The sequence below is a fragment of the Micromonospora sp. DT62 genome, from assembly GCF_049847285.1.
GTDB lineage: Bacteria > Actinomycetota > Actinomycetes > Mycobacteriales > Micromonosporaceae > Micromonospora > Micromonospora reichwaldensis.
Map to the genome: position 1 here is coordinate 1 of NZ_JBNCOB010000003.1, position 57,671 is coordinate 57,671.

The following is a 57,671-nucleotide window of genomic DNA, read 5'->3' on the forward strand; positions in this document are numbered from 1 at the left end:
GTCCTCACCGCGCTCCGGCCTCGCCAGGGCTTTCACCCTGTTCGTCCGTTCCGCGCTGGCAGAGAGAAAGTTACGCCCGCCGGACAAGATCGTCAAATCCGGGGTGGGAGGGCCGCGTCACACCGTCCCGCCGGCGGCCAACGCGGCGGCCGTCGCCTGGTCGAGCGTGCCGTCGGCGACGACCACCCGGTGCCGCCCGGTGCGACTCGTACCCGCGGTGATCACCCTGGGCCGGTCGAAGGCGAACGCGGCGCAGACCCCCGGGTACATCGCGGTGCGGACGAACCAGCGGTCGCCCTCCGCGAGCCCCGCCAGCACCAGCGTGTACGCGGCCCCGTCCGGTCCGGTGCCGGCGAAGGCCAGCCACGGCGCGTCGCTGCCGTTGACCGCGGCCTCCCCCTCGGCGGTGGCGGTGCACACCCGCGCGGGTGACGCGCTGACCGCCCGCCAGAAGAAGCCGCCGTAGCCGGCGCCGCCCGGGCGTCCGTTGGTCGCCGGGCTGCCCAGGGCGACGTCCCGGTCGGCGGGGGCGGTCAGCGTGTACCCGACGTCGAGGGCCCAGGCCCGCTCGCCGACCCGCTGCGCGGCCAGCTCCCGCCGCTCGGTGAGCAGCACCGCCCCGTCCCGGTCCCGCCACTCCAACTGGTGCGCGAGCCGTTGCGGGTCGCGGGTCTCCCAGCGGGTGTGGGCGATGCGGCCGTGGTCGTCGCGCCACGTGTAGCCGGTGTCGCGGACGTAGGTGCGCCCGCCCCAGAGGTTGGTGCCGTCGACGTCCTGCACGGCCAGGGACGCGCCGAGGTGCCAGACGTGGTCGGCCGGGAACGCGTCGGTGACCACGGTCCCGCCGAGGGTCCGCACGGGGTGCAGATACGGGCGGGGGCCGTGCCGGGGATCGATCGCCGGGTCGACGACGTACCGGGCCACCGGCACGTCGTCGACGCTGAGCTGCCGATCGTTCTCGGTCACGCCGGCCCGCCGGCCGTCGCCCGTCACGACTGTCCCACCGGGGCGGGCACGGTCCGCCGCGCGACGGCGTGCAGGGCGGCGACCACGTACCCGACGAGGATGGGCACCGCGACCGGGATGACCAATACGGCGAGCAGCGCGGCGACGGCGCTCACCCCGCCGGCGGCGGCCCAGGTGCCCGGGCGGGCGCGGCAGGCGCCGGCGGCGGCACCGGCGGCCTCCCGCCAGCCGCGGCCACCGCGGCGGCCGACCTCCACCACCACCAGCGCGGCGTACCCGGCCAGGGCGGCGGCCAGCACGACGGTGACCAGGAGCAGTGGTGCCCCGCCGGGTACCCGGCCGCCGGCCAGCGCGGCGACGTTCACGGCGAGCAGCCCGAACGCGGCGACCGTCAGCACGCTCACCCCGACGCCGGGCAGCAGGGCGCGGCCGTACCGAACCAGGTTCTCCCGCGCGGAGGGCCAGGAACCGACGGTGTACCGGTCGTGCACCGCCGCGCTCGCGGCGGCGACGGCCGCCGCCGCGGTGAGCACCGGCAGCGCCGCCAGGGTCAGGACGATGCCGAGCACGGCCAGGTCCGTGGCGTCGGTGAGCACGTCCCGCCAGTCGCGGCGGGCTGGCCCGTCCTCCCGGTCCGGCCCGTCGTCCGGGTGCGGCCTCATCCCTTGAGTCCGCTCGTGTTGATGCCCTCCACCAGCATCCGCTGGAAGGCCACGAAGAACAGGAACACCGGCAGCAGCGACAGCACCGACATGGCGAACATCGGGCCGACGGCGCTCTGGCTCGTCGAGTCGATGAACAGGGTCAGCGCCACCGGCACGGTGTAGTCCTCGAGGTCGGAGAGGAAGACGAGCTGGCGGAAGAAGTCGTTCCAGGTCCAGATGAACGAGAAGATCGCCGTGGTGACCAGCGCCGGCCGGCTCAGCGGCAGAATCACGTGCCGGAAGATGCCGAAGGCGTTCGCACCGTCGATCTTGGCGGCCTCGTCGAGTTCGCGCGGGATGCCCCGCATGAACTGCACCATCAGGAACACGAAGAACGCCTCGGTGGCCAGGAACTGTGGGATCAGCAGCGGCAGGTACGGCCACTCGCCGCCCACCAGGCCCAGGCTGCGGAACAGGATGTACTGCGGCACGATCAGCACGTGCCCGGGCAGCAGGAGCGTCCCGATCATCACGGCGAACCAGACGCCCCGCAGCCGGAACCGCAGCCGCGCGAACGCGTACGCGGCGAGCAGGCAGGAGACGCCGTTGCCGATCACGGTCAGCAGGCTGACCATCGCGCTGTTGAGGAAGAACCGGCCGAAGCTGAAGTCGAAGTTGGTCCAGCCGTCGGCGTAGTTGCCGGGGGTGAACTCGTTCGGCAGCAGGCCGATGTTGTTGACGATCTCCTCCTGGCTCTTCAGGGACGTACCGATCATCCAGAAGAGCGGGTAGAGCACGACCGCGACGATCGCGATCAGGATGAGCAGGCGCACGGCCTGCCCGCCACCCGCGCGGCGCGGACGCCGCGGGCCGTTCGCGGCTGGCGAAGTCGCCGCCGGGGTTGCCGTCACCGTCACCGGTCCTCCCCGTCGGAGTAGTGCACCCAGAACCGCCCGGTGCTGAAGAAGATCGCGGTGATGATCGCGATGGCGAGCAGGAAGACCCAGGCCATCGCGGAGGCGTAGCCCATCTCCAGGTTGGTGAAGCCGGTGATGTAGAGGTTCAGCGTGTACATCAGGGTGGAGTCGACCGGGCCGCCGGTGCCGTTGCTGAGCACGAACGCGGCGGTGAAGCCCTGGAAGCCGTTGATGGTCTCCAGCACCAGGTTGAAGAAGATCACCGGCGAGAGCATCGGCAGGGTGACGGCGACGAACTGCCGCCACTTGCCGGCGCCATCGACGGAGGCCGCCTCGTAGAGCTCGGTGGGCACCTGCTTGAGGCCGGCCAGGAAGATCACCATGGGCGCGCCGAACTGCCAGATGGCGAGCACCATGAGGGTCTCCAGCGCCCAGTCGGGGTCGTTGACCCACGGCTTGCCCTCGATGCCGAAGACGCCCAGCAGCGAGTTGAACGCGCCCTCGCGGTTGAACATGTTCACCCAGACGATGGCCAGCGCGACGCTGCCGCCGAGCAGCGAGGGCAGGTAGAACAGGCCGCGGAACAGGCCGACGCCGCGCCAGGCGCGGTTGAGCAGCAGGGCCACCCCGAGGGCGGCCGCCAGCTTCAGCGGCACGGCGATCAGGGCGAAGGTGAGCGTCACCCGCACCGAGTGCCAGTACGACGGGTCGGCGGTGAACATCCGCTCGTAGTTGGCGAGCCCGACCCACTCCACCTCGGAGAAGGGGGTGAGGATGTCGTAGTTGGTGAAGCTCAGGTAGAGCGACAGGAGCATGGGTATCGCCGTGACGGCCAGCAGGCCGAGCAGCCAGGGCGACAGGAAGACGTAGCCGGCCAGACCGTCCCCGTGCCGGGACCGCCCGACCCCGCGCCTGCCGGCGGGGGTCGGGACGGATCCGGTACGTCGTCGGGTCGGACCGGGCGCCGTGGTCAGGGCCACGAGCCGGTTCCTCTCGGTAGCGTCAGGGTCAGGCGATGGCGGTCTTGCAGGCGGCGATGAACTGCTCCGCCGCCTGGGCGGAGCTGATCCGGCCGTACTGGGCGTTCTCGGCCGCCTTGATCAGCTCGGAGCGGACCTTGCTGTGCCCCTTGAGCGGGACCTGCGGCGCCTCGCCGAACTTCTGCGCCAGGTCGGACTCGACCTGGATCGACTGCTTCATCGCCGGGTCGGTGACGTCGTCGCTGACCACCCGGCGCAGATCCAGGTTCGACGGCAGGCCCCGGTCGGTGCCGAGGATCTTGACGGCCTCGGAGTCGTTGGCCAGGAAGTTGATCACGTCGACCGCGACGTCCTTGCGCTTGCTGCCCTTGAACACCGACCAGTACATGGAGGCGCGGGCCCACTGGGCGCTGGGGTCGCCGGGGTAGGCGATGACGCCCAGTTCGTCCTTGGTGTTCTTCTTCAGCTCCGGCATCTGGTTGACCCAGACCCAGCTGGTGCCGGCCTTGCCGGTGACCACGAGCTGCTTGGTGATGTCGGTGGCGTTGCCCTCGTGGATGACGTCGGGGGTCGGGGTGGCGCCCCGGTCCCGGGCCCCCTTCCACAGGTCGAACCACTTCGTCACGTCCTCGGCGGTGAAGCCGAGCTCCTTGCCCTTGTAGAGGTCCTTGCCCTGCTGGCGCAGCCACACCCAGAACGCCTTGTAGTCGGCGCTCGGGTCCTGGGTGCCGGGCACCTTGGTCTTCTTCGCCACCTGCTCGGCCCAGGCGATGTGCTCCTCCCAGGTCATGCCGGTGGTCGGCTCGGGCAGGCCGTTCTTCGTCAGCAGCGTCTTGTTGTAGACCAGGCCCTGGGTGTTCTCCCCCGCGGCCACGCCGGCGAGCTTGCCGTCGACCACGCCGTACTGCCAGAGGCTCTTGGGGAACTTCGACACGTCGAGGTCGCCGGAGTCCTTGTACGACGTCAGGTCGAGGGTGGTGCTGCGCGAGGCGTACTCGGCCAGGTAGTTGTCGTCGATCTGGAAGAGGTCCGGCGGGTTGCCGCCGGCGGTGAGGGTGGCCAGCTTGTCGAAGTAGCCCTGGTTGGCCTGCCAGGTCTTCTCGAAGGTGACGTTCGGGTGCTTCTTGGTGTAGAGGGCGAGGGCCTCCTCGGTCAGTTTCGCCCGGGCCTCACCGCCCCACCAGAAGACCGAGAGCTTGACCGGGGCGTTCGGGTCGGTGCTGGCCTCGTCGTCGCCGCCGCAGCCGGCGGCGCCGAGGACCAGGGGCAGGGCGACGACCGCGGCGAGCAGGCCGCGGATCAACCGCCGCCGGCGGACGGGGGTACGGTGAACGGGCACGGCCTGCGTGCCAGTGGTGGGGGGCGTTGCGGGGTGCATGTGCGCTCACTCCTTGGCGTTAGGAGGCGACGACGCCACCGGTGGCCGCGGTCGGGCGACCCGGGCCCGCAAGGCGATGCGGGCCCGGGACGACCAACTCGGCGTCGGGGCGGTTCCGACCGTCCGCCGGCGCGGCGGCGGTCGAGTCGCGGATGACCAGTTCGGTCTGGAGCATTACCTGTGCGGTGGTACGACGGTCGTCGCTCGTGACACCCCGACCGCCGCGTGAGCCACGGGCGGCGACGGTGTCGTGTTGCAGGAGCATGTCGACGGCCGTCCGGCCGGCGGCCGCGTTGGGCGTGGCCACCGTCGTCAACTTGGGCCGGGTGAGCCGGCTCAGGGCGATGTCGTCGATGCCGACGACGCTCACGTCCTGCGGGACGCGCATCCCGATGGCGTCGAGCCCTTCGATCAGGCCGATCGCCATCAGGTCGTTGTAGGCGAGGACCGCCGTGGCCTCGCTGCGGCGGACCTGCTCGGCGAGGGCCGCGCCGCCGGTCTCGGTGGGCTGGTTGGGCCCGAGGACGGTGAACTCGGCGCCGCCGGCCCGCGCCGCGATGCCGGCCGCCCGGCGGATCTCCCGGCTGGTCCACGAGCCGCGCGGCCCGCTGAGCAGCGCGATCCGTCGGTGGCCGAGGCCGAGCAGGTGCTCGATGGCCGACCGGGCGCCCTGCCCGACGTCCATGGTGACGCACGGCAGGCCGGCGACCTGCCGGTTTATCACCACCAGCGGCACTTCGCGGCTGAGCTGCTCGATCATGCTGTTGCTCATCCGCGGGCTGCACAGCAGCACCCCGTCCACCTGCTTCGCGAGGGCGTGGACCAGCTCCTCCTCCGCGATCGGGTCCTCGTTGGTGTCGGCCACGAACACGTGGTAGTCGCGTTGGCGGGCCTGGCTCTCCGCCGCCTTGATCAGCGGCGGGAAGAACGGGTTCGCGATGTCCGCGATGATCAGGCCGATGTTGTGCGTACGGCCGGTGATCAGGGCGCGGGCGGCGCGGTTGGGCCGGTAGCCGAGCTCCTCGGCGCAGGCCAGCACCCGGCCCCGGGTCTCCGGGTTGACCAGGTGCGGGGCCGAGAACGTGCGGGAGACCGTGGAGATGTGCACGCCGGAGGCCCGGGCGACGTCTCGGATGGTGGCTGGCACGGCGGGGCCCTTCGTCCAGTGTGGCTGGGGTCACGTCAGGTGCCGCCAATTAATGCAAACGGTTGCGCCGGTGTCAACGGCCGATGGTTACAGATGCGTTTCGGCCACGCTCCCACCATGCGCTGAAATGCGGATCAAATCGGATCTATGCCGCCGGTTTGGCATCGATCGTTGACGCCGCCGCGAGGCACGTGGTTATTTCGCTGCAAACCTTTGCAGCAACACGGGAGGCGGTCGACATGTCGTCCAGCACCGGTCAACGGGTCCGACACGCCCTCGTGGGCACCGGGTCCCGGGCCGAGATGTTCGTCCGGGCGCTGGTGCGCGACCACGCCGACACCGCCGAACTCGTCGCGTTCGCCGACGTCAACCAGGCCCGCATGGACGCCCACAACCGGTGGCTCGGCGAGCTGGGCCACCCGCCGGTGCCGACGTACCGGGCCGAGGACCTGGCCGCCATGCTCGTCAAGGAGCACGTCGACGTGCTGGTGGTGACGAGCGTGGACGACACCCACGCCGCGCACGTCGACACGGCGCTGCGGGCCGGCTGCGACGTCATCACCGAGAAGCCGATGACCGTGGACGCGGCCGGCTGCCGGCAGATCCTCGACGCGGTCGCCGACACCGGGCGGCAGGTGCGGGTGGCGTTCAACTACCGCTACAACCCCCTGCACGAGAAGCTGCGCGAACTGCTCGCCGAGGGCGCGATCGGCGAGGTGGGCTCGGTGCACTTCGAGTGGCTGCTCGACGTGCGGCACGGCGCCGACTACTTCCGCCGCTGGCACCGCGACAAGGCGCACTCCGGCGGGCTGATGGTGCACAAGGCCGGCCACCACTTCGACCTGGTCAACTGGTGGCTGGACGCCACCCCCGTCGAGGTGTACGCCACCGGCCGGCTGTTCTTCTACGGCGAGGCCGGCCGCCGGCACGGCTACGCCCGCGACTACGAGCGGGCGCACGGCTCCCCCGCCGCCGACGACGACCCGTTCGCGCTGCGGCTCGACGCGCACCCGAAGCTGCGCGAGCTCTACCTCGACGCCGAGGCCGAGGACGGCTACCAACGCGACCGCAACGTCTTCGCCCCGGGCGTGGACATCGAGGACGACATGGCGGTGCTCGCCCGCTACTCCACCGGCGCGACGATGACCTACCACCTCACCGCGTACGCCCCCTACGAGGGCTACCGGGTGATGGTCAACGGCAGCCGGGGCCGCCTCGAGCTGGAGGTCGTGGAGAGCGACCACGTCAGCCCCGCGTCCGCCGGTGCGCTGAAGGGCGCGGCGCTGCACGGCGACGAGGCCGCCGCCGAGGGCGGCTCCGCCACGCTGACCCTGCGGCCGTTCTGGGCGCCGCCGCAGGTCGTACCCGTGGCCGGGCACACCCGCTCCGGGCACGGCGGCGCCGACGCCCGGATGGCCCGGGTCCTGATCGCCGGCGAGCCGGACCCGATGGGGCGGGCGGCGACCGCCCGCGACGGCGCCCTCGCCCTGCTCACCGGGCTGGCCGCGAACCGCTCCTTCACCACCGGCGCCCCGGTCCGGGTCGCCGACCTGCTCGACCTCTCCTGAGCCACGAACACCCTCCGAGGAGCCCCACCCGTGCCCACGACCGACCTGCTCTTCCCCGCCGACCCCGCGCAGCGCGCGGTGGCCCGCCGGCTGTACGCGCTGGCCGCGCCCCAGCCGATCATCTCCCCGCACGGGCACGTCGACCCGGCGATCCTGGCCGAGGACCGCCCGTTCCCGGATCCGGCGCGGCTGCTCATCGTGCCCGACCACTACCTCACCCGGATGCTGCTCAGCCAGGGCGTCGCCCCGGCCGACCTGGGCGTGCCCACCGTCGACGGCAGCCCCACGGAGCCCGACGGGCGCACCATCTGGCGGCGCTTCGCCGCGCACTGGCACCTGTTCCGGGGCACCCCCTCCCGGCTCTGGCTGGAGCAGACCTTCACCGACGTGTTCGGGGTGCGCACCCCGCTCTCCCCGGCCACCGCCGACGCCGTCTACGACGAGCTCGCGGCCCGGCTCGCCGAGCCGGAGTTCCGGCCCCGGGCGCTGTTCGAGCGGTTCGGCATCGAGGTGCTCGCCACCACCGAGTCGCCGCTGGACGACCTCGGGCAGCACGCCAAGCTCGCCGCCGACGGCTGGGGCGGGCCGGGCGGCCGGGTGATCACCACGTTCCGGCCGGACAACGTGGCCGACATGGAGTTCGACGGCTGGGCGGACAACGTCGCGCGCCTCGGCGAGATCACCGGCGAGGACACCGGCACGTACGCCGGCTACCTGGCGGCGCTGCGCCGGCGGCGGGCGGCCTTCATCGCGGCCGGCGCCACCTGCACCGACCACGGCCACCCCACCGCGCGCACCCTGGCGCTGGGCGCGGACGAGGCCGCGCGCCTCTACGACAAGGGCCTGCGCGGGGTCGCCGACGCGGCCGACGCGGAGACGTTCCGGGCGCACATGCTGCTGGAGTTCGCCCGGATGTCGCTCGACGACGGCCTCGTCATGCAGCTGCACCCCGGCGCGGTGCGCAACCACAACCGCTGGCTGTACGCGCGGCACGGCCGCGACGTCGGCGGCGACCTGCCGCAGGCCACCGAGTACCTGCACGCGCTGACCCCGCTGCTGGACGCGTACGGCAACGACCCGCGGCTGCGGGTGGTGCTCTACACCCTCGACGAGTACACCTTCAGCCGGGAACTCGCCCCCCTGGCGGGCGGGTACGCCGCCCTGTACCTCGGGGCGCCGTGGTGGTTCCTGGACTCGCCGGAGGTGCTGCGCCGGTTCCGCGAGTCGGTCACCGAGTCCGCGGGCTTCTACAACACCGCCGGGTTCGTCGACGACACCCGCGCGTTCTGCTCCATCCCGGTACGCCACGACGTGGCCCGCCGGGTCGACGCCGCCTACCTGGCCCGGCTGGTCACCGAGCACCGCCTCGGCGAGGACGAGGCCGCCGAGACCATCGTCGACCTGGCGTACCGACTGCCGAAGAAGGTCTTCAAGATCGGAGAGAATGTCCTGTGAGTGTCACCGTCACCGCCGTCGACGTGCACGACGTGCGGTTCCCGACCGCCGCCGCGGGCGACGGCTCGGATGCGATCAACCGGGGCGACTACTCGGCCAGCTACGTCGAGCTGCGCACCGACGCCGGCGTCACCGGGGCCGGGTTCACCTTCACCAACGGTCGCGGCAACGAGCTGACCTGCGCGGCGATCGAGGCCCTCGCCCACCACGTGCGGGGCCGCACCGTCGAGGAGATCTTCGCCGACCCGGTGGCGTTCTGGCGCTCGCTGAGCGCCGACGTGCAGCTGCGCTGGCTGGGCCCGGAGAAGGGGGTCATCCACATGGCCACCGGCGCCCTGGTCAACGCGGTCTGGGACCTGCGGGCCAAGCTGGCCGGCAAGCCGTTGTGGCAGCTGCTCGCCGAGCTGCCCACCGAGGAGCTGGTGGCCAGCATCGACTTCCACCACATCACCGACGCCCTCACCCCGGACGAGGCGGCGGCCATCCTCGACAAGGGGCTGGTCGGGCTGGACGAGCGCCGCGCCACGCTGGAGCGCGACGGGTTCCCGTCGTACACCACCTCGGTGGGGTGGCTGGGCTACCCCGACGACAAGGTCCGGGCGCTGACCCGGCAGGCGTACGCCGAGGGGTGGCGGGCGATGAAGATGAAGGTCGGCGGGCTGCCGGCCGACGACCTGCGGCGGGCGCGGATCATCCGGGCGGAGATCGGCCCGGACGCGCTGCTGATGATGGACGCCAATCAGGTCTGGGACGTCGACGAGGCGATCACCAACATGACCGCCCTGGCGGAGGTGGACCCGTACTGGATCGAGGAGCCGACGCACGCCGACGACATCCTCGGGCACGCCCGGATCGCGCGGGCGGTGACCGGCCTGACCAACGGCCGGTGCCGGGTCGCCACCGGTGAGGTGGCCGCCAACCGGGTCATCTTCAAGCAGCTGCTCCAGGCCGAGGCGATCGGCGTGATGCAGATCGACGCCTGCCGGGTCGGCGGCGTCAACGAGGTCCTCGCCGAGATCCTGATGGCGGCGAAGTTCGGGGTGCCGATCTGCCCGCACTCCGGCGGCGTGGGCCTGTGCGAGTACGTCCAGCACCTGGCCGTCTTCGACTACCTGCGGGTCGGCACCAGCCTCGACGGCCGGATGGTGGAGTACGTCGACCACCTGCACGAGCACTTCGTCGACCCGGTGCGCACCCGCGAGGGGCGCTACCTGCTGCCGGAGGCGCCCGGCTACAGCTCCACCATGAAGCCGGAGTCGATCGCCGAGTTCCGCTTCCCGGACGGACCGGTGTGGCGATGACCGGCGCCGCCCGGCTCGGTCTCGGGACGCTACGCCGGCTGCCGACCGAGAGCCGCCCGCTGATCCGCCCGGGCAGCGTGCCGGCGGGGATCGTGCACCTCGGGCTGGGCGCGTTCCACCGCGCCCACCAGGCGGTCTACACCGAGGAGGCGATGGCGCGGGCCGGCGGCGACTGGGGCATCGTCGGCGTGGCGCCACGCAACCCCGACGTGGTGACGACGCTGGCCGCGCAGGACAACCTGTTCAGCGTCACCACCACCAGCGCCGAGGGGTGCCACACCCGGGTCATCGGCGCGCTGGCCGGGACGCGGCACGCCGCCGGTGACCCCGCCGCCGTGGTGGCGCTGCTGGCCGACCCGGCGATCCGGGTGGTCACCCTCACGGTGACGGAGAAGGCGTACCAGCTCGACCCGGTGACCGGCCGGCTGCGGCCCGACCCGGAGGTCGCCGCCGACCTGCGCACCGACCGGGCGCCGGTCACCGTCCCGGGCCTGCTGCTGCGCGGGCTGCTCGCCCGCGCCGCCGCGCAGGGCCCGCCGTTGGCCCTGGTCAGCTGCGACAACCTGCCCGCGAACGGCCGCCGGCTGCGCGGCCTGGTCGAGCAGTCGGTGGCGTACGCGGGGGTGCCGGAGCCGCTGGCCGGCTGGGTGCGGGAGGGCGTCAGCTTCCCCGGCACCATGGTCGACCGGATCGTGCCGGCCAGCACGGCGCAGACCCTCGCCGACGCCGAGCGGGCCCTGGGGGTGACCGACCTGGCGGCGGTGGTCGCCGAGCCGTACCGGCAGTGGGTGATCGAGGACGACTTCCCGGGCGGCCGGCCGGCCTGGGAGCGGGCCGGCGCGGTGCTCACCGCCGACGCGGGACCCTGGGAGCGGCTGAAGCTGCGCGCCCTCAACGGCGTGCACTCGGCCGCCGCCTACCTGGGCGCGCTGGCCGGCCGGGAGACCATCGCCGACGCGCTGGCCCTGCCGCACCTGACCACGGTGCTGCGGCACCTGGTCGCCGAGGACGTGGCGGCCAGCTTCGACCCGCCCGAGGGCGTCTCGGTCGTCGCGTACGGCGAGGAGGTGCTGACCCGGTTCGCCAACCCGGCGATCCACCACCGCACCCTCCAGGTGGCCCTGGACGGCTCGCAGAAGCTGCCGCAGCGGATCCTGCACACCATCGCCGACCTGCGGGCCGCGGGCCGGTCGGCGCACTGGGCCACGCTGGTGGTGGCCGCCTGGCTGCGCTTCGCGCAGGGCCACGCCGACGACGGCAGCCCCCTGCCGCTGGCCGACCCGCTCGCCGAGGAGATCCGCGCAGCGCTCGCCGCCGGAGCGAAGACCCCGGCGGGGGCCGTCGACGCGGTGTTCGCGCTGCGCGAGGTCTTCCCCGCCGAGGTGGCCGAGGACGACGACGTACGCGCCGAGGTGACCGGGTGGCTGACCGCCCTGCAACGGCACGGGGTGGCCGCGACGCTGGCGGGCACCCGGTGACGGCCGCCGCCGCGGGGACGCCACCGGGACGGGCCGGCGCCGTGCCGAGGGTCGCGATCGTCGGGGCCAACGGGCACGGGCGCTGGCACCGGCGGGTCGTCGCCCCACTGCACGACGCCGGGCGGCTGCGGCTGGTCGCCCTGGTCGACGTACGTCCGATCGAGGACGAGCCGGCGGCGCCGGTGCCCGACGGCACCCTGGTCCACGCCGACCACCGGGAGATGCTCCGGGTGGCCCGGCCGGACGTGGTGGTGGTCTGCACCCCACCGCACACCCACCTGCCGATCGCCCTGGACGTGCTCGCCGCGGGCGCGGACCTGCTGCTGGAGAAGCCGCCGGTGCTGTCCACCGCCGAGCACCGGGAGCTGGCCGACGCCCTCGCCGCGACGGGGCGGGCGTGCCAGGTGGGCTTCCAGGCGCTCGGCTCGGCGGCGCTGAGGGAGCTGACCGACGCGGTCCGGGCCGGGCGGCTCGGTACCGTCACCGGCATCGCGACGGTGGCGTCCTGGCAGCGCTCCGACGCCTACTACGCGCGGGCGCCGTGGGCCGGGCGGCGGACGCTGCACGGCCGGCCGGTGCTGGACGGCGCCCTGGCCAACCCGCTGGCGCACGCGGTGATGCAGTGCCTGGCGGTCGCCGAGGCCGCCGGGGACGGGCCGGTGGTCCCCGCGCGGATAGAGGTGGAGCGCTACCGGGTCCGGCCGATCGAGGTGGACGACACGGCGACCCTGCGGGTGTCGTCCCGTTCGGGACCGCCGATCGTCGCGGCGGTGACCCTGGCCGGGGAGGACTTCGTCGCCGGGGAGGTGATCGTGACGGGCACGGCCGGCCGGGCGGTGCTGGAGTATCCGACCGACCGGTTGCTGCTGCCCGGCGACGCCGGCGCACGCGAGGTGCCAGGCCGGCGCGGGCTGCTGGAGAACCTCCTCGCCCACCGGGCCGACCCGGCGGTCGCGCTGATCTCGCCCCTGGCGCGGACCGCCCCGTTCACCGCGGTGCTGGAGGCCGTGACGACCGCGCCCGAGCCGGCGCCGCTGGGCGGCGACCTCGTCACCGCCACGGGCGACGGCCCGCAGCGGGTGCTGACGGTGCGCGGGGTCAACCGGTTGCTGCGCCAGGCGGCCGAGGAGGGGGCGCTGCTGTCGGAGCTGGCGGTGCCGTGGGCGGTGGCGCCGCACCGCACGGACCTGACCGGGCAGGAGGGACCGCAACGCACTGCAACTGAACCGCCCGCGTGAGGCGGGTCCATATCGGATATTACGGCGCGATCCCGACCGAGGGCGGTCGGGATGGTACCGGCCGATCGGATCAATTGCAACACTTCTGCACATGCTAGTCATTGACTCGCATAAATCGTGAAACCTACCGTTGCCCCATATCGAACAGGCGACGAACAGGTGGTCCGATAGATGTGGAAGCAGACACTGGGCGCGGCGACGATCGCCGTCGCGCTCGCGGCGACATCCGCAAGCGCGGCGGCGGCCCCGGCCCCGGACGGCGCGGTCGCCACGACCGGCGGGCTCTCCTGGGCCGCCCGGCACCTGGGCCGGCAGGCGCTGCCGGCCGGGGACGGCTGGGCGGCTGAGGGGACCGGCACGACCGGCGGCACGGCGGCGACCCCGGAGCAGGTGCACGTGGTCTCCAGCCGGGCCGAGCTGGTCGCGGCCCTCGGCGGCGACAACGCCACCAACCGGGGCAACGCCACCCCGAAGATCATCTACGTCAGCGGCGAGGTCGACGGCTTCGAGGGGCCCGACGGGAGCATCCTCGACTGCGCCGACCTCGCCGACCCGGAGTACTCGCTGGCGGCGTACCTCGCGGCGTACGACCCGGCGGTCTGGGGCCGGGTGACGCCGAGCGGGCCGCTGGAGGCGGCGCGGGTGCGCTCGGTGACGAACCAGACCCGGCAGACCCAGATCAACGTCGGCCCGAACACCACGATCGTCGGCCTGCGCGGCGCCCGGCTGACCGGCCTGACGCTGATGCTCGACGGCGCGCACAACACGATCGTGCGGAACCTGACGTTCGACGACGCCCGGGACTGCTTCCCCGCCTGGTCCCCCACCGACGGCGCCGCCGGCAACTGGAACTCCCAGTACGACCAGATCTCGGTGCGTCGCAGCGAGCACGTCTGGATCGACCACAACACCTTCACCGACGGCGACAACCCGGACAGCGGCCAGCCGGTGCACCTCGGCCGGCCGTACCAGGTGCACGACGGGTCGGTGGACGTCACGCACACCGCGAGCCTGGTGACCGTCTCGTACAACCGGTTCGTCGGGCGGGACAAGGTCATGCTGATCGGCTCTTCCAACACCGTCGGCCCGGACGTCGGGCGGCTGAAGGTGAGCCTGCACCACAACCTCTTCGACGGGGTGCTCCAGCGGCTGCCCCGGGTGCGCTTCGGCCAGGTCGACGTGTGGAACAACCACTACCGGCTGGCCGGCGACGGGTTCGAGTACGCGATCGGCGTCGGCGTGCAGTCCGCCGTGGTCGCCGAGAACAACTTCTTCACCCTCAGCGCCGGCGTCACGGCCGACACCCTGCTCTACGACTGGGGCGGCACCGCCGTCACCACCCGGGGCAACTGGGTCCGCGCCGCCGGAGACCGGGCCCGCCCGGTCGACCTGGTGGGCGCGTACAACGCGGCGCACGAGCCGGACCTGGCCCCGGACGCCGGCTGGACGCCGACCCTTCGACACGGCCCGGTGCTGCCGGCACCGGCGGTGCCGGTGGTCGTGGGTGCGCTGGCCGGCGCGGACCGGCTGCTCCTCTAGGAGTACAACAGCGTGCCGAAGGGCAGCGAGCCCAGCGAGATCGGTGAGGACGCCGACGGCACCATGCCGCTACTCGTCGTCGGACATCACCTGGCGACAGCCCCCACCAGGGCGGCGGCGGCCCCGCGGACCACCCGGTCCCGCGGGGCCGTCGCATGTGGTCACCCTTTTCGCGGGGGCGTACGGCCGCGACGGTAGCGTGGCGCCTCAGCACGGCCCGTGGGGCGGCTCTCCCGCCGGCGCGGCGCCCGCGATCGTACGGAGGAGGATGCATGTCCCACGGCGACGACCCGTTCGCGGCACGCGAGGACGCGGCCTCGCGGCCGAGCTTCGACCTCGCGCTGCGCGGCTACGACAAGCGGCAGGTGGACCGCTACGTCGAGCAGGTCGACGGCGAACGGTCGGCGCTGGCCGCGGAGCGGAACCGGGCCTCGGCCCAGCTGCGGGAGCTGACCGTCGAGGTGCACCGGCTGCGGGCGGAGGCTACCGAGCTGCGGGACCGGCCGGCGCCGCCGGAGCGGGCGTCCTTCCGCGACCTCGGTCCGATGGTCGACCAGATCCTGGCCCTGGCCGAGAAGCAGGCCGGGGCCATCACCGACGCCGCCGGGCAGCGGGCCGTCGAACTCGAGGCCGAGGCGGAGCGGGTGCTCACCGAGGCCCGCGAGCAGGCCACCGCGACGCTGCGGGAGCTGACGGAGGAGGCGGCCGCGCGGCGCGACGAGCACGACCGGGAACACGAGGAACGCCGCGCCAACGCCCAGGCCGAGCTGGCCAGGATCCGGGAGGCGGCGGAACGGCTGCGGGCGACGGGCGAGACGGCCCACGACCGCGCGGTGCAGGAGGCGAAGCGGATCGACGAGCAGACCGCCCAGCAGGTCGAGCAGGCCCGCGTCGAGTCCGAGGCGTTCCTGGCCTCGGCCCGCACCCAGATCCAGCAGGAGGTGCAGGCGGCGCGCGCGAAGACCCAGCAGGAGCTGGGCCAGTGGCAGGCCGGGGTGGAGCGGGAGATCAACGAGCGGCGGGCCACCGCCGAGCAGGAGATCTCCGAGCAGCTCGCGTCCGCCGAGCGGGAGCTCGGCGCCCAGCGTACGGCGGCCGAGCAGGAGATCGCGACGATGATCGCGGAGGCCCAGCAGTACGCGGCCAAGGTCCGCCATCACGTGGACGAGCAGGCCGCGACCCACCAGCAGCAGCTCGCCGCGACGCAGCAGGGCATCCGGGACCGGCGGGAGGCGCTGGCGCGGATGCAGTCCGAGCTGGACGCCGCGCAGCAGCAGCTGGCCCAGGCGCGACAGGAGAGCGCGGGCGTCGAGCGGGAGTTCGCCGAGGTGCAGCAGCGCCTCGCCGAGACCCGGCAGGAGCTGACCGACGAGCTGCGCCGCCTCGACGAGGCGCGCCGGGCCGCGGACTCCGCCGAGCAGCACGCCAAGGAGGTCCGCGCCCGGGTGAAGCGGGAGGCGAAGCGGGTGGCCGACCTGGCCGCGGCGGCGGTCATGGCGGCCGCAACGGGCGGCGCGGAGACCGCCGAGTACCCGCAGGTCGCGGCCCGGCCGAGGCCGGACCGGCCGGCACCGGTGGCGGTGCGCCCCGCCGACGACGCGACCCCGGCGGGCAGCGACGACCCAGGGGCGACCGCCCCCGGCGACGGCGGGCGGGCCCCGGCCGACGCGCCGGTGCCGCAGCCGGCGAACCAGGTGATGGCGGCCGGCTGACCCCGGTGCCGGGTGATGGCGGCCGGCTGACCCCGGTGCCGGGTGGTGGCGGCCGGCTGACCCCGGTGCCGGGTGATGGCAGCCGGCCGACCCGGCGGCGGCCGACCGTCCCGCACCCGGGCAGCCGGCGGTCGGCCGCCACGGCCCGCAGCGTCAGGGACGCATCTCGTACGCGCCGCTGAGCGCCGCCACCCGCGCCCACATCCGCGCCGTGCGCCCCGGGTCCGCCACGGGCCGGCGGACGTGCGCCAGCGCCCAGGCGGCCTGCTCCCCGGTGGTCGCTGCCCGGCCGTGCAGGTCGATGGCGTACGCGGAGAAGTCGCGGACCAGGACGTCGAAGATCTCGTCGAGCACGTCGCCGTCCAGGCCGGTCAGCTCGGCCTGTTCCAGGATCAGGTGGCCGTAGACGATCAGCGCGAAGAGCTGGCCGAGGGCGAGCAGGAAGTCGAGGTCGCGCTGCTGCTCCTCGCTCGGGGCGTGGGCGGCCAGCAGCGCGCAGAGGCCGTCGGCCTGCTCGCGGAAGCGGGCGACGTTGGGCACCTCGGCGTGGGCGTCGTAGGCGGCGCGCCAGTCGTGGAACCGGATCGTGCCGAGGCCCCGGGCCGGGCCCTGCCGGAAGAGGAACTCGTCGTCGGCGGCGTCGTGCCGGGTCGGCACCGGCGGGTGGTCGGCCGGGTGGAACAGGTAGTTGGCCATGAACTTCATGATCAGTGTGAGGTTGACGTGCACCGTTCCCTCGAGCTTGGGCAGCCCGCGGATGTCCTTGGCGGCCTTGTCGAAGTAGGTGTCCGCCTCGAAGCCCTTGGCGGCGATGACGTCCCAGAGCAGGTCGACGACCCGCTCGCCCTCGGTGGTGACCTTCATCTTGGTCATCGGGTTGAACAGCAGGTAGCGGCGGTCGTCCGGGCCCGCCGAGCGGAAGTAGTCGACGGCGCGGTCGCTGAACAGCTTCATCGCGACCAGGCGCGCGTACGCGTCGGTCAGCTCGCGCCGCACGTGGGGGAAGTCGGTGACCCGCCGGCCGTAGAGGACCCGGTTGTGGGCGTGGGTCACGGCCTCGTACATGGCGTGCTCGCAGATGCCGATCGAGGCGGTGCAGAGGTTGAACTTGCCCACGTTGACGGTGTTCAGCGCGGCGTCGAACGCGGCCCGCCCGGTGTGCAGCACGTCCTCGGGGCGCACCGGGTAGTCCTGGAGGCGGAACTCGCTGACGTACATCTGTGCGTTCACCACGTTGCGGACCAGGTGGTAGTCGGGGTGGCGGCTGTCGGCGGCGAAGAAGACGTAGCCGTCCGGTCCCTCGACGTCGGCGCGGCGGCCGAAGACGGAGACCAGTCCGGCGACGTTGCCGTTGCCGATGTAGTACTTGGCGCCGGTGGCGCGGAACCCGCCGTCGCCGTCGGGGGTGAGGACCATGTCGGTGGAGTAGATGTCCGCGCCGTGGGCGCGCTCGGAGAGGCCGAACGCCATCACGTGGCCGTCGGCGAGCAGCCCGGCGGCGCGGGCCCGCGCGGCGGCGTTGTCGCTCTGCCAGACCGGGCCGAGGCCGAGCACCGTGACCTGCCAGGTGTACCAGTAGCCGAGGCCGTAGAAGCCGAGGATCTCGCTGAGCGCGGCGTTGCGCGCGGTGTCCCAGCGCCTCGCCGGGTCCCCTCCCCCGTCGGCGGCCGGCGTGCAGAACGCGGCGAACAGCCCTTCCTTCGCGGCGAAGTCCAGGAAGTCGGCGTACCACTCGTGCCGGTCGTAGGAGTCGAGCAGCGCCTTCTTGCCCCGGCCCTCGAACCAGTCGACGGTGGCCCGCAGCAGCCGGCGGGTGGTGTCGTCGAGGTGGGTGGGGTCGTAGCTGTGCGGGTCGAGCAGGAGCGAGTCCGCCATGACGGGACTCCCTTCGGTGGGGTGGGTCAGTCGTCCAGGGTGCGCAGGGTGGCCAGCACGTCGTCGAGCCAGGCGAGCACCATCCGCTCGTACGCGATGCCGCCGCGCAGCACGACGTGCTGGAGCGCCGCTGCGGCGTCGGGCGCGGCGGGGTCGGGGAAGTCCCGCAGCTCGCCGGCCAGGTAGCGGGCGAGCGTCTCCTCGTGGGTGGCGCGGTAGCGCTCGACCTCGGCGACGAGCGCGGCGCGGCCGGCGGCGTCGTCGAAGGCGGCCCCGCGGATCTTGACGGCCAGTTCGTGCCGGACCGCCTCGGGTTGGACGGGCGCGCGCAGCCAGTCCACCAGCGCGGCCCGGCCGGCCGGCGCCACCGTGAAGGACCGCTTGTCGGGGCGACCCTCCTGGCCGATCTCCTCGGCGGTGACCCAGCCGTCGGCCTCCATCCGCTTGAGCACCCGGTAGATCTGCTGGTGGGTGGCCGTCCAGAAGCGGCCGATGGAGCGCTCGAAACGCCGGGCCAGCTCGTAGCCGGAGCCCGGCCGTTCGAGCAGGGAGACCAGGATCGCGTGTTCGAGCGCCATGCCCGCCATCCTGCTATGCAACTCGTTGCATAGCAAGTGCCGGCTGGAGTGGTCCAACCAGTTGACGGGTTGATGTGCGCTGCGCCACACTCCTCGGCATGGCGTTCGCTCCCGTCCCCCGCTCCTCGGTCTCCGACCACGTCTTCGGCCAGATCCGCGACGCGATCGTCAGCGGCGTCTACCGCCCCGACGAGGCGCTGCCCGGCGAGCGGGAGCTGGCCGCCACCTTCGGGGTCAACCGGCACGCCGTGCGGGAGGCCCTGCGCCGGTTGCAGCAGCTCGGCCTGGTGCGGGTCAGCCAGGGCGGCGCCACCCGGGTGCTGGACTGGCGGGTGCACGCCGGGCTCGACCTCGCCCTGTCGCTCACCCGCTTCCACGACACCCTCCCGGTGGACACCCTGGTCCGCGACATGCTGGAGATGCGGGCCTGCATCGGCGTCGACGCGGCCCGGCTCTGCGCCGAGCGTGGCGACCCGGCGGCCCGGGCCGCGATCCTGCGGGCCGTCGAGGAGTACGCGGGCCTGGCGCCGGACCTGGCCGGGATGGGCGAGGCCACCATCGTGCTCTGGCGGCACATCGTCGCCGGCTCCGGCAACACCGCCTACCTGCTGGCCTTCAACAGCCTGGTGGCCGGCGCGCTCGCCGTCGGCGAGGTGCCGCCGCAGCGGCGCGCCGCGGAACTGCTCGACGTCGCGGGCCACCGCCGGCTCGCCGACGCCGTCGTCACCGGCCGGCCCGCCGACGCCGCCCGCGAGGCACGGGCCCTGCTCACCGCCCCCCTCACCACCCCCGCCGCAGCACCGAGAAGGGAAGCCCGGGCATGATCCCCGCCGTGCTCTACGCCGTACCGGCGTTCCTGCTCCTCATCGTCGTCGAGGCGCTCTCCTACCGGTTCGCCCCCGACGACGGCGAACGCGGGTACGAGCTGCGCGACACCGCCACCAGCCTGACCATGGGCGCCGGCAGTCAGGTCATCGGCGTGCCGTGGAAGCTGGCGACGATCGGCCTCTACGCCGCCGCGTACACCGTCACGCCGATCCAGCTCTCCCCCACCAGCGTCTGGACGTGGGTGCTGCTGTTCTTCGCCGACGACCTCGCCTACTACTGGTTCCACCGCTCCCACCACGAGGTGCGGCTGCTCTGGGCCGGGCACGTGGTGCACCACTCCAGCGTCTTCTTCAACCTCTCCACCGCCCTGCGGCAGAGCTGGACCCCGATGACGTCCGTACCGTTCTGGCTGGGTCTGGCGCTGCTCGGCATCCCGCCGTGGATGATCTTCCTCCAGCAGTCGGTCAGCCTGCTGTACCAGTTCTTCCTGCACACCGAGCGGGTCGGCCGGCTGCCCCGGCCCGTCGAGTGGTTCTTCAACACGCCCTCGCACCACCGGGTCCACCACGGCGCCAACGCCGAGTACCTCGACCGCAACTACGGGGGCATTTTGATCGTCTGGGACCGGCTGTTCGGCACCTTCGAGCCCGAGCGGGCCACCGTCCGCTACGGCCTGACCAAGAACGTCGGCACGTACAACCCGCTGCGGGTGGCGACGCACGAGTACCGGGCGATCTGGGCCGACGCCCGGGCCGCCTCGTCCTGGCGGCACCGCCTCGGCCACGTGTTCGGCCGGCCGGGCTGGCAGCCCACCCCGCAGGCGCAGCCGGCGGTGGCCCGATGAGCCTTCTCTGGCTGTTCGGCGTGGTGGCCGCCGTCGAGCTGATCGGCGTGGCGACCGACTCGACCCTCCTGCAGTGGCTGGCGAAGCCCCTGCTCGCGCCGGTGCTGCTGGTCCACCTGCTGCGGGTACGCCGACGCGTCGACCCCGTGGCCGTCGGGCTGGTCTTCGCGACCGGCGGCGACATCGCGCTGCTGGTCTCCGGTGACACGGCGTTCCTCGTCGGCATGGGGTGCTTCCTCGGCACCCAGGTGGCCTTCCTGACCGCCTTCCTGCGCCACCGGCGCCCGCCGGTCGTCGCGGTCGCCGCCTACCTCGCCTGCTGGGTGGCGGCCAACCTGGTGCTGTGGAACTCCCTCGGCCCGCTGCGGCTGCCGGTGCTCGGCTACAGCCTCGCGCTCAGCCTGATGGCCGCCGCCGCGGCCGGCGTCTCCCGGCGGGTGGCCCTGGGCGGTGGGCTGTTCCTGGTCTCCGACCTGCTGATCGGGATGGACGCCGCCGGCTCCCGGATCCCCGGCCACGGCCTGGCCGTGATGACCACCTACATCGCGGCCCTGCTGCTGATCACCACCGGCTGGATGGCGGCCACCGCCGGGCGCGCCCGGGCCACGGCCGGCACCGGCAGCCCCGCGGTCGCCCCGGGGGCGGTGCCCGACAACGCCCGTTGACCGGGCCGACGGCGCCCCTCGGTCCATCCCGGACCGGGGGCGCCGTCGGTCGTCGCGCTGCTCAGTTGTACGGCATCGTCGGGAACCAGCCCACCCCGAAGATCGCGGGCACGCGCAGGTCCCAGTACACGACGGTGAAGACGCCCAGCGCGACCAGCAGCGCGCCGGTCACGGTCGCGGCACGCCGCGGCGACGCCATCCAGGCGAGGAACCGACCCCGGCTGACCAGGATCAGGACCGCGAAGAGCGCCGCGACGATCAGCACGTTGCCCAGCGACTGGAGGGCGAAGGCGAGCGCGCCGTACCCCGGGTTGCCGGTGTCGACCGCCCAGTGGAACAGCTTGTTGAACAGCGGGTACGGCCGGCCGACCAGGAACCCCCCGACCAGGGCGCCCATGACGACCACCCGCGCCACCGGCCGGCGCGCGAAGACGTCGGGCAGCAGGCCGAGGGCCGCCAGCCCGAGGTAGGTCAGCGCGAGGCCGATCAGGCCGAAGACCACCGACGACTGGATCAGGCGTACGGGCATCCCGCCCACGGTGTCGGTGGACAGCTGCGGCAGCCGTTCGCCGAGGAGCACCCCGAGCGCGCCGTAGGTCGCCGACACCGCCAGCATGCCGACCGTCAACCAGGCGACGGGCCGCAGCAGCGACCGTACGCCGTGGCGGTGCCCGGCCGCGCCGGCCTGGCTCATCGGGCCGACCGAGGCCGCCATCGCGATGTTGCAGGCGGTGAAGGTACCGGCGAAGCCGGACACGAAGGCGAACAGCAGCCCCGCCGCGGTGCCGGTGATGGCGGTGCCCTTCGCGTCGTGGCCCAGCAGGGTGTCGGCGACGGTGTCGCCGATCACCGAGTCCACCAGCTCGAACGACCAGAGCACGGCGAGCAGCACGCCCGCCGCGGCGCTGATCACCGCCGTCCGTCGGCGGCCGGCCGGCGAGGGTACGGGCTCCGCCGTCGCGCGTCGCGTCGGGGCCTGCGGGGTGGGATGCACGTTGATCGCCTCGCTCTCGTCCGTGGTGCGGGTCGGTCACACGAGGTCCGTCGCCGGCGCGCCCACCCGGGGCCGCGCCGACGACGGACCGCCCGTGCGTCAGGTGACGGCGGGCCGCACCTCCGGCGTGTTCGCACGCCGTGAGCGGTCACGCAGCCAGATGCCCCACCAAAGCAGGCCCCGGGCGAGACAGACGATCGTCACGGCGAAGAAGAGCGTGTAGACGATGTTGAAGGTGATCAGCACGCCGTACACGCCGGCGACGCTCGCGCCGAACATGAACTGGGCCCGTCCCGAGGTGGGCGTCGTGCCCGGGTCGGTGATCATGTAGTTGGTGAAGAGCACGAACGCGACGCCGGTGATCGGCAGCAGGGCCGCCCAGAGCGCGACGTCCCAGATGAAGTGCCGCACGAGCGCCTGGATGACGAAGCCGCCCACCCAGCCCACGACCAGCGGGATCTTCTTGGTCAGCACCCCGTTGAGCACCGTGCCGGCCGTCAGGATGACCAGCGGCACGAGGATCCGGATCATGTCCGGGACGTCCTCGGTGAAGTGGTACGGCGGGGCGATGTTGACCCAGGAGAAGGCCACCAGGGTCACCGTGATGCCGAAGTTGGACGGGTTCATGAAGTGCCGCATGCGGCCCTTGATCGGCGCCAGGAAGATCGCCTTCTGGCCGATGGCGACGACCACCGCGAAGGCGATCGGCCAGAAGTTGTCGTTGGCGTAGAGCAGCATGTTCGCGGCGAGCGCGGTGATGTGGGTGGGCAGCAGGAACGTGTACATCCCCCAGGCGCCGTTGCCGGTGAAGGCGGCGGGGCGCTTGTTTGCGCGGGCGGTGACCAGCTCGACCACGATCTCGGTGGCGTAACCGACCGCCAGGGCGAGCAGCGGCCAGGTCCAGGGCTGCTCGAAGCCGAGCACCGTGTAGCCGAGGATGTTGAAGATGCTCATGGAGAGGGCGAAGTTGCGCAGGGCCAGGTAGCGGGGGTCCCGCCGGTCGACCCTCGGGGGGGCTCCGGGCGTGGCCGCCACCGACGCGTTGCGGTCGAAGGTGACGGTCGACGCCGGGCCGACCGGGGCGTCGGCGACCGCGGTGCCCCCCACCCCCCTCACGTCGGTGTCGGTGCGGGCGCTGTCTCGGACGTCGGTCATTTGGCGTTCATCTCCTGGGCTTTGTCCGTGAGCATGATCGTGTGCCAGCCCGCGGCGAGGTCGAGGGTCTGCTTGTGCACGCCACCGTTCAGGTCGCGCCAGGCGATCTCCGCCGAGACCGGCTTGGCGCCGGCGTCACCGAGGCCGAAGAAGACGTCGAAGCTGCGCTTGCCCGAGTGGCCGCTGCCGCCGTCGAGCTGGGCGACGCGGGTACGACCGTCCGCGGTCTTCACCCGGACCTGGGCCCCGTACGCGGGCGTGCCGCGGCCGTCCTCACCGGGGCGGCACAGGCGCAGGCCGAGGAAGTTGCCGCTACCGGGCTTGTCGTTGCGGTAGTAGGACGGGGCGCCCCACTGGCGGGCCACCGCGAAGTCCTGGCCCCCGTCGCCGTTGGTGTCGGCGACGGCCACGCCACGGCTCGGGGTGCTGTCGGTCATGCCGAGTTCGGCGCTGATGTTCGCGTAGCGCCCGTTCTTCTCCCGTACCCAGAACGCGAACGGCTCGGAGCCGGCGATGTCGTCGCCCGGCTCGGCCTTGGGCCACATGGCGGGGTTGCGGAGCATGAGGTCGTTGCTCATGGCCAGTTCCTGCAACCAGGACCAGCGATTGATCTTGCCCTTGACGAACCCGGCGGTCTGGACCACCGACATCTCGCCGCTGTTGTCGAAGTCCGCGATCTTGGCGTCCCAGCCCCAGCCGACCCAGGCCATGTTGAGTTCGGCGGCCTTGTTGTCGAAAACGGCCTTGCCCTCGCTCAACCGCTTGCGGGCGTCGGCCAGGCTCGACGAGTTGTTGCGCCAGACGAAGTTGCTCTCCTCCAGGCCCCAGGAGGTGGTGATGTTGCTGACGAACATGTCGAACTTGCCGCTGCCGCCGAGGTCGCCGAACTCGATGGACATGCCCTTGAACGAGTCGTGGCCGACCACCATGGACTTCGGGGTGAGCGCGCCGCGGCGGCCCTCCGCCATCGCGAAGCGGATCTGCCCCGGCGTGGAGACGTTGTGGAAGAAGCGGTCCCGTCCGAAGTCGTTGGCGAGGTACAGCTCGGGCAGCAGGTCGCCGTCGAGGTCGGCGGAACCGGCGCCGAGGGTCCAGCCGGTCGCGTACTGCGGCGGGATGGCGGACTGCTCGACGTACGTCGCGGTCGGTTTGTCGCCGCTGGTGGCGGCGGTCCAGCGCAGCACGTGCGCCCCGCCGGCGTTCTGCGCCCGGGACAGCGAGTGGTTCATCTCGACGTTCGGCTGGCCGACCGGGTCGAGCACCTGGCTGTCGGGGAAGTAGTTGAAGACGCCGATGTCCGGCCGGCCGTCGCCGTCGAAGTCCGCGACCGCGACCGCGTTGGTGTTCCAGAACTTGCCCTGGTACTCGCCGCTGGAGGAGGACGGCTGGCCGATCAGTTCGGTGGGGTGGAAGGTCCCCAGGGCCAGCGGTCCCGCGGCGGAGGCGCGGTGCAGGAACAGCACCGGCGTGCGACCCCAGTAGTAGGCGAGCAGGTCGGTGCGGCCGTCGCCGTTGAAGTCGCCGGGCACGCAGCCCATCGGCGCCATCGACTTGTGGGTGGGCAGGGGCGCGGGGTCCAGCACGAAGGGCGCGTACCGGGCGGGCCCGTCGGGCGACGGCGTGACGATGACGCTGTCGCTGCGGGTGTCGACCAGGCAGAGGTCGTTGGCGATCATGTCGCCGTCGAGGTCGTTGGCCGCGACGGCGGCGCCGACCGACGACACCCAGGCGCGGATGTGCTCGTACTCGGGGTTGACCGGCCGCACGGAGCGCGCGGGAAGGCCGGGCGGCAGCGCGATCGGCAGCTCGGTGAAGCCGAACCGCGACGCCAGCGTCTGACGCTCCTCGGCCGACGCGCTGGGCAGCCGGGCGACGGCGAAGAACGCGGCCACGAGGACCAACACGAAGACAGCGGGAATGATTCGGCGGATGGCGCCGACGGGTTGGGATGGCAAGGGGTTCCCCTCCAGATTGGGCCACCACCCGTGCCGTGCAGCGGCTGATCTCGCCGTGCGGCCGGGTCTGGCGACGGGCAGTGTCACCGACCAAGAAATGGAGTGAATTGTCCCGGCGACAATTTTATCGCTGTCATCCATCGGCAGTTCATTGCCGCAGGAACGGGGCATTCACTCACGTGGAGCGCTACGGCGTACGTGGCCGGCGCTGCCCATTCTCAGCCGATCGAGGCATGGCGTGCGGTCCCTTCACGATGCCTGGTGAACCGGCCGCGAAAGTCGCCGCCGGCCCACTTATGGTCGCGGGAGCACGGCTTGAGTTCTTCTCAAAAGTTGCTCAGTGGCCGAGGGGGGCGCGCACGTTACCGGCCGGTTGGATCCGGCATCTCGCCCGTTCGAGGACCGCACTCAACCGTATTTAGTGGGAATCGCAGCGCGGCGTGGTGCTCGTGCGCCATGCGGCGCAGGGCGGACAGGGCGACCCCGAACAGGACGCTGCGCACGATCGCGGGACCCTTCTCGGTCCCGCCATCGCCAGCGAGCAGGTCGAGTTCCGCGACGACGAGTTGCTCGGCGGCGCGGGCGTAGGCGAGGAAGAAGGGGGCGTCGGCCTCGCAGCCGAGGCTGCGCAGCCCGGCCAGCACCTGTGCCAGCACCTCGCCGCCGGAGGCACTGGTCTCGCGGGACCAGCCAAGCGAGTCGGCGAACTCGGCCACCTCCGTGCGTGCGCAGTCCACGGCGGCCCTACCCAGCGTCTCCGACCCGTCGAGGTAGAGGGCGCGGTCGAGCACCTGGTACGCGTCGCGCAGGCCGACCTCGTCGTCGTCGATGGCCGCCAGGATCTCCCGGACCGAGGAGAGGTCGAGCCCGGCGATCCCGCTCAGGGTCCGGATCAGTCGGATCCGGCGCAGGTGCCGCTCGCTGTAGTCCGCCTGGTTGCGACCGGTGGGCAGGCCCGCCGGAAGCAATCCCTCACGCAGATAGAACTTGATCGTCGGGACCGACACGCCACTCTGTCGACTGAGCTCCGAGATACGCACGCGTCCTCCGCCCTGGCGAACGTTTGGGCAATCTTGCCATAGAGATCGATCGCTAGCCATTGATCGATGCCCATCCACGACGGATCGGACACGCCGACGGCGGGGGCGCGGGCCACTTGATCGCCACGCATCGGAACGCGCCGCCGATGTCCGAAAAATTACGCTAAGGATTGATAGAAGGCGGCGCGGATACTGGCGAGTTCCACAATACGAAGCGCAATCTTAGCGATCTTCATCCGGAACGTACAGTGGCACGTGCCAATTCTGGGCAAGAATTGATAAGCCCCCCCTCGTCACTCCGCGCTACTCTCCGAACGCAGAACGTGTTGACCGGCCGTCCGGCCTCGGCTAGCATCGACTGCGGTTAGCGGGGAATAGTGGCGGTCGATGCTCCCAAATGACTCGGCCCAATTCGCCACATCCACACATTGGGATTGTCCGCAATCCGGGGGAGACAAATGCACGACAGCGCAGAGCAGGCAGTGGAACGAGCGATCGACACGATGCGCAGCAATTTATCGGAGCAGTTGACGGTGGACGACATGGCACGCGCAGCCATGTTCAGCAAGTTCCACTTCACGCGGATCTTCCAGCGGGTCACCGGCATCTCGCCCGGGCGATTCCTGTCCGCGATCCGCCTGCAGGAGGCCAAGCGGCTGCTCACCACGACCAGGCTCAACGTCACGGACATCAGCCTCCGGGTGGGCTACAACAGCGTCGGCACGTTCAGCACCAGGTTCACCAAGAGCGTCGGCCTGCCACCCACCACGTACCGGCGGATGGGCGGCTTCACTCCGCGCATCCCCACCCAACGCCCGTCGGGCCAGACACAGGGCACCATCACCGGGCGGGTCACCGCCCCCGCCCGCGGGCCGGTGCCGGGGCTCATCTTCATGGGCCTGTTCCAGCACCGCATCCCCGAGGGTCCGCCGGCACGCTGCGCCATCCTGGAGTCGCCGGGCGTCTACCGCTTCGTGAACGTGCCCGACGGCACCTGGTACCTGCTGTGCCACTCCGTCTCCGGCGACGTGCTCCGGCTTCAGCAGGACACCATGATGGTGTCCGCGGTGGGTCCGCTGGTCGTCCGCGGCCGGCAGACCCTGACCGCGGACGCCCATCTCAAGGAGGTGTCCAAGATAGACCCACCGGTGCTCCTGGCCCTGCTCGACAGCCGGAAGGCGGCGAGCGAACGCCAGGCCCAGAGCGAGAACCGGGCCGAGGTGTACGCGGCCTGACCCGCCCACCGGGGGAGCACCGCGTACCCCTCGGGCGGCGCTCCGCACCGCCGCGTCCACCCGCGGTCGGCCACGAGGCACCCCGGCCGCCGGCGCCCGCAACGGCGTCGGCGGCCGGGGTGCCGCCATGTCGGCCAACGGACCGCCCCGTGCACGCCACCGGGCCGCACCCGTGCACGCCGCCCCCGCGTCACTCCCCCCGCGTCACGCCCCCGTGCACGCCGCTCCCCCGCGTCACGCCCCCGATCGCGTCACGCCCCGTTCGCGCCGTCCCCCGCGTCACGCCGGCGCTCGCGTCACGCCCCGCGTCCACGTCCCCGCGTCACGCCGGAGCGGAGCCGGCGGCCGGGGCGGTGCGACGCCCGGGCGGACACGCGGCGGTCCCGCGGACGCCGTGGCGCCCGCGGGACCGCTGCGCGGCAATCAGTCGACCTTGTGCACCGTCATCGGCAGCCCGCCGCGCACCCGCAGCGACAGCATCGGCTCGGGCACCACCGGACGGCCCGGCACCCCGGCCAGGCGCACGTCCCGCAGCAGCATGGCCAGGACGAGGGTGGCCTCCATCATGCCCAGGTTGTTGCCCACGCAGAACCGTGGGCCGGCGCCGAACGGGATGTACGCGTACCGGGGGCGCTCCGTGCTGCGCGACGGGTCGAAGCGGTCGGGGTCGAACCTATCCGGCTCGTCCCAGAACCGGGGATGCCGATGCAGGGTGTACGGGGAGATGAGGATGTCCGCCCCCGCCGGCACGTGGTACCCGCCGATCTCGTCGGCCTGCTGGGCCTTGCGGGGCAGGAGCCAGACCGGCGGATAGAGCCGGATGGCCTCCTCCACCACCATCGCCGTGAACCGCAGCCGGTGCAGGTCCTCGTACCCGGGCAGCCGGTCGCCCAGCACCGTCACAGCCTCCTCGCGGACCCGCTGCCGGATCTCCGGATGCCGGTCGAGCAGGTGCAGGCTCCAGCCCAGCGTGCTGGCGGTCGTCTCGTGCCCGGCCAGCAGCAGCGTGACCAGCTCGTCGCGCAGCCGCTGCCGGGCCACCCGCGGGTCCTTCTCCAGCCGGGTCGAGATGATCAGGCGGGAGAGCACGTCGTCGCGACCGTCCACGTCCCGGCCCCGGCCGGCGACGAGTTCGTCGACGACCTGCTGGAGGTGGCGGCGGGCGCGCCGGAAGCGCAGCTGCCGGGGCAGCGGGATCCATGGTGGCACCGCACTGAGCGTCTCCAGCTCGAACATCGCCTGGTCCTGCACGGCGGCGAACGACCCGCCGACGCCGTGGAAGCCGCTCAGCTCGGCGTCGAGCAGGGTCCGCCCGAGCACCCCGAGGGTCAGCGTGGTCATCTCCTCCAGCACGTCCACCGGAGGGCCGCCGGCCCGCGCCGCCAGCCGCTCGACCAGCAGCGCGGCCTCCTCGCCGATCACCCCCGCGTACTGGGCGAGCCGTCCCTTCTGGAACGCCGGCTGGATCACCTTGCGCTGCTTGCGCCACAGCTCACCCTCGCTGGTGAGCAGGCCGTCGCCGAGCGCCCGGCGGGCGTGCACCAGGCCGATGCCCTTCTGGTAGTTGGCGCTGTTGTCGGACAGCACGTGCTTGGCGTGGTCGGGGTGGTTGAAGAAGTAGAGCTGCTTGGGGCCGACCGGCAGTCGGGCGGCGTCGCCGTACCGCTCCGCGGCCAGGGTCATCATGCGCAGCCGGTCCCGGCCCATCAGGACCAGCATGTGCAGGCCGGCGGAGCGGGGCGGGCCCGGCGGCGTGCGCCGGGCGGCTCCCTCGATCGTCGTCATGCTGCCTCCCTCCGCTCCCGCTCGACCTGGCGGAACCGTCCGGAGAGGAAGAGCAGGGCCTCCCCGTCCGCCCGGCGCTCCAGGGAGAGCAGCCGGCCGAGGAAGATGGTGTGGTCACCGCCGTCGTAGGAACGCCACACCTCGCACTCGAAGTGGGCGAGGGCGCCGCTGATCAGCGGCGCCCCCGTCGTCGCGCCCGGCCGCCAGTCCACCTGGTCGAACTGCTCGCCGCCGAGCGGTCGCCGCCCGTCGGCGAAGTACCGGGCCACCTTCTCCTGGTCGTCGGTCAGCACCGAGACCGCGAACTCCCGGGTCTCGGAGAGACAGGCGTGCATCACCGCGTTCCGGTCGACGCACACCAGCACCAACGGCGGGTCGAGCGACACCGAGGTGAACGAGTTGGCGGTCATCCCGTGCGGGGTGGCACCGCCGACGGTCACCACCGTGACGCCGGTCGCGAATGCGCCGTACGCCCGCCGCAGTGCCGTCACGTCGGGCGTCCCGACGGTGAGTGTTCGCTGTACGTCCACGACGTCTCCTCCTCGCGCCGTCAGGTGCGCCGCGCCGAGGTGTACGGCGCGAGCGCCGTCACCAGTGCCTCCGGCACCCTCGCCGGCGCGGTGCGGGTGTTCGGGCCGCGCATACAGGCGATGCGCTGCCGGCCCCGGGCCACCAGCGTCTCGCCGCCGTCCCGGTCGAGCTTGACGTAGTCGAAGCTGAACTCCAGCTGGGTCTGTGCCAGTTCCACCAGGCGCATCCGGATGGACAGTTCGTCGAACGCGGTGATCTCGGCGAAGAACTCGCAGTCGACCCGGAGAGTGAACAGCTTCAGGTCGTCGCGTACGTCCGCCAGCACGTCCGGCGCCCGTTCCTTCAGGAACATCTCCCGGCAGCGCCCCTGCCAGCGCAGATAGTTGACGTAGTACACGTTGCCGACGAGGTTGGTCTCCTCGAAGCCCACCGTGTGCAGGTACTCGAAGTACTTGTCCATCGCCTAGGCCCGTCCTTCCGTGAGGATCGCGAACGCCATCGGCTGGGGCAGGTCCCGCACGGTCGTGACGAGCGTGGCGATCCGCAGGTCGCCGGAGGCGAAGACCAGCCAGCCGGCCCGGTCCGAGGGCACCGCGGCCAGCGGCGCCCGGTGCGAGAGCCCCGCCTTGCGCAGGCACTCGATCGCCGCCCACACCCGCGTGGCCGCCGCGTCCAGGGACTCCCCGCCGTCGGCGGAGCAGAGCCGGGCGAGGTCGACGTGCGCGCCGAGCAGCCCCTGCCAGACCGACTCCTCCCGGGCGCGTACCGCCTCGACGTCGCAGGCCAGCGGACCGGTCCCGACCACGCACAGCGTCAGGTCCTCGGCGTGCGCGGCGGAGAGGGACCGTCCGTCGGCCAGCTCGGGGCGACCGTCCGGCCGGTACGCGACCTCGACCGGCCCGCCCGCGGCCCGGCCGGCGGCCAACGCGGTCCGGGCCCGCCGCCGACGGGTCTCGTCCGGCGTGCCCTGCCCGGACGACTCGCCGCGCCCGCCCTGCTCCGTCGGGGTCGGCTCCACCGCGACGGCGACGTCGCCGCCGACCAGGTCGCCGACCGCCCGCTCCAGGTACGAGCCGAGCAGCGGCGCCACCCACGGGCCACGGCCGTCCTTCTTGCGCACCGCCCGCAGCCGCAGGCCCTCCCACCGCTCGACGACCGCACCGTCGGCGGAGCGCAGCGCGATGTCGTAGACGTAGGTGTCGCCGTCGCGGCTGCGCTCCTCGGCGCAGTAGCGGAGCTCCTCCGCCCCGGTCAGGCGGGTCCCCGCCGGGTGCAGCCGCTCGATCCCGGCCGGCAGCAGCGTCGCGTCGGGAACGCAGACCTGGTTGCCGTGCATGAGGGCGTCTCGCACGCCGGGGTCGCCCAGCAGCAGGGCGTCCGGCAGGTAGTCGGCGAACCAGCGCGTCTGCGGGGCCGTGACCACGTCGGCGTCGACGTGCCGGGCGGCCGACCGGTGGTAGCGGCGCAACCGCTGGAACCGGCCACCCTGGAACAGGATGTCGCCGTACAGGTCGGTGGCGGGGTCCAGCGGCACCGCCGGCAGCCCGGCGGGCACCTGCGCGGGCGGGCCCGCCGGCGGTCGCGTGCCGGTGAAGTGCAGCCGCGCCCGGAAGTGCGCCGCGCTGAACTCCGTCTCCGCGCTGTAGATGACCGCGTCCACGACGTCGTCGTCGACCACGAGGGTGGCGATCCGGATGGTGGTGCTGCCCTCCGGCGGCACCACGATGGGCCGCAGGAACTCGGCCCGCTCGACCACCGGAGTGTCGTCGCGTCCGGTCACCGCGGCGGCGACCTGGGCCATCGCCTCCATGCCGAACACCGCCGGGAACAGCAGGTTGCCGTCCAGCCGGTGGTGGTCCAGGTAGAGGTCGGTGACCGGCTTGAGCTCGGCCTCGGCGACCAGCTCGACGCCGTGGTACCGCACGAGCGGGCGGTCCACGAACCGCAGCAGCGGCAGCTCCGGACGGTCCATCCGGACCGTGTCGATGCCCTCCGTACGCCCGCTGACCACCACCACCGACGGTGCGTGCGGGTCGGCGAGCAGGCGCCGGAGCATCTGCACGCCCTGGTCGGGGGTGACCGGGGTGATGCCGTCGCGGGTCAGCGCCTCGACCACGGACAGCCGCTCGCCCATGCCGACGCCGGACCAGACCGACCACTCCAGGCAGAGGCTGCGGCAGTTCGGGTGGCGCCGGCCGAAGTCGACGGTCAGCTCCGCCAGCCAGTCGTTGGCCGTGGCGTAGTGCGCCTCGCCGCGCAGGCCCGCCCGGCCGATGATGCTGCCGAACGTCACGAGCAGGCGCAGCCGGTCGGCGTCGACCGCGTCGAGCACGGCGCGCAGGCCGTCGACCTTCGGCGCGAACGTGCGGCGGAACGCGTCCATGGTGAGGCCGGTCAACGCCGCCGGCTCGTTGCGGCCCGCGCCGTGCAGCACCGCCGTGACGGGTCCCAGCTCGGCGACGAGCCCATCGACGGCCTGCCGCACCTGCTCCGGGTCGGAGACGTCGGCCCGGGCGTAGCGCACCCGTACGCCGGCGTCCGCCATCCGCTTGAGGTTCGCGGCCAGCTCGTCGTCCTGGGCGGGATCGGAGCGGCCCAGCACGGCGAGGCCGGCGCCGCTGTCGACGGCCATCGCCAGGGCGCACTCCGCGGTGATGCCCTTGCCGCCGCCGGTGACCAGCAGCAGGTCCTCGACGCCCAGCGGCTGCCGGGTCTCGGCGGGCCGCACCGGCAGCCCGCGCAGGGTCGGCACCCGGCGCCGCCCGGCGGCGTCGTAGCGGACCTCGGCGAACCCGTCGGTGGCGGCGACCTCCGCCGTCACCCGGGCCACGGCCTCCGGCACCGGCGGGGTGTGCACGATCGTGGTCCGCAGCTGCGGCGCCTCCAGCCGTAGCGTCTTGGCCAACCCGGCCGCGCCCGGTCCCTGCTGGACGAGGACGAAGCGGGTGCCGGGGGCGGCGGCGGTCGCCGCCTGCGCGCCGCGCAGGGCCAGTTCGAGATCGGCCTCCGCACACGGCTCCGGCAGGCACACCAGCACGCCCGCGCCGAGGCCGGCGGTCTGCAGGGCCGCGCGCAGCGGCTCGGCGAGCGGGTGGCCGGCGGGGGCGAACAGCTGCCAGGCTCCATCCGCCTCGGCCCGGGCGGCGACCGGGGCCGGCGCCTCGTCGAGGTCCACCGACCAGGCCCGGCACCAGTCGGCGACGCCGTGCACGATGGTCGGACCGGCCACGTCGGTGTCCCGACCGGTCCGGGCGAGCTGCTCCAGGGCCTCGGCGAGCTGCCCGACGGTGGCCGTCGCGAAGTTGGTGGGGGTCTGCGCGGCCGGCACGCCGAGCTGCTGCGCCGCCTGGTTGACCAGCTGGCCGACGGTGATCGAGCTGAGGTGGAGGTCGTCGAGGAGCTGGCTGCCGTCGTGCACCATCTCCAGCGGCAGCTCGGCCCGCTCGGCGGCCAGCCGGCGCAGCAGTTGCAGGCTCGACTCGCCGGCCGGCTGCTCCGACTCCGGCCGCTGCCCGTTCGCCGCCGACGGGACCGCCGCCCGGACGCCGGCGCCCTTGGGCAGGCTCACCACCGGGGCGGACTCGCAGGGGCTGGCGAAGAAGCGGAAGTTCTGGCCCACCTCGAGCGGCCGGACCAGCCGGTCGTGGAAGAGGGTGCCCTCCACGCCGCCGGCGCCGACGACGTACGCGGCCGCCGCGACCCGCAGCAGGCCCGCCAGCGACTCGTCGTCGGTGTTGAGCGCCACGGCCGGCAGGTCGGTGCTGGCCGCCGCGAGGCCGGAGAGCACCTGCCCCGGGCCCACCTCGACGAAGAGGTCGACCTCCTTGGCGGCGAGGGCCACGGCCTGGCTGAACAGCACCGGGTCGGTAATCTGGCGGTGCAGGAGGGCGGAGACGTCGGTGTCGTGGGCGAGCGGTTCACCGGTGACGGTGGAGACGACCCGCCGGGTGACGGATCCGAACCGCTCCCCCGCCAGCGCGCCGAGGAAGGCGTCCGCGGCCGGCTCGACCAGCGGGGAGTGGAACGCGTGCGACACCGGCAGCCGCGTGGTCCGCAGGCCGGCGGAGCGGGCCCGCTCGCAGGCGTCCTCCACCGCGGCCTCCGAGCCGGCGATCACGGTCTGCTCCGGCCCGTTGTACGCGGCGATCACCACGGACAGGCCGGCGATCAGCCCGGCCACCCGCTCGGGCGGGGCGCCGATGTTGGCCATCGTGCCGGAGGCGCTGTGCTCCCCCATCGTCCGGCCGCGCACGCCGGCGACCCGGAGCAGGGCCTCCTCGTCGAGCACGCCGGCCCAGTGCAGGGCGGCGATCTCGCCGAGGCTGTGCCCGACGGCGACCGTCGCGTCGAGGTTGAGCAGCGACAGCGCCCGCAGGCCGGCGAGCGAGCCGGTGACGATCCGCGGCTGGGCCACCGCGGTGGCGACCATGTCGCCGCTGCCCGGCAGCGCCGCCCGCTGGTACACCTCCTCCACGTCGGCGAAGCGGCGGCGCAGCGCGCCACCCGAGGTGCCCTTGCCGGACCCCTGCCCCGGGAAGAGGAAGCCGATGCGGCCCGGGCCGCTCACGTGGCCCAGGAAGCAGCGGCCGTCGGAGGAGAACAGGCGTACCTCGCCGGCGTCGAGGGCGTCGCAGATCCGGCGCAGCTGCCGCTCGCCGTCCTCCGGCGAGGAGACCACCACGCCCGCCCGGTACGGCAGGTCGCGCAGTTCCCGGTGCAGGGTGGCGGCGAGGTCGCCCAGCTGGGCGTACGACACCGTGGGCACGAACTCGACGAGACGCTGCAACCGCTCGCGCAACTCCTGCGGGCTGCCCCCGTCGACGAGCAGGAGCTCCACGTCCTGCATCGAGGCGGCGAGGTTGCGGAAGCGGCTGTCCAGCCGGGACGAGCGACGCGGCTGCCCGTTCTCCAGCACGATGTGGGTGTTGATGCCGCCGAAGCCCATCGCCGTCACGCCGGCACGTACCGGCAGGTCGCGCGGCCACGCCTCGGCCTTGCGCAGGGCCCGCAGCGCGGACTGCTCGGCGGTGAGGATCTCGTGCGGGTCGACGCAGCCGATGGTGGGCGGCAGGACCTCGTGGTGGACGGCCATCGCGGCCTTGATCAGGCCGGCGACGCCGGCCGCCGCCTTGGTGTGCCCGATCATGCCCTTGATCGAGCTGATCGCGGCCTGCGGGGAGCCCTCGTCGGCGGCACGCCGGGCCAGCGACAGGGCCTGGAGCTCGGTGGCGTCGCCCACCTGCGTGCCGGTGCCGTGCCCCTCGAAGAGCCCGACGGTCTCGATGCCGAACCCGGCCCGGTCGTACGCCCGGCGCAGGGCGAGCTGGTAGCCGGCGACCTCGGGCCGGGTGATGCCGCCCTTGCCGTCGGAGGAGATGCCCCAGCCCGCGACGGTGGCGTAGATGCGGTGCCCCGCCTGGCGGGCCTCGGCCTCGCGCATCAGGACCACCATGCCGCAGCCCTCGCCGGGCCAGAAGCCGTTCGAGCCGCGGTCGTAGACCCGCATCTCGCCGCGCGCCAGCGCGCCGGTCTTGGCGAAGCCGATGATCTCGAAGGGGTCGATGGAGAGGTCGACCCCGCCGGCGACCGCCACGTCGACCTCGCCGTCGGAGAGGGTCTTGCACGCGGTGGCGACGGAGAGCAGCGACGAGGAGCAGGCGCCGTCGACGGTGTAGCCGCCGCCCTTGAAGTCGAAGTGGTTGCAGATGCGCCCGGCGATGGTGTTCGACAGCCCACCGGCGAGGGTGTCCTCGTCGACCTCCGGGAACGGGCCCTTGAAGGTCGCCTCGAAGTCGTCGAGGAACGTGGTGAGCTGGTCGTCGTCCCAGTCCTGCTCCTTGAGCGCGGCGGCGACCATGCGGCGCACGTAGGGCCAGCGCAGCCGCAGCTGGTTGGCCCGGGAGAACTCGCCGGTCAGCGTGTTGCCGACGACCACGCCGGTGCGCTCGCGGGGCAGTCCCTCCCCCATCGGGAACCCGGCGTCAGCCAGCGCCATGGCCGCCATGTCGAGGGCGAGCCAGTGGGTGAGGTCGGTGGAGCGGTAGGTGCTGCCGGCGATCTTGTAGGCGATGCGGTCGAACTCGTAGCCCTCGATGACCGCCGCGTTGCGGGCGTAGAAGCGGTCGGGCGTGGCCGGGTCCGGATCCCAGTAGTCGTCCAGACTCATCCGCACCTCGGGCAGCCGGCGGAAGGCCCGCCGCCCGGCGAGGGCGTTCTCCCACAGTTCACGGGGCGACGTGGCGTCCGGGTAGCGGCACGCCATCCCCACGACAGCGATCCTTGTCACGAGGTCTCTCCTTCGTTGCGTGCGGTGGTGGACCGCCGGGGCGCGGGACGGGCCGCGGGGTGGGGCGCCACGGTCAGCACCGCCCCTCGAACTCGGCGGCGATGGCCTGGCGCCACCGCTCGTAGGCCGGCGTGCCGCCGTCCTGCCCGCGGGGCAGGGTCACGTCGGTCACCTTCGACGCCTCGGCGGTGGACATGCCGCAGAACACCTGCGTGGCGACCTCGTTGTGCGGGACGACCAGGCCGGCGCGCACCCGGGCCCCGGCCGCGAAGGCGCTGCCCTGGGCGAGGTCCACCCGGTAGTCGCCGGCCCGGTCGCGGAACCGGTGCAGGTCCGCCTCGGTGGCTCCCCCGGCGTAGGTGGCGGCCAGGCCCGCCCCGGCGTACAGGTCGGCCCGCCGGTGCGCGGGGAACGCGGCGAAGATCTCCGTCACCCGGTCCACGTCCGTGCCGCCGACGAACCAGGTGGCCCGCCCGATGCCCTGGTCGATGACCCGGTCGGCGTACTCGCGCGGGCCCTCGGCCGGCCACGGGAACCGCGGGTGGCGGTACTGCCCGTACACGTACCGGTCGGTGTGGAAGTACGCCTGGTGGAAGCCGTAGCCGTCGAGCACCAGCCACCGCAGCAGCGGGTCCGGGGCGTACAGCTGGCCCCAGCGGATCCGGGGCACCCGGGCCATCGCCCAGCCCACGCCGACGTACGCCATGTAGACGTGCGCGTCGCCCCGGCCGGCGAGCAGACCCGCCACGTGCCGGGGGCGGCCCGGCCGCAGCGCGTCCCGGACGGCGAAGCCCATCGCGGCGCCCTCGTACGCGAAACCACGAAAACGCGTCGGCACCGTTTCCAGGCGGCGTTCGGCCGCCGCGGTCGTCGGCGCCTCGGCGGCGTATCCGTAACCGGCGAGGAATGAGGCGCCGACGGTTTCGAGCAGCGCCTTCGATTCCTCGTTCTTCACGTGGAATCCGCGCACGTCCATTTTCGTCTCGGAGATATTTGGCGTCAGGATTCTGCGCCGCAGATCACGCAGGCTCTGCATGGCACGTTCCCCCAAAGGGTCGGTGTTTCCGTTTACCGGGGATGGACATCCATTTCGATGATGGCAAGCGCGGGAAGGATTGATTTCTTCAACCTTGCGCACTCGTCGCAACTATCCGGAACATTCACGTGCATCGCCGGGATGCGGCGGCACGGCGACCGTCCGGGACGACACGGGCGATTCTCAGCGACCGTGATTGATGCCGGCCGGCTCGAAGTGCGCGCGGACGTTGCGCCGCCACACCTCGTACGCGGGCAGCGGCCCGGCCGGCTCCGCGCGGACCGCCACGTCGTCGGCGAGCGCCGCGGCGGCGGCCACGGACCGGCCGCCGAGCGCGTGCATCGCCGCCTCGCTGTGCGCCGGCACGTGCCCGGCGTGGCTGCGGGCCTTGGCGGCGAAGACCGCGCCCTGGGCCAGGTCCGGCGCGCACGGGCCGGCGTCGGCGCGCAGCGCGGCGAGCGCCTCGGCGTCGGCGCCGCCGGCGAAGGTGGCGGCGAGCCCCACCCCGCTCCACAGGTCGCCGTGCCGGTCGGCGGCGAAGGCCCGCACGGCCCCGGCCACGTCGGCGGTGCGGGCGCCGTGGATGAACCACAGCGCCCGGCCGAGGCCCTGGTCCGTGGCCCGGAGGAAGTAGTCCCCGTGGCCCTGCCAGGGGTACGTCGCGAGCCGTTCCTGCCGGGTCACCCACCGGTCGAGGTGGAAGTAGGCGCGGTCGAACCCGTAGCCGTCCACGGCCAGCCAGGTCATCGTCGGGTGGTACGGGGAACCGGTGAGGTCCGGCACGACGTGCCGCCACAGGGGTCGCGGCAGGCGTGCCATCGCGAACCCGATGCCGATGTAGGCGAGGAAGAGGTGCGGCGCGCCGGGGCCGCGCAGCAGGTCCCGGGTGCGGGTGCCGCGCCGGGGCCCCATCACGTCGAGGATGGTGCAGGCCATCGTGGCGCCCTCGTAGGCGAAGCCGAGCAGTTCCCGGTCGACGAGCGCGAGCCGGCGCTCCAGCTCCCACGGGTCACGGGTGTCGATGCCCCACTCGAATCCGCAGACGACCGACTGCGGAACCGCCTCCAGCCGGCGGGTGACCTCCGTGGCGGGGCCGGGGAAACCCCGACGCGCGAAGGTCACCTCCGCGAGCGTCGGCGCCATCAGCAGTCGACGCATGGAGCCCAGTACCGTCGGCATGGCAGATCCCCCTGTCGTTACGACGACGCCGGCCCCGGCCGGCGGGTGACTTCATCGTCACGCCGCGCCGGCCGGGGCCGCGTCTTCTGCTGTGCGCTCATCCACCGCCACGGGCGGGGGCCGCCCGGCGGGCGGGTCACGGGCCGGTGACGGGCCCCCTTCCCCGCTGCGGACGGAGGAACATCAGCAGCAGGGCCACCGCGACGAGGCCCAAATCGAGCAGGAGGAGCACGCCGTTGATGCCGTCGATCCGGGCGTGTTCGTGGCCGGCGTTCGCGGCCTCGTCCCCGATCGGCGCGGCGACGGGCCCGGCCGGGACGGCGCCGGGGGTCACCGTGAAGCCGGCCAGGCCGGCGACCTGCCGACCGTCGGGCAACAGGGCCCGGTAGGCCACGCGGTAGGCGCCCGGCCCGGCGTCGCGTACCCGCACGGCCAGGCGGCCGTCGCGGACGGCCGGTTTCCCGATCGAGACGACCGCCCCGGTGGGTCCGGTGACGGCCAGGTGCACGTTCTCGGCCGACTCGGCGCCGCCGAGCGTGAGCGTCACCTCGGCGGGCGCCACCCCGACGACCGACCCGTCGCCCGGGTTCAGCATGAACCTCCGGCTCTCGGCCGGAGTGCCGAAGGCCAGCAGCGCCACGATCGACAGCACGATGCCGACCGCGACGGCGATGGCCGCCCGCTGCACCGCCCCGACGGACGTGGGCGGTGCGGGCGGACGGGAACCGTCCACGGTGGTCATGACGGCTGGGCCGCGACCTCGGGCTGCCGGCAGCTGCACGACATCAGCTCCGCCTCCGCCGGGGAGGGCCGCAGGTGCAGGTACATCGCGATCACCATCGGCACGAAGACGACCGTGTTGTAGAACAGGTGCAGCTCGACGCGGGGGATCACGACCTGGAGCAGGCTGGTGGGCACGGGGCTGTCGAACAGGTGCCGGCCGGTCTGCGCCTGCAACAGCAGCAGCAGGTGCTCGATGTGGTGCCAGAACTGGATCGCCAGGGCGGCGGTCCACCAGCTCCGGCTGCGCCCGACGAAGCCGGGACGCAGCATCCACAGCCCGACGAGCATCACGATGGCGTAGCCGTAGTGCAGCCACTCCGAGCTGACCAGCCACGGGAACGGCATGCCGAGCACCCCGCGGGCCTCGGGCCGCGACCAGCCCAGGCCCCAGATCTGGTACGCCTGCACCAGGTGCTCGGCCCAGTGCGCCAGCACGATCACGAGAAAGGCGTTCAGAGCCGCCCGATGGTACGCGCCGTTGAGTGTCGCCCAACGCCCGGAAGCTCCGGGCAGGGTCGCCTGGTAGCTGGTCACGTTTCCTCCTTGGAAGGGTCACGGGCGCGAGAGACACCACGCCCCTCACCCAGCGTGTCGACTCCGACACGCCGACACGTCTCCAATGTTGCGCAGTTCGGGTCGGGAATCCGTCAGACCGGCTCGGGCGAGCCGGCGGGGGCGTACCAGGTGCCGACCCGGCGGGCCGCCGCGAAGCTGGCCCAGGCCACCGCGTCGACCAGGGCCGCGTCGCCCGGCTGGTGGCGGCGGAACTCCGTGACCACCTCCTCGTCGACCTGGTAGGAGGCGAACACGGTCAGCAGGGCCAGGCGGCCGGCGGCCCGCTGCGCCTCGGGCAGCGGCGCGATCAGCCGCTCGCACCACTGTCGACTCAGACCGGTCTCCTCCCCCCGCCAGACGTCGAGGCGTTCCGCGACCAGCTCCCGGACCGCCGGCGGGACCGCCCGCTCGCCGGCCGCCTCGAACGCCGCGTACGCACGGGCCATCGCCCCGGCCACGTGCGGGCTGCCCGCCGCCCAGGCGGCCTCCGCCGGCAGCGGCGCCGGCGGCAGCAGCTCCACCGAGCGGCCCGGTTCGCGGGCGTCGCGCAGCGTCCCCTGCAACACCCAGCCGATGCCCCGCTTCAGGCGCCGGCGCGCCCGCGGCGTCAGCCCCGGCGGGAGCAGGAAGTTGGAGAGGAACACGTTGACCACGCGGGCGATGTAGTGGAAGCCCACCACCACGCCGACCAGCTCCGGGCGGTCCCGCTCCGGAAACGGCAGGACCGGCCGCGACGTCTGCGGCTGGTGTGCCGTACGGCCCCACTCCGCCGCCACGCGGATGCGCCGGTCGGCGATCTCGGTGAGCCGGTCGGCCACGATCGCCTCCGCGTCGTGCTCCGTGGAGAGCTCGTAGAGCCCGACACTGTGCATGTCCACGCAGTACGGGCAGATGTTCGCCACGGACACCGCGGCGGCCACCGCCTCCTTGGTCGCCCGGTCCACGTTCTCCGTCGGCAGCAGCGGCTCCCGCATCACCATCCAGTACGCCGCCAGCACCTCCGGCGACGGGGAGTGCAGCTGCGCCGGCGGCACCACCAGCTGCATCTCCTGCGCGACCTGCCGGTAGACGGCGTCCACCAGGCCCCGCGCGGACCCCTGCGGCACCGGCGTGACGTAGTTGACCTGGCGCTGGACCACCGACGAGGCCACCCGACGAGCGATCATGATCTGCCTCCTGCTCTGCGCCGCCCCGCCGGACGGTCACGACGACGGCTCCCACGACTGCGGCAATGCCAGTATTGGGAGTCCGGGGGCGCAGGCAACGCCATCGACGCCTGTTGAGCACCCTGGGAGAAGGAGGGCCCGGCGGCGCCCGCCCATGATGGGCGACGACCCAGTCCCCCACCCGCGGGAGTCGCGATGCTGGTCCTGGTAACCGGTGGCACCGGATTCATCGGCTCCCACTCGACGGCGGCCGTCCTCGACGCCGGGCACCGGGTCCGGCTGCTCGTGCGCGACCCGGCCCGCGCCCGGCGGGTGCTGGCGGCGCTGGGCGCCGACGCCGGGCGCGTGGAGCTGGTCACCGGCGACGTCACCGACCCCGCCGACGTGGCCCGGGCCGCCGACGGCTGCGCCGCCGCGCTGCACGCCGCCGGCGTGTACAGCTTCGACTCGCGGGACCGGGCGCGGATGCGGGCGGTCAACCTCCGCGGCACCGAGGTGGTGCTCGGGGCGGCGCGGGCGGCGGGCCTCGACCCGATCGTGCACGTCTCCACCTTCGGCGCGCTGCTGCCGGCCACGGGATCGCCGTTGACCGTCGACTCCCCGGTGGGCGCGCCCCGGGAGGCGTACCTGAGCAGCAAGGCCGCCGCCGAGCACGTGGCGCGTCGGCACCAGGACGACGGGGCGCCGGTGGTCATCACCTATCCGCTGGCCTCGCTCGGGCCCGACGACCCGCACCTGGGCGACCAGACGACCCGGGTACGCAACGTGCTGCGCGGGTTGATGCCGCTGTGGCCGACCGGTGGCTTCCCCGTCGGCGACGTGCGGGACGTGGCCCGGCTGCACGCGGCGGTGCTCGAACCGGGGCGCGGCCCCCGCCGTTTCCCGGCCCCCGGCCGGTACGTCACGACCCGGGAGTTCGTCGACGCGCTGCGCCGGGTCACCGGGCGGGCCCTGCCCACCCTCCGGCTGCCGGCCCCGGCCCTGCTGCCGATGGGCCACCTGGTCAGCGCGGCGCAGCGGCTCTCGCCCGTGCACCTGCCCGCCGAGCACGGCGCCATCTACCTGTGCGCCACGGCCCGCCCGATGGACGGCGCGCCCACCGAGGAGCTGCTCGGGCCGGCGAGCCGGTCGCTGGACGAGACCCTGACCGACACCGTGCGCTGGCTGCACCGGACCGGGCGGCTGAGCCGCCGGCAGGCCGGGCGCGCCGCGCTCCCGGCGACCGCCCCGCCGCGCCGCGCCACCGAACCGGCCTGACCCCCGCCCCGGCCCGGCCCCCGACCCGTCCGGACTACGCCCGCGCCGCCGGGGCACCGGGCCCGCCCACGCGTGGGCCGGTGTCCGCCGCCCGCCCGGGACGGCCCGCCGTGTCCGCCGCGCGCAGCGGCCAGCGCCGTCCGCGTGGAACGGGGCGCGGAAATTGTGCGCCCGCCGCCGTTCGCAATTTCCACGCCAATCGTCCCGGCCGTCGGGAAATCGGCCTCAGCAAAACAGAAGATGCGTCCCACCTGCGCCGGTAGCCACGATGATGCAGAACTTCGCGCACCGTCCACGCCGCACGGAAAGCATTCCGGGCGACCACCATTTCAGCCCTTGCATCCGTCGCCCTAGCGGGCGGTGGTCAAGGCTGCCCGAAAAACGCCCTGGCGGGACCGGTAACCGACGCGCCCGCCCCAGAAGGAGGTAGCCGCCGTGCAACCGGAAACACCCGAGGAGCAGCAGGCACGCGTGCTGACGCTGGAAGCGTTCGCCGACACCATCGTCCCCGGGGCGAAGCGGTCCGCCGACGACCGGGCGATCGCCGGCGTCTCGACCGACGGCGGCGCCGTCGAGTGCGGGGCGCTGGCCCTGATGGAGGACCCGGCCGGCGGGTTGTCGCTGATGCTGGGGACGCTCAGTGAGGCCCTCAACGCGCACGCGACCGGGTACGCCGAGGCGAACGGCCTGACCCTCGACCCGGCGGTGCCGCCCTTCGTCGCGCTGGCGTTCGACCACCGCACCGCGCTGCTGAGCCACCTGCTCGCCCCGGACAACCCGGAGAAGGAGATGTGGGTGGGGCTCGCCCTGTTCAGCAACATGGCCTACGACAGCGCCGCCCACATGAACACGCTCGACGCGCTCGCCGCCGGGCATCCGGGGCTGCTGGCGATTCGCATCACCCAGCCCGACGACGACGGGCTGTGGCGGTTCCCCGAGTACTCGTACGGACGCCCGCTGTCGCGACTGCACCCACACACCACCCCCACAGGGAGCCCGGCATGACCAGTAGCGCAAGCACCGACGTCGTGGTGATCGGCAGCGGCTTCGGCGGCGCGATCCCGGCCTACCACCTGGCCGCGGGCGGGGCGCGGGTGGTGGTCCTGGAGCGCGGACCGTGGCTGTCCAGCGAGGAGTTCGACCACGACTTCAAGCTCGGCTCGTCGTACACCCGGATCTTCGACTTCACCGTCGGCGACGGGATGAGCGTGCTCGGCGGCAACTGCGTCGGCGGCGGCAGCGTCGTCTACTTCGCCACCATGCCGCGCGCGCCGCAGTTCGTCTTCGAGCGACAGGGCAGCATCGGCCGCCGGATGTGGCCGGCGGCCATCACCCGCGCCACGCTCGACCCCTGGTACGACCGGGTCTGCGAGTCGCTGCCGGTGACGATGCAGAGCTGGGACAAGGTGCCGTACGCCGGCGGCCTCTTCGCGGCGGCCTGCGCGCACGCCGGGCGCACGGCCAACCCGGTGCCCTCCGCCGTCGACGTCGACAAGTGCACCAACTGCAACTGGATGATGGCCGGGTGCCGCTTCGACGCGAAGCGCTCCCTGCTGCTCAACTACCTGCCGGCCGCCCTGGCGCACGGCGCCGAGATCCGGCCGTTGCACGAGGTGCAGCACCTCTCCCGCACCGAGGACGGCGGGTACCGGGTGCACTACCGCATCGTCGACGCGGAGGACTACCGGATCCTGCACGACAGCGGGACGATCGACGCCAAGATCGTCATCGTGGCGGCCGGGGCCGGGGCCACCCCGGTGATCCTGCAACGCTCGGAGCCCACGCTGGGCACGATGCCCCCCGCCGTCGGCCGGTACTTCTCCGGCAACGGCGAGCGGCTCAACACGGCCGTCTTCGACGACGACCGGGTCCGGGAGGTGCTCGGGCTCAGCCGCCCCAACGGAAAGGGCTACGACGCCAACCAGATCGGCCGCGGGCCGACGGTGGCGACCTGGGACCGGCTCGACCCCGACCTGCCCGAGTACGAGCGGTACTCGCTGGAGCAGCTCTTCTTCCCGCTGGGGCTGGGCACGATCCTCGCCCAGGTGCCCGACGCGCAGGGCCCGAGCTGGTTCGGCCTGGAGAAGAAGGAGATGCTGCGCCGCTGGCAGTCGTGGCTGACGCTCTTCACGATGTCGGAGGACGACAACGAGGGCGTCTTCGGGCCGCCGCCGGCGACGGGCAACGCCGACCGCATCTCCCAGCAGATGCTCGGCCGGGGCCCGTTGCGCTACCGGCCCACCGCCAACACGCTGCGGGGCTGGGCCGCCGCCGACGCGGACGCCCGGGACATCCTGGAGCGCGACGGGCTGGCCCGGGTGATGCCGTGGACCAACGACGTGGTCGGCGCGTACACGGTGCACCCGCTGTCGTCCTGCCGGATCGGCGACGACCCGGCGACGTCGGCCCTCGACGACCGGCACGAGCTGCGGCAGCACCCCGGCATCTTCGTCACCGACGGCTCGGCGGTGCCGGGCGCGCTCACCGTCAACCCGGCCCTCACCATCGCCGCGCTGGCCGAACGCGCCGTGCCCGGCATCGTCCGCGCGGCGCAGCAGCGGGGCATCGACGTCACCTACCACGGCTCGCTGCCCGACGGCACGGTCACCACGGTGCCCCAGGTCGTGCCCAGCTAGGACCACGACGGGCCGGGGGCGCGCCCCGCCCCCGGCCCCGGCCCGCCCGACCAGGAAGGAAACCGATGGGCAGGCGACTGGCTCGGGTGACGAGCCGCACCATGCTGACCCACGTCCGGCACGTGACGCCGGTCGCCCCGGAGGCCGCCGACGGGCCCGTCGCGCGGGTCTACCGGCAGATGGCCGACGACTTCGGCGTCCTCGCGCCCCCGGTGCTGCTGCACTCCCCCGCCCCCGACGTGCTGCGGGCCTGCTGGCTGATGCTGCGCGAGACGCTGCTCGCCGAAGGGCTGGTGGGCCGCGAAGCGAAGGAGGTCGTCGCCGCCGCCGTCTCCGAGAGCAACCGGTGCCCGTACTGCGTGGAGGTGCACGGCGCCACGGCGGCCGGGCTGCTGGGCGACCCGGGCGGGTGGCGGGGCGCCGGGGTCGGCGGGATCGGCGACCCCCGGCTGCGGGCCCTGGCCGAGTGGGCCCGACACAGCGGGGACGCCAGCGCGGCACGCCGCCGTCCCCCGCCGTTCCCCGCCGCGCACGGACCGGAACTGATCGGCGTGGCGGTGGCCTTCCACTACCTGAACCGGATGGTGAGCGTCTTCCTCCAGGACTCCCCGTTGCCGCCGGCGCCGGCCGGTATCCGCGCCGGTGTCCGGCGGACGGCCGCCCGCATCATGGGGGCGCTGGCGCGCGCCGGACGGCCACCCGGCCGCTCCCTGGAGCTGCTGCCGCCCGCGCCGCCGGAGACCGACCTGGCCTGGGCCGTCGGCCAGCCGCACGTGGCCGCCGCCTTCGCCCGGGCCGGCCAGGCGGTCCACCACGCCGGTCAGGCCGCCCTGCCGGAACACGTCCGGCAGCGGATCCTGACCTGCCTGGCCGGCCCGCCGCCCCCGGAGCCGGCCGGCGGCCGGTGGTTCGACGCCGCCGTCGCCGAACTGGCGCCGGCCGAGCGACCCGTCGCCCGGCTGGCGCTGCTGACCGCGCTCGCGCCGTACCGGGTGACCGACGCCGACGTCGCCGCCTGCCGCGACGGCGGCGCCGACGACGCCGCGCTGGTCTCGGTCACGGCCTGGGCGAGCCTCACCACGGCCCGCCGGATCGGCGCGACCCTGTACGAGGACGGCCACCGGCCCGCCCCGCTCGGCGTACCCGACGCCGACGCCGAGCAGGAGGCGTCGCGTGCGGAGCAACCGTGACCCGGAGCGGGGTGCCGAGGCGGTGACGCCGCCGCGACCGGTCAACCCGTGGGCGGCCCTGCTGGTGCTGTGCCTCGGCAACTTCCTCATCCTGCTCGACACGAGCATCGTCAACACCGCCGTGCCGGACATGATGCGGTCCCTGGACACCGGGATCGACAGCATGCTCTGGGTGCTGAACGGTTACCTGCTGGCGCTGGCGTCGCTGCTGATCGTCGCCGGGCGCCTCGGCGACCTGTTCGGCCCGCGTACCGTCTTCATGGCCGGCATGGCGCTGTTCGCGGTGGCCTCGGTGCTCTGCGGGGCGGCCCAGTCCCCGGGGCAGCTCATCGCCGCGCGGGTGGTGCAGGGCGTGGGCGCCGCGGCGCTGCTGCCGCAGGCGCTGGTCCTCATCTCCGGCATCTTCCCGGCCGCGCGGCGGGGCGCCGCCTTCGGGATCTTCACCGCCGTCGCGGGCGTGGCCGCCGTCAGCGGCCCCACCCTCGGCGGTCTCGTGATCACCCGGCTCGGCTGGGAGTGGATCTTCTACCTGAACGTGCCGCTCAGCGTGGTGGGCGTCGCCCTCGCCTGGTGGCTCGTTCCCGACCTGCGCACCCGCCGGCCGCGCCGCCTCGACGTGGTCGGCGTGCTCCTGGCCACCGCCGCGCTGGTGGGCCTCATGTACGCCCTCATCGAGGGCGAACGGCACGACTGGGGCACGGTACGCGGGCCCGTGAGCATCCCGGCGATCCTGGCCGTCGCGGCGCTGTGCGGAGTCGTCTTCGCGCTGCGCCAGCGCCGGCAGCGGGAGCCGCTCGTCCCGCCCAGGCTGTTCCGCCTCGGCAACTTCGGCCCGGCGACCCTGATCACGCTCGTCAGCTCCTTCGGGCTGTACGGCTTCCTGCTGGTCTTCGTGATCGAGACGCAGGCGCTGCTCGGCATGAGCCCGCTGGAGTCGGGCCTCGCCGCGCTGCCCTGGACGGTGGTGCTCAGCGCCGTCGCGCCGGTCGCCGGGCGGCTCACCGACCGGCTCGGCGGCCGGCGCCTGCTCGCGGGCGGGCTCACCGTGTACGCGCTCGGCGTGCTGGGCATGGCGCTGCTGGTCACGCCGCACTCCACGGCCGGGACCTTCGTCCTACCGCTGGTCGCCGTCGGCATCGGCATGGGGGCGTCCATCGCGCCGACCACCACCGAGGCGATGCGCCACGTCCCCGCCCCACTGGCCGGCGCCGCCGCGGGCGTGCTCAACACCGCACGGCAGGTCGGCGGCGCGCTCGGCGCGGCCGTCGTCGGCGCCGTCCTGCAACACCGGCTCGCCGACACCCTGCCCGAGGCCGCCCGCGCGGCGGCGGCGCAGTTGCCTCCCGAGGCCCGGGCGGACTTCCTGCACGGCTTCGGCGGGGCCGCCGGGGAGGGCGTCAAGCTGGGCGCCGGCCAAGCGGGCGGGTTCGTCGTGCCGCCCGGGACCCCGCCGGAGCTCGCCGACCGGTACCGCGACGTGGCCGCCGGCGCGTTCGCCGACGCGTTCCTGCCCGCCGTCCGGCCGGCCCTGGGGGTGGTGGTGGGCGTCCTGCTGCTCGGCGGGCTGTTCGCCCTCCGGCTACGCGGGCGCCCGGCCGGCCACGAGGCGGAGCCGCCGGTCGACGGCACGCCGCCGCCCGACGGCGGCCCGGGCCGCGCGGCCCCGGAGGCGGTCGGACCGGGACGTGGCCGCCGGTCGCGCTCCGCACAGTGGGAGAAGACACCCGGCACGCCACCCGCCGATGATTGATGCGCCGGCACCGACCCGATCGGCCGGCTCCCCCGTCAACCGCCGGCCGTACGGCGCCGGCGACGTGCGCCACCGCACCGGCCGAGGTCACCCCCCGCGACGAAGCCCGGGGCCCGCATCGTCCGTCCGGGTGGGGCGGCACCGCATCGAGAGGATGAGCGCGTGGCAGAACAGGACGTGTTCGCCGCCCTGGAGGCCGAGGGCGACGACGTCGACCGCATGGTCGCCGAGCTGGACGACGCCGGGTGGCGGACCCCCACCCCCGCCGAGGGCTGGACGGTCGCGCACCAGATCGCCCACCTGACCGCCACCTTCCGGATGGCCGGCCTGGCCGCCGCCGACCCGGACGGTTTCCAGGCCCTCATGTCGCGCATGAGCGGCGACTTCGACGCGAACGTGCACGCGGCCATGGCTCCGTACCTGGCCGAGGCGCCGGCGGCGCTGCTGGCCCGGTGGCGCGAGGAGCGGACCCTCGCCGAGAAGGCCCTCGCCGCCGTCCCGGTGGGACAGCCGGTGCCCTGGCTCGTCCGGCCGCTCCCGGCGCCGGTGCTCGCCGCGGCGGGGATGATGGAGCTGTTCGGGCACGGCCAGGACATCGCCGACGCTCTCGGCGTACGCCGCCGCCGCACCGACCGGCTCCGGCCGCTCGTCGAGTTCGCGGTCCGCACCTGGGACTTCGGCTACCTGGCACGGGGGCTGGAGGTGCCGAGCAGCACGTTCCGCTTCGTCATCACCGCCCCGTCGGGCGCGGTCTGGTACTTCGGACCGCCGGACGCCGAGCAGATCGTCAACGGCACCGCCGAGGACTTCTGCCTGCTGGTGACCCGGCGTCGGCACCGCGACGACCTGTCGCTGACGGCCATCGGCGCCGAGGCCCACCACTGGCTGGACATCGCCCAGGCGTACCGGGGGCCGGCCGGCCCGGGGCGGCGGCCGGGACAGTTCGCCACCTCCTGACGTCCCGTGCGCCCCGGCCGGACCGCCGGGGCGCACGGGCCACCCCGCGACCACGGCCGAGCGCCGTGGTCGCTTCCGTGTGCCCGGCCCCACCATCGCGTACCGCCTGCGGCCGACCGGGGTCGGCACCAGGGCACGGCGCGACGGCGGACCAGGACCAGGGCCGGGGCCACGGCGCCGCGAGCACGCCAACCCACCGGGCCCGGCGGGCCTCGTCCCGGGAGGCGGCCGGAGGGCGGCCGGGCCGCCGGACGTACGACGAACCGCCGCCGGCGGGCCGGCGGCGGACGCGGTGGGTCCGGACGGTGAGGTTCCGGGGCGGGTGCCGGAGGAGCCGGACGCGGGATACGACGCGACCCGGGCCCGGTAGCGGGACGCGGCCGGCCGGAGCCGGTCGTCGCCTCCCGCGCCCGGGCCCGGGTCGACGGGTGGGCCGGGTCAGCCCCTGACCGGGCTCGACTGGTAGGACAGGACCCGCCAGTCGTCGTCGACGCGGACGGTGACGAAGACGATGCGGCTGCTCCGCTCGGGGGCGACCTCGGTCTCGCCGGCCAGCAGGATGCCGCCCTCGGCGACGATCAGGGCGGAGTCCCGGTGCAGCATGCTGATCTCGACGGGCTCGAAGGTCATCCGGGCCCCCTTGTACGGGCCGGCGAACGTGTCGGTCAGCCAGGCGCGGATCTCGTCCCGGCTCTGCAACTGGTCGTCACCCATCAGCATGCTGCCGTTGTCGGTGAACATCTCGGCGATGGCGTCGGCGTCGTTGGCGTCCCAGTTGGCCCGCACCCGCAGTGGCGCGGTGAACGCGTGGCCCTCCTCCCCGTTGCTGTACGCCCCGTAGTGCTTCGCCCACTGCTTGGACTGCTCGACCAGCGACGCTGCCTTGTTGGTCATGGTGTGCTCCTCTGCCGGGTGTCGGATGTGAGTGGTCGCCGCCGCTCCGGTCGCGTCGGCGCGGGTACCGCTGGTGGTCGCCGCCTCGGGCCACGGCCGGTCGCGTCGCCGGCCGCGGCCCCGCCCGACGCGCTACCGCGCCGGGCCCGCCGCACCGGCGGCCAGCGCGGGCTCGGTGGCCGCGGCCACCCCCTTGATCAGGTCTGCGGCCTTCTCGCCGATGGCGATGGTCGCGGCGTTCGGGTTGCCGCTGACCAGGCGGGGCATCACGGACGCGTCCGCGACCCGCAGCCCGTCGACGCCGAGGACGCGCAGCTGCGCGTCGACCACGGCGCCCATGGCGCAGGTGCCGGCCGGGTGGTAGATGGAGTGCGCGTACTGGCGGACGTAGTCCCGCAGGTCGGCGTCGGACTCCGACGCCGGCGGCCGGAACGGACGCTCCGTGTACGGCGCGAGGGCCGGCTGCCGGGCGATGTCCAGCCCGATCCGCAGCGCGGCCACCGCGTCGTCCAGGTCGGACTCCTCCGCGAAGTAGTTGTGCACGATCTTCGGCTTCGCGGTGGGGTCGGCCAGGGCGAGCAGCACGCTGCCCCGGCTGCGCGGCGCCAGCATCGACGGACCGTAGGACAGGGCGTGGTCGGTGGGCGTGCCCAGGCCGTTGTCGGCGAACATCACCGGCGCGGAGAGGAACTCCACGTCCGGCGCGGCCAAACCGTCGGAGGTCCGGACGAACCCGCCGGCCTCGGGGCCGTTGGAGGTCATCGGCCCCCGCCCCTCGGACATGAACTGCTCGAGGTCGGCCGGGGTGCCGGCGGCGATCAGGCTGACCGGGTGCGAGTGGGCGTAGATCAACGGCACCAGGACGTGGTCCTGGAGGTTCTGCCCGACCTGCGGCTGGTCCAGCACGACCGGCACGCCGAGCGCCCCGAGCAGCGCCGCCGGCCCGATGCCGGAGAGCATGAGCAGCTGCGGCGAGTTGTACGCCCCGCCGGACAGCACCACCTCCCGCTCGGCCCGGATCTCGACGTCCTCGCCGAGCCGCTGGCCCACCACGCCCACCGCCCGGCCGTTCTCGATGAGCACCCGGTGCACCTGGAGGTTCACCTCGACGGTGAGGTTGGGCCGGTCGGCCACGGGGTGCAGGAAGGCGGTGGCGGTGCTGGCCCGCCTGCCGTCGCGCTGGGTCAGCTGGAACAGCCCGAAGCCGTCCTGCTGGGCGCCGTTGAAGTCGTCGTTGGCACCGAAGCCCGCCTCCTGGGCGGCGGCGACGAAGGCGGCGGACATCGGGTTGCGGGACCGTCCGTCGGAGACCCGCAGCGGACCGCCGGCCCCGTGGTACGCCGACTCGCCCCGCTCGTTGTCCTCCGACCGCTTGAAGTACGGCAGCAGCTCGTCGAAGCTCCACCCGGGCTGGTGCCACCCGTCGAAGTCGGACCGGTGGCCCCGGACGTAGATCATCGTGTTGATCGAGCTGGTGCCGCCCAGCACCCGGCCGCGGGGCAGGTAGATCCGGCGACGGTGCAGGTGCGGCTCGTCGTGCGTGTCGTAGTCCCAGTCGAGCTGGGTGCGGAACAGCTGACCGAACGCCACCGGAACGTGCACGTTCTGCGCCGTGTCCGCCGGGCCGGCCTCGACGAGGCAGACCCGGACGTCGGGATCCTCGCTCAGTCGCGCGGCCAGCACGCAGCCCGCCGATCCCGCCCCGACGATTACATAGTCGTACATCCACCCCTCCTCGTCGCGTGCCCGCCCGCAGGCGTGACATCAGCGCAGCTGGTACGGATCCGGGGCGGCACCCGGCGTCGCCGGGTGCCGCCGCCCGGGCCCGGTGTCAGATGTAGAAGCTGTTCGGCTCCAGGCCGCAGAGCACCCGGCCGTAGAGCTCGAAGTTGGTCTGCGGGGTCATCAGGGCGTGCAGGTTGACCGTGTGCACGTCCCGGGCGATCCGCTGGATCGGCACCGAGCTGTAGACCGAGGAACCGCCGCTGGCCAGGGCCAGCACCTCCACCGCCTCGCGGCCCAGCTGGCAGACCGCGCCCACGTCGGCGCGGGAGCGGACCCGCTCCTCGAGCGTCCACGGCTCGCCCGAGCGGCCCTTGCTGTCGGTCAGGTCCGCGACCCGGTAGCCGTGGAACTCGGCCTGGTCGGCCTTCAGCGTCGCCTCGGCCACCTGGAGGTGGGTCACCGGCGCCTCGGCCTGGCTGCCGTAGTCGGTGTAGGTGATCTTGCGACCGGGCAGCCGCTCGAAGAACACCTCCCGGGCGGCCCGGGCCAGCCCGATCACGGTGCCGACCGAGGACGCGGCGGCGACGCCGAGCAGGGGCGCCCGGTACATCGGCGACTCGGCGTTGAGCTTCGAGGCGTACTGGCCCTGAAGCACGGCCGGCAGCGGCAGCACCCGCTCCTGCGGCACGAAGACGTCCCGGGCGACGGTGGTGACGCTGCCCGAGCCCCGCATCCCCGCGGTGTGCCAGTCGTCGACGACCTCCAGGTCCGACATGGGCACCAGCATCATGAGGGGCATCGGGGTGCCGTCCGGCGCCGCCCCCATCGCGATGATCTCCTGCCACTGGCTGTGCAGGGCACCGCTGATGAAGCCCCACTGGCCGTTGAGCAGCACGCCCCCCGGCCGGGGCTGCGCGTTGCCGGTCGGGCTCAGCGTGCCGCAGACCCGCACGTCGGGCGTGCCGAAGACCTCGTCCTGCACCTCGTCGGGGAACATCCCGACCATCCAGCCCGGGATGCACCACACCGAGGCGGTCCAGGCGACGGAGCCGTCACCCCGGGCCAGCTGGGCCGTCACGTCGGTCAGCGTCCGGGTGTCCGACTCGTACCCCCCGTACCGCTTCGGGATCCGCATCCGGAACAGGCCGGCGTCGGCCATCGCCTCGACCACCTCGTCGTGCATGCGGCGGTTCTCCTCGGACCAGCTCGCGTGCTTCTGCAACAGGGGCACCAGCTCCGTCGCGCGACGCACCAGTTCCGTGCCGGGCACCGTCTGGGTGACGTCCACCCTGACCTCCTCGATAATCGTCGGTTCGGCGGTTACACCACCGCCGCGTGACCGCCGGGCACACGGCACGGGACCGGGCCAGCGGGGGCATCCGCCCCGGTCGCGTCCGGTCCGGCCAGCCGTCACCGGCGGCGGGCGGCGCGGTCGCTCGGGGCGCGCCCCGCCTGGGGTGGCCCTGGCATCGTCTGCTCCCGCCGGAGGTCGACGCATCTCCGCAAGTGCGGTGTCGCGGGATTCGCCGCCGCCGACCCCCGCTCCCGCCCCGCTCCGACCGCCCGGCGCGACGGCCTGCCCGCCCTGCCCGGCAGCGCAATCAGAGAGATGCAGTCGGTGACGGGCCCCGGCAACGATTCGGGGTAGCGATCACGACCGGTACCCGGCGTCGGCGCATCCCGCCGCCCGAACCGACGAAGGAGCACCCCCATGACCACGACCACCCAGGCCAACCGACCCGACCTCGACGCCTACTACGGCCCCTTCACCAGTGAGAAGGAGAAGGAGGCCCTCGGCGTTCCGCTGCGGCTGGTCGCCGCCTGGAGCCGCAACGACGCCGCCGGCGTCGCCGACAGCTTCACCGAGGACGGCATCCTCATCCTCCCCGGCGACGTCTACAAGAAGGGCCGCGACGAGATCTACTCGTTCATGGCCGCCGCGTACGCCGGCCCGTTCAAGGGCACCGGCGTCACCGGCAACCCCGTCGACGTGCGGTTCGTCAACGACGAGGTCGCCCTGCTGCGCACCCACGGCGGCATCCTCGCCCCCGGCGAGACCGAGATCGCCCCGGAGCTCGCCGTCCGCTCCACGTGGGTCGTCGTCAAGCGCGACGGCGAGTGGAAGCTCGCCGGCTACCAGAACAGCCCGCGCGGCGCCGGCGCGACGCTGCGCTGGTGACCGTCCATCCCCCCGTGACGATCGGCAAGGAGCACCCATGACCACCAAGGCAGCGTCGCGGTGGGGCGACGCGACGGAGATCCTCGAGGCCGCCCGCGTCGCGGAGGACCACTCCTACTACCGGGAATTCGTCAGCGACGACGAGAAGGCCGTCCTGGCCGTACCGCAGCTGATCCAGGCCGCGTGGAAGGCCAACGACCCGGACTTCTTCGCCGACCTCTTCGCGGAGAACGGCAGCCTGCTCATGGGCGACGAGCAGCTGACCAGCCGCGACGAGATCCGCGCCTTCATGACCAAGGGGTTCGCGGGCCCGTACCGGGGCGCCTACGTCAAGGGCTACCCGGTGTCGGTGAGCTTCCTGCACCCGGACGTCGCCATGGTGGTCACCGGCGGCGGCATCATCCTCGCCGGCGAGAGCGAGGTCGCCCCCGAGCGGCACATCCGGGCCACCTGGATCATCGTCCGCCAGGACGACGGCCGCCCGCTGCTGTTCTCGCACCAGAGCAGCCCCGTCACCGGCTGACCCCGGGGGCCGGCCCCGACGGGGCCGGCCCCCACCCGCACGCCCAACCAGCGACGTACGAGGAGAGACCGATGTCGACAGAACCTGCCCAGTCCGTGGAGCGGCCGTCGCCGGCGCGGATGTACGACTACTTCCTCCACGGCACGAACAACTACCCGGTGGACCGGGCCGCGGCGGAGGCCGTGATCGGGCGGGTCGGACAGACGCTCACCCGCGACGTGGTCTGGGAGAACCGCCGGTTCCTGGGCCGCGCCGTCCGGCACCTCGCCGAGGAGTGCGGGATCCGGCAGTTCATCGACGTCGGGGCGGGCCTGCCGAGCCAGGAGAACACCCACCACGTGGCGCGGCGGGCCGTCGCCCAGCCCCGGGTGATCTACGTGGACAACGACCCGGCGGTCGCCGAGCACGGCAAGCGCCTGCTCACCGAGGACGAGCGGGCCAACACCGGGATCTTCACCGCCGACCTGCGCGACCCCGGCTCGATCCTCGACCACCCGGACACCAAGTCCCTGATCGACTTCTCCCAGCCCGTCGGGGTGCTGTTCATCGCGGTCTTCCACTTCGTCCGGGACAGCGAGGACCCGAAGGGCATCATCCGGGCCTTCCGCGACCGGATGGCGCCCGGCTCGTACCTGGCCCTGTCCCACCTCTGCGTGGAGGGCGGGCCGGACGAGGAGCGCCGGATGATGGAGGACAGCTACCGCAACGCCACCGCGCCGATGGTCTACCGGACCGCCGCGCAGATCGCCGACCTCTTCGAGGGCTTCGAGCTCGTCGCGCCCGGGCTCGTGCCGACCGGCCGCTGGCGGCAGGACGACCCCGACGCCACCTCCACCGACCGGATGTACGCCGGGGTGGCCCGCAAGCTCTGACCCGTTCCGCCGACCGCCGCACCGCACCCACCAGGACCGCACAACCGAGGAGAGACATGCGCGTCGTGTTCGCCCTGTGGCCCAACCCGGCCCACCTGTACCCGCTGGTTCCGCTCGCGTGGGCGTTGCAGAGCGCCGGCCACGAGGTCCGCGTCGCGTCCCACCCCGTCCTGGCGGAGAGCACGCTGGCGGTCGGGCTGACCCCGGTCGCGGTCGGCGACCCGGAGATCATGCCGATGGGCCCCGGTCGGCCGCAGCCGCGCAGCGTCAAGCAGCGGCTCGACCGGATCACCGAGGCGCTGGAGCTGACCCCGGCGGACAAGGAGGTCTGGGACGTCTTCTACCAGTTCATGCTGCCGTCCATGTGGGACTTCCACCCGGTCGGGTCCACCGCCCGCGACCCGCACCCGGTCCTCGACGACCTGGTCGCCTTCGCCCGCGACTGGCAGCCCGACCTGGTGCTCTGGGACCCGTGCTTCCCGGCCGGCGCGGTGGCGGCGCGCGTCGCCGGTGCGGCGCAGGCGCGGCTGCTCTGGGGGCTGGACTACTTCGCCTCGACCATGGACCGCTTCGCCGAGGCCGCCGCCCGACCGGGCCCCGGCCCGGAGGAGAACCCGCTGGTCGAGACCATGCGGCCGGCCGCCGAGCGGTACGGGCTGGAGATCGACGACGAGCTGCTGCTGGGCCAGTGGACCGTCGACCCCACTCCCCCGGGCGTACGCCTGCCCACCAGCGTCCGGACCGTGCCGACGCGCTGGGTGCCCTACTCGGGGCAGACGGTGCTCCCCCGCTGGCTGCACCACCGGCCGGAGCGGCCCCGCGTCGCGCTCTCCCTCGGGCTGTCCCAGCGGATGTACTTCAAGGGCGGCTGGGACCACGTGCCCGGCCTGCTGGAGATGGTCTCCGACCTGGACGTCGAGGTGGTCGCGACGCTCAACGCCGACCAGCTGGCCGGCATGCCCGCCCTGCCGAAGAACGTCCGCGCGGTGGACTACCTGCCCCTGACCCAGCTGCTGCCGTCCTGTTCGGCGATGGTGCACCACGGCGGCATGGGCACCTTCGCCAGCGCGGTGGCGCTGCGGGTGCCGCAGCTGATCACCGACTCCGACGACGACAACGGCATGATCACCATCGAGGCCGACGGCCTGGAGTGGTCGATGGCCACGAAGCACATCGAGTCGTCGGTGACCGCCCGCTGCGTCGCCGGACGCGGCGCGGGACTGGTCCTTGACATCAAGAACCTCTCCGTGGACGCGATGCGCAAGCAGCTCGTCCGCGTGCTGGACGAGCCGGCGTTCCGGCAGGGGGCCGACTCCCTCTACGACGACCTGCTCGCCACGCCCAGCCCGACCGAGACCGTCCCGGTGCTGGAGAAGCTCACCCGGCGGTACCGGGCCTGACCCGGCACCGCCGTCGCCGCCGGCGGGCGGGCCCCTGCGCACGCCCGCCGGCACCGTCCGCTCCCGCACCGCCCGCCCGCGGCCCACCCGGGCGGCGCCCCGCGCCGCCCCGCTGCCGGCTGCCCGCCGCCGCCCCCGCGTCGCCGCCGGTGCACGGGCGTCCTCGACGACAGGAGAAGCGATGATCAACGTCTTCCAGCCGACCCTCGGCGCCGAGGAGCTCGACGCCGTGCGCGCCGTCTTCGACAGCAGCTGGCTGGGGCACGGGCCGCGCACCAGGGAGTTCGAGCAGGAGTTCGCCGCCCACGCCGGGCTGGTGCCCGAGCGGACCATCTTCATCAACTCGGCCACGGCCGGGCTCTTCCTCGCCGTGGAGCTGCTGGCGCTCGGGCCCGGTGACGAGGTGGTGCTGCCCTCGATCAGCTTCGTCGGCGCCGCCAACGCCATCGCCTCGGCCGGCGCCCGGCCGGTCTTCTGCGACGTCGACCCGCGCACGCTCAACCCCTCCGTCGCCGACGTGGAGCGGGCCCTGACCGCCACCACGAAGGCGGTGATCCTGCTGCACTACGGCGGCGTTCCCGGCGAGGTGGCCGAGATCGCCGAGCTGTGCCGCCGGCGCGGGGTCGCCCTGGTGGAGGACGCGGCGTGCGCCGTCGCGTCGACCGTCGACGGGCGTCCCTGCGGCAGCTTCGGCGACATCGCCATGTGGAGCTTCGACGCGATGAAGATCCTGGTCACCGGCGACGGCGGGATGCTGCACGTACGCGACGCGGAACTGGCCCGGCGGGCCCACCGCCTGGCGTACCACGGCCTGGAGCACGCCAGCGGCTTCTCCGCCGCCGGCAAGGGGGTGCCGCACCGCTGGTGGGAGCTGGACGTGCGGGAGTTCGGCCGCCGGGTGGTCGGCAACGACCTCACCGCGGCGGTCGGCCTGGTCCAGCTCCGCCGCCTGCCCGGGTTCGTCGCGCGTCGGCGGGAGATCGCCGCGGAGTACGACCGCCTGCTCGCCGACGTCGAGGGCGTCCGGCTCCCCCCGCCGTTGCCCGCCGGGCAGCGCAGCTCGCACTACTTCTACTGGGTGCAGCTCGACCCGGAGATCCGCGACCAGGTGGCCGCCGACCTGCTCGACCTCGGGATCTACACCACGTTCCGCTACGCGCCGCTGCACAAGGTGTCCGCGTACGGCGCCGGCCGGCACCTGCCCGGCGCCGACGAGGCGGCACGGACCACCCTCCTCCTACCGCTCCACCAGGGACTGGACGATGCAGACGTACGAACGGTCGTCGACGGCCTGCGCAAGTCCGTCGAGCAGCGGCAGGGCGGCACCCGTGACTGACCCGACGGCGCGGCCGGTGGCCGGCCCACCCGGGCGGCCAGACGCCGGGGGGAGGCGATGAAGGCCCTGGTGCTCTCCGGCGGCGCCGGCACCCGGCTGCGCCCGCTGAGCCACTCGATGCCCAAGCAGCTCGTCCCGG

46 protein-coding genes and 1 pseudogene (1 of these 47 running past the window's edge) are annotated in these 57,671 nt (G+C 73.5%); 23 read left to right on the top strand and 24 right to left on the bottom strand.

All coding sequences use genetic code 11. The annotated features are described in order from the left end of the window. Positions 1 to 117: 117 nt before the first annotated feature. Genes ACPXCB_RS05980 through ACPXCB_RS06005 form a run of 6 tightly spaced genes read right to left on the bottom strand, consistent with a single transcriptional unit; the run spans position 118 to position 6,032 of the window. Positions 118 to 966 (bottom strand): PmoA family protein, encoded by an 849-nt coding sequence (locus ACPXCB_RS05980; RefSeq protein WP_425872921.1) that lies wholly within the window; start codon positions 964 to 966, stop codon positions 118 to 120. Between the two features lie 23 nt (positions 967 to 989). Further along, positions 990 to 1,628 (bottom strand): hypothetical protein, encoded by a 639-nt coding sequence (locus ACPXCB_RS05985; RefSeq protein WP_425872923.1) that lies wholly within the window; start codon positions 1,626 to 1,628, stop codon positions 990 to 992. Beyond that, positions 1,625 to 2,521, bottom strand: coding sequence for a carbohydrate ABC transporter permease (locus ACPXCB_RS05990; protein WP_425873414.1), 897 nt, complete (start codon positions 2,519 to 2,521; stop codon positions 1,625 to 1,627). Before ACPXCB_RS05990 ends, ACPXCB_RS05985 begins: the two co-directional genes overlap by 4 nt. Before the next feature lie 2 nt (positions 2,522 to 2,523). Then, positions 2,524 to 3,507, bottom strand: a complete 984-nt coding sequence (locus ACPXCB_RS05995; protein ID WP_151453250.1) for a carbohydrate ABC transporter permease — start codon at positions 3,505 to 3,507, stop codon at positions 2,524 to 2,526. A gap of 28 nt (positions 3,508 to 3,535) precedes the next feature. Beyond that, positions 3,536 to 4,885, bottom strand: coding sequence for an ABC transporter substrate-binding protein (locus tag ACPXCB_RS06000; protein WP_425872925.1), 1,350 nt, complete (start codon positions 4,883 to 4,885; stop codon positions 3,536 to 3,538). Positions 4,886 to 4,904: 19 nt separating this feature from the next. Beyond that, on the bottom strand, positions 4,905 to 6,032 hold the full coding sequence (locus ACPXCB_RS06005; protein WP_425872927.1) for a LacI family DNA-binding transcriptional regulator: 1,128 nt from the start codon (positions 6,030 to 6,032) through the stop codon (positions 4,905 to 4,907). Positions 6,033 to 6,271: 239 nt separating this feature from the next. Here ACPXCB_RS06005 and ACPXCB_RS06010 point away from each other — a divergent pair, with 239 nt between their 5' ends. The 7 genes and pseudogenes from ACPXCB_RS06010 to ACPXCB_RS06040 all read left to right on the top strand — a co-directional run. Next, positions 6,272 to 7,600, top strand: a complete 1,329-nt coding sequence (locus ACPXCB_RS06010; RefSeq protein ID WP_425872929.1) for a Gfo/Idh/MocA family protein — start codon at positions 6,272 to 6,274, stop codon at positions 7,598 to 7,600. Positions 7,601 to 7,630: 30 nt separating this feature from the next. Continuing rightward, positions 7,631 to 9,055, top strand: coding sequence for a glucuronate isomerase (gene uxaC, locus ACPXCB_RS06015; RefSeq protein ID WP_425872931.1), 1,425 nt, complete (start codon positions 7,631 to 7,633; stop codon positions 9,053 to 9,055). Beyond that, complete coding sequence (locus ACPXCB_RS06020; protein ID WP_425872933.1) at positions 9,052 to 10,356, top strand: enolase C-terminal domain-like protein; 1,305 nt, start codon at positions 9,052 to 9,054, stop codon at positions 10,354 to 10,356. The genes uxaC and ACPXCB_RS06020 overlap by 4 nt, the downstream gene beginning before the upstream one ends. Then, positions 10,353 to 11,834 carry a mannitol dehydrogenase family protein gene (locus tag ACPXCB_RS06025; RefSeq protein WP_425872935.1) on the top strand — a complete coding sequence of 494 codons (1,482 nt, stop codon included), beginning with the start codon at positions 10,353 to 10,355 and terminating at the stop codon, positions 11,832 to 11,834. The genes ACPXCB_RS06020 and ACPXCB_RS06025 overlap by 4 nt, the downstream gene beginning before the upstream one ends. A 41-nt stretch (positions 11,835 to 11,875) precedes the next feature. Continuing rightward, complete coding sequence (locus tag ACPXCB_RS06030; RefSeq protein WP_425872937.1) at positions 11,876 to 13,072, top strand: Gfo/Idh/MocA family protein; 1,197 nt, start codon at positions 11,876 to 11,878, stop codon at positions 13,070 to 13,072. A gap of 171 nt (positions 13,073 to 13,243) precedes the next feature. Next, positions 13,244 to 14,611, top strand: a complete 1,368-nt coding sequence (locus ACPXCB_RS06035) for a pectate lyase family protein (RefSeq protein WP_425872939.1) — start codon at positions 13,244 to 13,246, stop codon at positions 14,609 to 14,611. Between the two features lie 272 nt (positions 14,612 to 14,883). Next, positions 14,884 to 16,337: pseudogene (locus tag ACPXCB_RS06040) on the top strand (hypothetical protein); the annotation flags it as partial. A 139-nt stretch (positions 16,338 to 16,476) separates the two neighbouring features. On the opposite strand, the gene ACPXCB_RS06045 reads toward ACPXCB_RS06040, so the two are convergent. Continuing rightward, positions 16,477 to 18,198, bottom strand: a complete 1,722-nt coding sequence (locus ACPXCB_RS06045; RefSeq protein WP_425872941.1) for an acyl-CoA dehydrogenase family protein — start codon at positions 18,196 to 18,198, stop codon at positions 16,477 to 16,479. A 26-nt stretch (positions 18,199 to 18,224) separates the two neighbouring features. Further along, complete coding sequence (locus ACPXCB_RS06050) at positions 18,225 to 18,776, bottom strand: PadR family transcriptional regulator (RefSeq protein WP_425872943.1); 552 nt, start codon at positions 18,774 to 18,776, stop codon at positions 18,225 to 18,227. A 98-nt stretch (positions 18,777 to 18,874) separates the two neighbouring features. Between ACPXCB_RS06050 and ACPXCB_RS06055 the strand changes: the two genes are divergently transcribed. The 3 genes from ACPXCB_RS06055 to ACPXCB_RS06065 are packed head-to-tail and all read left to right on the top strand — an operon-like array spanning position 18,875 to position 21,113. Further along, entirely contained in the window at positions 18,875 to 19,600 is a 726-nt protein-coding gene (locus tag ACPXCB_RS06055) for a FadR/GntR family transcriptional regulator (RefSeq protein WP_425872945.1), read from the top strand. After that, positions 19,597 to 20,448 carry a sterol desaturase family protein gene (locus tag ACPXCB_RS06060; protein ID WP_358122088.1) on the top strand — a complete coding sequence of 284 codons (852 nt, stop codon included), beginning with the start codon at positions 19,597 to 19,599 and terminating at the stop codon, positions 20,446 to 20,448. The genes ACPXCB_RS06055 and ACPXCB_RS06060 overlap by 4 nt, the downstream gene beginning before the upstream one ends. Beyond that, positions 20,445 to 21,113, top strand: a complete 669-nt coding sequence (locus ACPXCB_RS06065) for a lysoplasmalogenase (protein ID WP_425872947.1) — start codon at positions 20,445 to 20,447, stop codon at positions 21,111 to 21,113. The genes ACPXCB_RS06060 and ACPXCB_RS06065 overlap by 4 nt, the downstream gene beginning before the upstream one ends. Positions 21,114 to 21,174: 61 nt before the next feature. On the opposite strand, the gene ACPXCB_RS06070 is transcribed toward ACPXCB_RS06065, so the two are convergent. From ACPXCB_RS06070 to ACPXCB_RS06085, 4 genes are all read right to left on the bottom strand, one after another. Then, positions 21,175 to 22,107 (bottom strand): hypothetical protein, encoded by a 933-nt coding sequence (locus ACPXCB_RS06070; protein WP_425872949.1) that lies wholly within the window; start codon positions 22,105 to 22,107, stop codon positions 21,175 to 21,177. 99 nt (positions 22,108 to 22,206) lie between these two features. After that, positions 22,207 to 23,262, bottom strand: a complete 1,056-nt coding sequence (locus ACPXCB_RS06075) for an enediyne biosynthesis protein (RefSeq protein WP_425872951.1) — start codon at positions 23,260 to 23,262, stop codon at positions 22,207 to 22,209. Next, positions 23,259 to 25,166 (bottom strand): CRTAC1 family protein, encoded by a 1,908-nt coding sequence (locus ACPXCB_RS06080; protein WP_425872953.1) that lies wholly within the window; start codon positions 25,164 to 25,166, stop codon positions 23,259 to 23,261. The genes ACPXCB_RS06075 and ACPXCB_RS06080 overlap by 4 nt, the downstream gene beginning before the upstream one ends. A gap of 413 nt (positions 25,167 to 25,579) precedes the next feature. Then, entirely contained in the window at positions 25,580 to 26,257 is a 678-nt protein-coding gene (locus tag ACPXCB_RS06085) for a MerR family transcriptional regulator (protein ID WP_425872955.1), read from the bottom strand. Between the two features lie 458 nt (positions 26,258 to 26,715). Between ACPXCB_RS06085 and ACPXCB_RS06090 the strand changes: the two genes are divergently transcribed. Next, a complete protein-coding gene (locus tag ACPXCB_RS06090) occupies positions 26,716 to 27,492 on the top strand; it encodes a helix-turn-helix domain-containing protein (protein WP_425872957.1) in 777 nt (258 codons plus the stop codon). Positions 27,493 to 27,915: 423 nt separating this feature from the next. Here the strand turns inward: ACPXCB_RS06090 and ACPXCB_RS06095 are convergent, their stop codons facing one another. The 9 genes from ACPXCB_RS06095 to ACPXCB_RS06135 all read right to left on the bottom strand — a co-directional run bounded on the left by ACPXCB_RS06095 (position 27,916) and on the right by ACPXCB_RS06135 (position 40,813). Continuing rightward, positions 27,916 to 29,277 carry a cytochrome P450 gene (locus tag ACPXCB_RS06095; RefSeq protein ID WP_311413363.1) on the bottom strand — a complete coding sequence of 454 codons (1,362 nt, stop codon included), beginning with the start codon at positions 29,275 to 29,277 and terminating at the stop codon, positions 27,916 to 27,918. Beyond that, positions 29,274 to 29,807, bottom strand: coding sequence for a flavin reductase family protein (locus ACPXCB_RS06100; RefSeq protein WP_425872959.1), 534 nt, complete (start codon positions 29,805 to 29,807; stop codon positions 29,274 to 29,276). The genes ACPXCB_RS06095 and ACPXCB_RS06100 overlap by 4 nt, the downstream gene beginning before the upstream one ends. A gap of 20 nt (positions 29,808 to 29,827) precedes the next feature. Continuing rightward, entirely contained in the window at positions 29,828 to 30,268 is a 441-nt protein-coding gene (locus ACPXCB_RS06105) for an acyl-CoA thioesterase (RefSeq protein ID WP_132238187.1), read from the bottom strand. A 3-nt stretch (positions 30,269 to 30,271) separates the two neighbouring features. Beyond that, entirely contained in the window at positions 30,272 to 36,094 is a 5,823-nt protein-coding gene (locus tag ACPXCB_RS06110; protein WP_425872961.1) for a type I polyketide synthase, read from the bottom strand. Between the two features lie 73 nt (positions 36,095 to 36,167). Continuing rightward, positions 36,168 to 37,130, bottom strand: coding sequence for a DUF1702 family protein (locus ACPXCB_RS06115; RefSeq protein ID WP_425872963.1), 963 nt, complete (start codon positions 37,128 to 37,130; stop codon positions 36,168 to 36,170). A 183-nt stretch (positions 37,131 to 37,313) separates the two neighbouring features. Continuing rightward, positions 37,314 to 38,309 carry a DUF1702 family protein gene (locus ACPXCB_RS06120; protein WP_425872965.1) on the bottom strand — a complete coding sequence of 332 codons (996 nt, stop codon included), beginning with the start codon at positions 38,307 to 38,309 and terminating at the stop codon, positions 37,314 to 37,316. A 136-nt stretch (positions 38,310 to 38,445) separates the two neighbouring features. Next, complete coding sequence (locus ACPXCB_RS06125) at positions 38,446 to 39,042, bottom strand: copper resistance CopC family protein (RefSeq protein WP_425872967.1); 597 nt, start codon at positions 39,040 to 39,042, stop codon at positions 38,446 to 38,448. Between the two features lie 5 nt (positions 39,043 to 39,047). After that, positions 39,048 to 39,626 carry a hypothetical protein gene (locus tag ACPXCB_RS06130; RefSeq protein WP_425872969.1) on the bottom strand — a complete coding sequence of 193 codons (579 nt, stop codon included), beginning with the start codon at positions 39,624 to 39,626 and terminating at the stop codon, positions 39,048 to 39,050. 113 nt (positions 39,627 to 39,739) lie between these two features. Beyond that, complete coding sequence (locus tag ACPXCB_RS06135) at positions 39,740 to 40,813, bottom strand: carboxymuconolactone decarboxylase family protein (protein WP_425872970.1); 1,074 nt, start codon at positions 40,811 to 40,813, stop codon at positions 39,740 to 39,742. Positions 40,814 to 41,008: 195 nt separating this feature from the next. Between ACPXCB_RS06135 and ACPXCB_RS06140 the strand changes: the two genes are divergently transcribed. From ACPXCB_RS06140 to ACPXCB_RS06165, 6 genes are all read left to right on the top strand, one after another. Then, complete coding sequence (locus ACPXCB_RS06140) at positions 41,009 to 42,070, top strand: SDR family NAD(P)-dependent oxidoreductase (RefSeq protein ID WP_425872972.1); 1,062 nt, start codon at positions 41,009 to 41,011, stop codon at positions 42,068 to 42,070. A gap of 435 nt (positions 42,071 to 42,505) precedes the next feature. Then, positions 42,506 to 43,075 (top strand): DUF5987 family protein, encoded by a 570-nt coding sequence (locus ACPXCB_RS06145; RefSeq protein WP_425872974.1) that lies wholly within the window; start codon positions 42,506 to 42,508, stop codon positions 43,073 to 43,075. Continuing rightward, positions 43,072 to 44,706, top strand: coding sequence for an FAD-dependent oxidoreductase (locus ACPXCB_RS06150; protein WP_425872976.1), 1,635 nt, complete (start codon positions 43,072 to 43,074; stop codon positions 44,704 to 44,706). Before ACPXCB_RS06145 ends, ACPXCB_RS06150 begins: the two co-directional genes overlap by 4 nt. A 101-nt stretch (positions 44,707 to 44,807) precedes the next feature. Continuing rightward, positions 44,808 to 45,896, top strand: a complete 1,089-nt coding sequence (locus ACPXCB_RS06155; RefSeq protein WP_425873415.1) for a carboxymuconolactone decarboxylase family protein — start codon at positions 44,808 to 44,810, stop codon at positions 45,894 to 45,896. Next, positions 45,880 to 47,646: a DHA2 family efflux MFS transporter permease subunit gene (locus tag ACPXCB_RS06160; RefSeq protein WP_425872977.1), complete on the top strand. Its 1,767-nt coding sequence runs from the start codon at positions 45,880 to 45,882 to the stop codon at positions 47,644 to 47,646. Before ACPXCB_RS06155 ends, ACPXCB_RS06160 begins: the two co-directional genes overlap by 17 nt. Positions 47,647 to 47,808: 162 nt before the next feature. After that, on the top strand, positions 47,809 to 48,603 hold the full coding sequence (locus tag ACPXCB_RS06165; protein WP_425872979.1) for a TIGR03084 family metal-binding protein: 795 nt from the start codon (positions 47,809 to 47,811) through the stop codon (positions 48,601 to 48,603). A 438-nt stretch (positions 48,604 to 49,041) separates the two neighbouring features. Here the strand turns inward: ACPXCB_RS06165 and ACPXCB_RS06170 are convergent, their stop codons facing one another. From ACPXCB_RS06170 to ACPXCB_RS06180, 3 genes are all read right to left on the bottom strand, one after another. Next, complete coding sequence (locus ACPXCB_RS06170) at positions 49,042 to 49,497, bottom strand: SgcJ/EcaC family oxidoreductase (RefSeq protein ID WP_425872981.1); 456 nt, start codon at positions 49,495 to 49,497, stop codon at positions 49,042 to 49,044. A 132-nt stretch (positions 49,498 to 49,629) separates the two neighbouring features. Further along, positions 49,630 to 51,222: a GMC family oxidoreductase gene (locus ACPXCB_RS06175; RefSeq protein WP_425872982.1), complete on the bottom strand. Its 1,593-nt coding sequence runs from the start codon at positions 51,220 to 51,222 to the stop codon at positions 49,630 to 49,632. 106 nt (positions 51,223 to 51,328) lie between these two features. Continuing rightward, entirely contained in the window at positions 51,329 to 52,510 is a 1,182-nt protein-coding gene (locus ACPXCB_RS06180) for an acyl-CoA dehydrogenase family protein (RefSeq protein ID WP_132238214.1), read from the bottom strand. A 423-nt stretch (positions 52,511 to 52,933) separates the two neighbouring features. Between ACPXCB_RS06180 and ACPXCB_RS06185 the strand changes: the two genes are divergently transcribed. The 6 genes from ACPXCB_RS06185 to ACPXCB_RS06210 all read left to right on the top strand — a co-directional run. Then, positions 52,934 to 53,401 carry an SgcJ/EcaC family oxidoreductase gene (locus tag ACPXCB_RS06185; protein ID WP_311413376.1) on the top strand — a complete coding sequence of 156 codons (468 nt, stop codon included), beginning with the start codon at positions 52,934 to 52,936 and terminating at the stop codon, positions 53,399 to 53,401. 37 nt (positions 53,402 to 53,438) lie between these two features. Then, a complete protein-coding gene (locus tag ACPXCB_RS06190; protein WP_425872985.1) occupies positions 53,439 to 53,924 on the top strand; it encodes an SgcJ/EcaC family oxidoreductase in 486 nt (161 codons plus the stop codon). A gap of 71 nt (positions 53,925 to 53,995) precedes the next feature. Then, positions 53,996 to 54,796 carry an SAM-dependent methyltransferase gene (locus ACPXCB_RS06195; protein WP_425872987.1) on the top strand — a complete coding sequence of 267 codons (801 nt, stop codon included), beginning with the start codon at positions 53,996 to 53,998 and terminating at the stop codon, positions 54,794 to 54,796. 56 nt (positions 54,797 to 54,852) lie between these two features. After that, positions 54,853 to 56,196 carry a nucleotide disphospho-sugar-binding domain-containing protein gene (locus ACPXCB_RS06200; protein ID WP_425872989.1) on the top strand — a complete coding sequence of 448 codons (1,344 nt, stop codon included), beginning with the start codon at positions 54,853 to 54,855 and terminating at the stop codon, positions 56,194 to 56,196. Between the two features lie 181 nt (positions 56,197 to 56,377). Beyond that, entirely contained in the window at positions 56,378 to 57,532 is a 1,155-nt protein-coding gene (locus ACPXCB_RS06205) for a DegT/DnrJ/EryC1/StrS family aminotransferase (protein WP_425872991.1), read from the top strand. Between the two features lie 57 nt (positions 57,533 to 57,589). Beyond that, on the top strand, positions 57,590 to 57,671 hold the start of the coding sequence (locus ACPXCB_RS06210) for a glucose-1-phosphate thymidylyltransferase (RefSeq protein ID WP_425872992.1). Its footprint extends 983 nt past the window's final position; 82 of the gene's 1,065 nt are visible here — the first part of the coding sequence; its start codon is at positions 57,590 to 57,592; its stop codon lies off the right edge, out of view.

What these genes read in the sequence shown, in the direction of transcription:
- ACPXCB_RS05985 (WP_425872923.1), bottom strand. Translation starts at nt 1,628, where the DNA reads ATGAGGCCGCACCCGGACGACGGGCCGGACCGGGAGGACGGGCCAGCC.
- ACPXCB_RS06000 (WP_425872925.1), bottom strand. Translation starts at nt 4,885, where the DNA reads ATGCACCCCGCAACGCCCCCCACCACTGGCACGCAGGCCGTGCCCGTT.
- ACPXCB_RS06010 (WP_425872929.1), top strand. Translation starts at nt 6,272, where the DNA reads ATGTCGTCCAGCACCGGTCAACGGGTCCGACACGCCCTCGTGGGCACC.
- ACPXCB_RS06025 (WP_425872935.1), top strand. Translation starts at nt 10,353, where the DNA reads ATGACCGGCGCCGCCCGGCTCGGTCTCGGGACGCTACGCCGGCTGCCG.
- ACPXCB_RS06035 (WP_425872939.1), top strand. Translation starts at nt 13,244, where the DNA reads ATGTGGAAGCAGACACTGGGCGCGGCGACGATCGCCGTCGCGCTCGCG.
- ACPXCB_RS06045 (WP_425872941.1), bottom strand. Translation starts at nt 18,198, where the DNA reads ATGGCGGACTCGCTCCTGCTCGACCCGCACAGCTACGACCCCACCCAC.
- ACPXCB_RS06050 (WP_425872943.1), bottom strand. Translation starts at nt 18,776, where the DNA reads ATGGCGCTCGAACACGCGATCCTGGTCTCCCTGCTCGAACGGCCGGGC.
- ACPXCB_RS06055 (WP_425872945.1), top strand. Translation starts at nt 18,875, where the DNA reads ATGGCGTTCGCTCCCGTCCCCCGCTCCTCGGTCTCCGACCACGTCTTC.
- ACPXCB_RS06060 (WP_358122088.1), top strand. Translation starts at nt 19,597, where the DNA reads ATGATCCCCGCCGTGCTCTACGCCGTACCGGCGTTCCTGCTCCTCATC.
- ACPXCB_RS06065 (WP_425872947.1), top strand. Translation starts at nt 20,445, where the DNA reads ATGAGCCTTCTCTGGCTGTTCGGCGTGGTGGCCGCCGTCGAGCTGATC.
- ACPXCB_RS06075 (WP_425872951.1), bottom strand. Translation starts at nt 23,262, where the DNA reads ATGACCGACGTCCGAGACAGCGCCCGCACCGACACCGACGTGAGGGGG.
- ACPXCB_RS06090 (WP_425872957.1), top strand. Translation starts at nt 26,716, where the DNA reads ATGCACGACAGCGCAGAGCAGGCAGTGGAACGAGCGATCGACACGATG.
- ACPXCB_RS06095 (WP_311413363.1), bottom strand. Translation starts at nt 29,277, where the DNA reads ATGACGACGATCGAGGGAGCCGCCCGGCGCACGCCGCCGGGCCCGCCC.
- ACPXCB_RS06105 (WP_132238187.1), bottom strand. Translation starts at nt 30,268, where the DNA reads ATGGACAAGTACTTCGAGTACCTGCACACGGTGGGCTTCGAGGAGACC.
- ACPXCB_RS06115 (WP_425872963.1), bottom strand. Translation starts at nt 37,130, where the DNA reads ATGCAGAGCCTGCGTGATCTGCGGCGCAGAATCCTGACGCCAAATATC.
- ACPXCB_RS06120 (WP_425872965.1), bottom strand. Translation starts at nt 38,309, where the DNA reads ATGCCGACGGTACTGGGCTCCATGCGTCGACTGCTGATGGCGCCGACG.
- ACPXCB_RS06135 (WP_425872970.1), bottom strand. Translation starts at nt 40,813, where the DNA reads ATGATCGCTCGTCGGGTGGCCTCGTCGGTGGTCCAGCGCCAGGTCAAC.
- ACPXCB_RS06140 (WP_425872972.1), top strand. Translation starts at nt 41,009, where the DNA reads ATGCTGGTCCTGGTAACCGGTGGCACCGGATTCATCGGCTCCCACTCG.
- ACPXCB_RS06150 (WP_425872976.1), top strand. Translation starts at nt 43,072, where the DNA reads ATGACCAGTAGCGCAAGCACCGACGTCGTGGTGATCGGCAGCGGCTTC.
- ACPXCB_RS06155 (WP_425873415.1), top strand. Translation starts at nt 44,808, where the DNA reads ATGCTGACCCACGTCCGGCACGTGACGCCGGTCGCCCCGGAGGCCGCC.
- ACPXCB_RS06170 (WP_425872981.1), bottom strand. Translation starts at nt 49,497, where the DNA reads ATGACCAACAAGGCAGCGTCGCTGGTCGAGCAGTCCAAGCAGTGGGCG.
- ACPXCB_RS06175 (WP_425872982.1), bottom strand. Translation starts at nt 51,222, where the DNA reads ATGTACGACTATGTAATCGTCGGGGCGGGATCGGCGGGCTGCGTGCTG.
- ACPXCB_RS06185 (WP_311413376.1), top strand. Translation starts at nt 52,934, where the DNA reads ATGACCACGACCACCCAGGCCAACCGACCCGACCTCGACGCCTACTAC.
- ACPXCB_RS06190 (WP_425872985.1), top strand. Translation starts at nt 53,439, where the DNA reads ATGACCACCAAGGCAGCGTCGCGGTGGGGCGACGCGACGGAGATCCTC.
- ACPXCB_RS06195 (WP_425872987.1), top strand. Translation starts at nt 53,996, where the DNA reads ATGTCGACAGAACCTGCCCAGTCCGTGGAGCGGCCGTCGCCGGCGCGG.
- ACPXCB_RS06200 (WP_425872989.1), top strand. Translation starts at nt 54,853, where the DNA reads ATGCGCGTCGTGTTCGCCCTGTGGCCCAACCCGGCCCACCTGTACCCG.
- ACPXCB_RS06205 (WP_425872991.1), top strand. Translation starts at nt 56,378, where the DNA reads ATGATCAACGTCTTCCAGCCGACCCTCGGCGCCGAGGAGCTCGACGCC.